This window comes from Adhaeribacter aquaticus DSM 16391 (assembly GCF_000473365.1).
In the GTDB taxonomy this organism is placed as follows: Bacteria; Bacteroidota; Bacteroidia; order Cytophagales; family Hymenobacteraceae; genus Adhaeribacter; species Adhaeribacter aquaticus.
The window spans coordinates 1,452,849-1,493,779 of record NZ_KI421517.1 but is presented as its reverse complement, the minus strand read 5'-3'; the positions used below and the strand labels follow the sequence as shown (position 1 = coordinate 1,493,779).

Below are 40,931 nucleotides of genomic sequence, written 5' to 3'. Positions count from 1 at the left end.
AATTATAATATGAAACACATCTACAAATTATTGTTGCTCCTGCTGTTACTGCCTATGAGCTGCAAAACTGGTAAACCTGAAAAGGATACCAATGTATTGACCAAGGAGCCTGTAATCAATCAGGCTAATTCCATGCCTCCTTATGAGAATGGCTCACCATTGGATAGCTTGGTCTGGATGTATCCGGGAATTCAGCAAGCAATGGAGGAAAACAACCTGACGTATATTAAACATACGCCAGGGGGAAAGCTGGTGTCGGTATTACCGACGTCAGGTAAAAAAACAGGTTTCATAACCCGGCTATTTGGTCCTAAAAAAACTAAACTCAAGAATTCAGCTATCAACATTAACTACCAGGTAGCACAAGGAGGTAGCTCCATTGCACCAGCTATGCAAACCGGCAACCAGGATATCAAAGATAAATCAAAGGTAACCATCAAAGATAAGTCAAAGGAAAAGCTCAAAGGTCAGAACGCTATCAAAGGAGATCACAACGCACCCACAGCAACCAAATCAGATAAGAGTTTGCTATGGGTGGTGATTGTGGTAGTGGTAGCAACAATTGCCGCCGCCTACTTTCTGAAAAGGAATAATGAATAGATAATTTTTAGTATATTTGAACTGACAAAACAAAAGATTGAAGGACGCTCCCAATGGGGGCGTTTTTCATTTAACCCTCCCCTATTTCAGCACTTTCGTTATACTTACCGTTATACTGAAAATAAAAAGGGCTGTAAGTTATTATCTTACAGCCCTTTACAACTTAACTAGTGCTCCCGAAGGGATTCGAACCCCTATCATTGGTACCGGAAACCAACATTCTATCCATTGAACTACGGAAGCAGGTAAATGCGAGTGCAAAAATATTCGAATTATTTTAAATCACCTACACTTATAGTGATTTTTGTATAAAAAAGTTTTAAGTAACCATTAGATATACGCCCGGCAGACCAAGATCAATATTTTTAGCAAAGAATGAGCTAAAGATTTCTAGTATAAGAGGAGGTGTTTCGACTTAAAACAAAGAGCCAAACAGCAGATGTGTATGGCTCTTAGCTATAAATAACAATTAATAAAAAGGCACAGTTTAATTTGGGATAATTTAAGTTACCAGCAAAAAACCTCATAGGTAAAATATCACTTACCTTTTATTTAAGTATTGGAAAGCTTCATTTTCAGAAATAAGCTCAAAAGCATCTAGCATTGTTTCTGAATTACCGGTGTTATAGCCTTTTATATAATAGCTACCATTTGCCCGGTATACGGCAAAATTATGTAATCCATAAGGAGTAGCTGCATTACGAGCAAAAGGTAAAGCACGGGACAAATCAAAGCGTTTGCCACAACGGGTCTGAATAACGGAGGCTCTTAGTGTTTCCATAAGGCAAAATTAAAGGTTTAACCAAACTCAAAAATTAAGGGAATATTAATTTACATTTAAATAATTATAATCTTCGTTCAAATTGTTTAACTGTCAAAAACATTGAAGTCCATTAAATCTAAGAATAATTAAAGACAAAGTCAAGTTTTTAATCGTTTAACCACTACTTAAGCTTAATTAGACGAGTTTTGCTATATAAATATGGTTATATTTTAACCGTATTTCCCGAATTTTGTAATTGAAATTCATAAAGCATTAACCAGCACATGCACGATTATTCATGAAATTTAAATATTGGATTATTATTTTATCCATTTTTCTATTGGCAATAGCCTGGCGGATGTATTACCACCCGCCAGCCTTTCTACTAAAGTATGGCTACGGACGAAGCATAAAAAAATTAGCTAATGCTGAAAAAGAACAATTTTATGGGCTTCCCGGCAAATACATAAACTGGCCGAAAGGAAATGTTGTAAGAGGAATTGATGTTTCTAAATATCAGACACACGTAAATTGGCAAACAGTAAAAAATTTTAGGATAAAATTTGCTTTCATAAAAGCTACGGAGGGATTTTACCAGCAAGATGAACTTTTTGAAGCTCATTGGGAAGAAAGCGGAAAAGCAGGCTTACTACGGGGTGCTTATCATTTTTATAGGCCCAACCAACCAGCCGCCTTACAGGCCATAAACTTTATTAGTGTGATAGATTTGGAGGGTGGTGACTTGCCTCCTGTGTTAGATGTAGAAACAATAGGAAATAAGTCGCCCGAAAAATTACGTGAAGGTGTAAAAAACTGGCTGCATTTTGTAGAACGCGTGTATGGGGTAAAACCAATTATATATACCAATTACAGCTTTTATCGTGATTATTTAGCGAATTATTTTCCCGATCATCTTTTTTGGATTGCTCATTATCACGTGCCCAAACTACTACTAAATCCTGCCGAAAATACACGAATAAAATTTTGGCAACACACGGATGAAGGAGCCATACCAGGCATAAAAGGAAGAACCGATTGCAATATCTTTTATGGGTCCTATACTGACCTTCAGGCACTTTTACTAAAATAATTTTCCTTCTATTTAACTTCCGGAACAAGACAAAATCAGGAACAGGATGTAGAAGAAATTAGTACCTTTATTTTCTAATTAATTTAAATTATTACTCTTTATGAAATGCCTGATAATTGATGATGATGCCTTAATGCGCGACATGATTAGCCATTTTGCCGCTAAGGTAGATTTTATTGATTATTGTATTCAATGCGAGAACGCCAGCGACGCCTTGAATTTAATGGCAATTGAGAAGTTTGATTTAATGTTCCTGGATATTGAGATGCCGGAAATATCTGGAATGGACTTATTAAGAAACCTGCCTCAAGCTATTCCGGTTATTATTATTACCTCAAGTCCGGATTTTGCTTTAGAATCTTATAATTACCAGGTAGTAGATTACCTGCTTAAGCCAATAACCTTTGCCCGGTTTCATAAAGCGGTGCAAAAGGTTTATAAAAAAGAACCTGCACCACTGCCAAAGTTAACACCACGACCCGAAGAAATATTTATAAAAGATGGCCATAATTTAGTAAAGTTAGTGTTAAAGGATGTTTTGCACGTGGAGGCTGTTTCTAATTATGTATCTTTTAAAACCGCGACAAAAAGTTACTTAGCTTTAATGAGCTTGCAGAAACTGGAAGACAGCTTGCCTGATAATTTTGTGCGCATACACCGGTCATTTATGGTCAATATAAATCGTATCGATCGGGTAGAAGGCAATACAGTTTTTATAGGTGATGTTCCTTTACCGATAAGCAGTTCCTATAAAGACAAACTTTTAAAAAGACTAAATTTATTAATCTGAAAAGTTTAGCTTTTGCTCTGCAATAGCCAGCTGAATCCCTCCTATTACTCATTTAATAGTAAGTATAAAAAGAGGCACAGTGAAAGCCGTATTATTTATGAAGGGTCTACAGAGGCCACTATAAGAGTTAACCTCTCTTTTATCTCTTCCAGCAACCGCTCAAAATTAACTTCCAGTTCCTGGCCTAGCATTTCCTGATCACCTTGCCCTTCTAATAAATAAAGTTTCACGGCTGCTAAATTTGTAGTTAATACCTCTAATTGTAACAGTTGCAAATGAGGCTTTATTTTATGGAAGCTACTCTTAAATAAATCTTTATTATTTTCAGCTAAAGCTTCCCGAAATAAATGCCGGTATTGCATCATTTCTCCTTGAATTAACAGCAGGGCCTTTTCTATTTTTACAGGATCATGGTCGTAAGCCTCTTCCAGCGTTTGGTAATTAATAATACCAACACGCTTAGCTACCTTTTCAACCTTTTGTTTTTCCTGTGGTGCAAAAATTTCTTTTACGGTATAGGCTGCTATTTTATTTAACAAATCTTCTTGCTCTACCGGCTTCAATAAATAATCATTAAGGCCCACCTCCTGCATTCTGGCTTTAGCCTTATCAGATACCAATGCCGTTAATGCTAAAATAGGAACATTTTTATCTAATTTCCTTATTTCCTGGGTAGCCTGAAAACCATCCATTTCAGGCATTTGAATATCCATTAAAATCAGGTCATATTTCTTTTCTGTTACCTTCGCAATGGCCTTCAGTCCACTATCGGCTAAGTCTAATTCTATGCCTGATTTAGCCAGATAGTTCTGAATTAAGAATTGATTAAAAGCTACATCTTCTACATACAGCACCTGCAGGCCTCTTAATTGAGAGCTGGTTTCCTGATTATATGTTTTACGCATTACAGGCATTGCCGAAGCTGGTTTAAAAGATAAATACACCTTAAATACCGAACCCTTACCTAACGTGCTGTCCAGCGAAATTTCACCTCCCTGCAACTCTACCAGATTTTTGGTTATGGCTAATCCTAATCCAGATCCGCCATACTTACGGGTAGTATCCGAACTACCTTGCGTAAAACGTTCAAAAATATATGCCTGACTATCCGGGGCAATACCAATGCCGGTATCCGCAATCTCAAAACACAAATTATAAATATAACCAGGTAGCTCCCCGTCAGGGAAAACGTTAACCGTTACCGTTCCGCTTTCTGTAAACTTAACAGCGTTACCAATTAAGTTATTTAGTATCTGATAAAGCCGCACCGAATCTCCTTTTACCCTATCCGGCACCTGGGCCGCCACCTGACAATACAATTGGATACCTTTTTCTTGGCATTTAGCTTGGTGGCTTAGCGTAATTTTGTCGAGCAGTTCTTTTAAATTAAAATCAACTTCTTCAAACTCTATTTTACCGGCCTGTATTTTTGAGTAATCCAGAATATCGTTAATCAGGGACATTAAATTATCAGCTGAAAAACGAAGGGTATTGATAATTGGTAATTGGTGCGCACCCGGCTTGTTCTGCAGCAGCAACCGGGACATACCAATCACAGCATTCATAGGCGTACGAATTTCATGGCTCATTACAGATAGGAAGTCATCTTTGGCTATGTTTGCCTCTTCTGCTAATTGCTTGGCCTGTAACAGCTCTTCTTCTACCTGTTTACGGGCAGTTATATCATGTATGATAGCGGTATATTTTATTTCATCGCCCGCATCAAAACTACTTAATGATAAATAAATATGAATTTGTTTTCCATCTTCCCTAACAGCCGTTGTTTCCCGGCCTTGCCCAATAAAATTTAAATAACTACCAGTACCATCCCCGTTCCAAAGCTGGTTTTCTGCCGGGCTGTTTAATATAGTACTAATAGGTTTGCCCACTATTTGGGCTGCCTGGTAACCAAAAATAGAAGTTGCCGCCGGATTAAACTTTTCTACTCTGCCTTGTTTATCTAATATAATAATAGCTTCAATAGTGGTTTCAATAATGGCCCGAATTCCTCTTTCTTTGTAAGCTAATTCCTGAATCTGGTCTTGGATTTGATCGGCCATTTGACTAAAAGCCTGCGCCAGTACACCAATTTCATCAGACCGGTTTTGAGTGACTTTCAAAGTACTTTTACCAGCGGCAAAATCAGAAACCGCCGTGGTAATATATTGTAACGGCCGGATTAAGAACCGGGAAAAAACCAAGGTGAGCACGATGCTGCCTATACAAATAACTAAAGTAATTAATAAACTGGTATTACGGACCTGCTTTAATCCAGCCAATAAGGAGCTATAAGGCGTACTGATGCCCAAAACCAGAAATCGCTCCTGATCCTGAAATATATAAACCCGCTCTAAATTTAATAAAACAGGTTCCTGATTTCCTTGTAAGGCTTCATCAAACTGAAACGAAGACTTTCCGCCATAAATAACCTCTGTACTTTGAGGAAACTCATTCTGCAACAAAAACCGCTGACCTTTTTCAAACCCAAAAACTTTATCAGGTTCCGGATGAATTAAATAATCACCTGTATTATTAGTGAGGTATAAAGTATTTTCGTGATCAAGAAGCGATTGTAAATTTTTGAAAGTAGGCGTTAAATCCAGCGTTATTAGGAGCACTCCCACTATTTCCTGGTTTGCATCGTAAACCGGAAGTGAGGCTTTAATAACCGGCGTTAGCGGAAAAGATAGTTCACCCTTTTTCCGGAAAAGGGAAAGATTGGAAATGAAGACCCGGTTAGGAGTCAGATCGGGTACTTCATTAAAAAAGAGGGTCCCTTCCAGAGTACCTAACTGCGGAACAGGTACTTCATTGATTTTACCATTTACCTGATCGGTCCGGATTATTTCGCGCTTACTGCTACCAGCACCAATCAGGCTAACCTGTAAATAAGCCGGCCGGCTCTCCAGTAAGGATTGAAACAGTTGATTTACCTGCTTTCTTTTCGCATCTGCTACAGGTTGTGTTCCACGTTTAGCTACCTCCTGCACAAAATCCTGAAAAACCGGGTTTTTACTGATCAGTCGGATATCATTATGTAATCCTTTTGCGGCTGCGTCTAGTTGAATAGATAAAATTTCGGAACTATGCTTTAAACGGTCTTTGGAAGAAGCTATAACCAACTTGCTGTTACCCGAAAATACCAGAAATCCCACTACCGTGGTAGCAACCAAAACCAGTATAGAAAAAACCAGGGTAACTTTGGTAGCAATACTCAGCCTGTTCAGCCAATTATTGAAAGAATCTACCAATTTAATAAAATACATAATATACCTGAAGCACAATTCTTTATAAAGATATAAAATTTATGCTAGGCAGGCAAACTTCTGTATTGCCTTAACAGGGCGACCAGGGCCTACTAATCAGGCTTTATTTAATTACGCTTCCTGATTAGGCACATATTCCAGCGTAAGTGTATCCAGGTTAAAAGCAGTAAGATACGCTAAACCAAGCACCTGCCGGTAAACACAACCGCTATCTATATTTATAACTTTGGCTTCTGCATCTGCCACACGTTCGTTTATTTTTACCACTGGAGTTGGCGTGTGGCCATGTACTATTTTACGAGAACCAAGCAAATCATAATCAACAGCAAAATTCCGTATCCAGAGCATGTTGTAAAAATCCTGAAATGGATTTTCGGCAGCAAAATTGAAACCGGCATGCACCAGCAGATAGTCCTCTGTTTCTACATAATACTCCAGCTCAGTAAAAAATTTCCAGTACCTTTCTGGTATGTCATGAATGGTGGTGGCCTGAAAACTAGCTAATGTTTCTTTACCTCCATTCCAGAGCCAGGAATTTAAATAAGTTTCTTCTTTTAGCGCCTGCAAGAGCATGTATTCATGGTTGCCAGATAAAGTCTTTACATTATATCCTTGCTCTTGCAGATTTAGAATATAATCAATTACGCCTTTAGAATCCGGACCACGGTCAATGTAGTCGCCGAGCAGGAATAACTGATCAGTGGACTGCAACCGAATGACATCTTCTACCAGGTGGCGAAAAGTATTGGCACATCCATGAATATCTGAAATAGCATAACGACTCATAAATTCTATAAATAGTTAGGGGCTATACGAAAACTCATCTTTTATTGCCGAGATAAGCTTAGTGTTTTAATGGACGTTTTTTAATCATCCCGCCTTTAGTATCTTTAATACTGCTCATTACCACAAAAGCATTACGGTCTATGCGTTCTATCTCCGCATTTAATTTGGCAATTTCCAGCCGGGTAATTACGGTAAAAACGATATCCATTTCATGTAACTTTTCACCTTGTTTGGCAAATCCACGCTTGCCCTGGTAAATGGTTACCCCTCTCCCCATTTTTTCAATAATCATTAACCGCATTTCTTCAGTATGTACAGAAATAATGGTAACGCCTAAGTACTCCTCAATACCTTCAATAATAAAATCAATGGTTTTGGAAGCAGATAAGTAAGTTAATACGGAATAAAGAGCGGTTTCTACAGAAAGAACAACGGCTGCGGCAGAGAATATAATTACATTAACAATCAGAATAACATCGCCAATGGTAATGCCCGACTTACGACTTACATAAAGCGCAAGCACTTCGGTACCATCTAAAACTCCTCCGCCCCGCATAGCTAACCCAATACCAGCTCCCAGGAAAGCCCCTCCAAAAACTGAAACCAATAATTTATCTGAAGTAACTATTGGGTAATGGACGTAAGTTATACAAAGAGCCAACCCCGCGATGGCAAACATGGTTTTAAATGCAAAGTTCCGGTTTACCTGATTAAAGCCCAGATAAATGAAAGGAATATTTAAACAAATTATAAGCAGGGGTAAGGGCCAATTGGTAAGCGCGGTTATTAAAAGCGATATACCCGTTACGCCCCCATCAATGAATTTATTAGGCAACAAAAAGCTTTCTAAACCAAAGCCTGCCGATAAAATGCCTAGTATAATAAAAATTGAATTCCGAAATTCCCTTTTAATGAAAGCCCGTTGCCGCTTAACTTCTTTAGCTGCACTATAAGAATGATGCGCTACCAGTTCTGTACTCTTCTTTTGACGATAAAGAAACAAATCTACTACTCCGCGAAAAAATGGATTCATGCACTCGATGTAAACTGACCTGTCAATTACGTTATTTTCTGAATATAATCTTCCATCTTTTTTCGCAAAGCTTCATCCGGGAAACGTCCAATACCCGCTCCCATGTTATCTGTTAAATGCTTTACTTTAGCAGTGGCTGGAATTACGCAGGTAACGGCAGGATGCCCTAAAATGTATTTCAGGAAAAATTGCCCCCAGCTTTTACAGTCAAAGTCGGCTGCCCAGCCAGGTAATTCTTTATTTCTTACGGCACTAAAAAGCGAACCCGTTTCAAAAGGTCGGTTTACAATAACAGCTACTTTTTTTTCGGCAGCTAAAGGCAAAAGCCGGTTGGCAGCCTCACGGGTAACAATGTTATAATTCAACTGGACAAAATCAATGGGTTCCGATTTTATAATTTGTTCCAGGTTATCGAAAGCACTGGTTAAGTAGTGGGTAATACCTATGTACCGGATTCGTTTTTCTTCTTTCCAGCGGCGAAGCGTTTTTAAATGAACCTGCCAATCTACCAGGTTATGAATCTGCATCAGGTCCATTGGGTTAACCTGCATCTCCCGCATAGAGGTTTGCATTTGCTTAATGCCTGCCTGCTCGCCCTGGGTCCATACTTTGGTAGCCATAAACAATTTCTTTTGTAAGCCCAAGTCAACAGCTAAATCCCCTACTACTTCTTCTGATTGCCCATACATCGGCGAGGAATCTACCAGTGTGCCTCCCATTTGTGCAAACGTACTCAATACTTCCTTCACGCCTTTCCTACTAACCGGCGACGGACCAACATCAAATGTTTGCCAGGTTCCTAAACCAACACAAGGTAAAAGCTCTCCGGTAGTGGGTATGGGTCTTTTATGCATAGTAGTTTTCTTAGTTTGGGCAAAGGAGAGGTTTCCCAACAAGGCTGTTGCTCCGGTAGAAAGCAAAATTTTGGCAACCTGCCGACGGGAGTATTTCATAACAGTTTCAGAGACTATCAACCTATCGTGTATAGTAAAAGAAAGGTTGCAACCGGCTAAAGATATTAGCCCGAATATATTAGTAGTAGCTGGCTTATAGCAATTTAATTAAGGAATGTTTTACCTAATTTAGTTACTTTAAGTAAAAGGCCTTAAACTTGCCTGATTTTTAGTTTCGCGATTTATACATGCTTATTCATACTTTACTTATTCATTGTCCCGACCGCAAAGGTTTAATTTTCCAGATAACCAACGTGTTGTTTAATAACAACCTGAATATTATAAGCAACGGCGAATTTGTAGATAAAGAAAACAACCATTTCTTTATGCGCGCAGAACTTTCCGGAGAAGTAGATGCGGAAAAAGTATGCCGGGAGTTACAAGTGGTTCTGCCCGCAGAAGCAGGTATTGCATTAGAACCACACCAGAAAAAAGACATTGTAATATTGGTTACCAAAGAGCACCATTGCATCGGCGATTTATTGCTACGGGTAAAATACAACGATCTAAACGCTAATATATTAGCCGTAATCGGTAACTACGACTTATTACAACCCTTAGTAGAACAATTTGATGTTCCGTTTCATTTTATTTCGCACGAGCACAAAACCCGTCAGGAACACGATGCTGAAATTGCCCAAACCATTCAATCCTATAACCCGGACTACATTGTTTTGGCTAAATATATGCGGGTTTTAAACCCGGACTTTGTAACCTTATTCCCCAACCGTATCATTAACATTCACCATTCTTTTTTGCCGGCCTTTATTGGTGCTAATCCTTACCGGCAGGCATACGAACGGGGCGTAAAAATTATAGGTGCTACCGCTCATTTTGTAAACAATGATTTAGACGAAGGTCCTATCATTGCCCAAAACGTAATTCAGGTAAACCATACCCAAAATGCCAAAGACATGGCCCAATCGGGCCGCGATGTAGAAAAAATTGTCCTGGCCCAAGCCCTTAAATTGGTTTTTGCCGATAAGGTTTTTGTAAGCAATAATAAAACAATCATATTTTAAATTCATTAATCATCTTAAGCCTCAAACTTGGCTTACCAGCGAACAAAAAAAAGGCCTGATTAAATAATCAGGCCTTTTTCAGTAGTTAATAAGCTTTTTTAATCTCTTATCAATCTTGTCTGATAGAAGCTAGAGCCATTTACAACTTTAAGAATATACATACCCTTAGCTACCTGAGTTAACTTTTGGTTTAACTGTTGAACTAAAGAATTGAGATCACCAGAAATAACTAAAAGGTTTTGGCCCTGGCTATTCCATAAAGTTAAAGTTAAGTCTGTAGCACTATAAACAGCATTATCACTAAACAACAGACTAATATTGGTATGAGAAGGGTTAGGGGCAACCGTTAAGCCTGCTGCACTACCAGGACCTTTTACGTCAGGGTTTGTTTCGTCGAGAACAGTTAAAACAAACTCTGAGCCTCCACCACTTACTAAGCCAGCACTTAATTGAGCCAGGCTAAAAGCAACTGTTTTATCTTTCTCATGTTGCGGGTTATTATTTAAAACTACCACAAACGAAACAGATGTTTTACCAGCCGGAATGGTTAAAGTTATTTTGCCATTTGCCGCTGCCGGATTGGTTGTGTATTGTCCTTTAGCAGTACCATAAATGGCGCCACTGCTATTAGTTAAATTGATCGTAACATATTGCGTTTGCACAGGCGCCTGATCTAAAGTAAGTGTTACTTGATAAGAACCCGCATTTTCAGATATAGCAGCAGCATTTAAGGCAAAATTTATTACTGATTTATCGTTATCAGTAATAGTTGCTTTAAATGTGTTAACTTCTCCTATTGCTAATTTGCTGTTACCTGAATTTAATGAAAGCACCAATTGCTCTGTAGGTTCTACTTGGTTATCGTCCAGTATTTGTAAAACCAAAATAGCAGTAGTAGCTCCGGCCGGAATGGTTAACGTTATATTACCAGCATTTGCTGCTGGCATGGTAGTAAAATCCGAACCATATTGAGCCGTTGAGCTATTGGCAGCGGTAATAGTAAGTATCTGGTCTGTTACGGGTGCCTGGTCCAGAACAAGCTGCACCTCGTACGTTCCGGCATCTTCATTTTTAGTTACAGAAGGTGCACTAAAAGAAACAACCGACGCATCATTATCCTGAATAGTAAGGATAAAGGTTTCTGCTGAACTATAGCCAAAACTGCTGGTGGCATTTGAAATAGTAAAAGTTAACGTTTCGTCTAATTCTACCAGGTTGTCGTCTTTGATAATCAGCGGTAAAGTTGCGGTGGTAGCACCGGCAGGTACTGTTACATTATATATGTTACCAGCAGGCAGATCAAAATCCGTTTCGGTAATGCCAGTTCCAGGTGTAACTGTTACGGCAATTTGCTGTGGTTTAACCGACGCACGGGTAAGGTTTAAGGTAAGATTATAAGTACCTGCATCTTCCGGAGTATTGGCAGCAATTGCAGCAAATGTAACATTAGGCGTTAAAACAAAGCGGGTTGCTACAGGCATGTGATCCGAAGTAGTACCAGCATAATTTTCTATTAAATCAAATGGGATTACCACTTTTGCCGAATTAGCTACGTAATCTGCATATAACTCATCTGAGATTACAACATGATCAATTACATTATCAAATGTAATATAGGTCCGCAATCCTGCCTCGCTTAAGTCTTTTGTTACAGCCCGGTAATTGGCCGCATCATCAATAAATGCTTTATAAGTAGAAGCAGTAATTGGTAATACATTCGCTACAGTAAAGTCAACATCATCGTTAAAATCGCCTAGGATCATAATATTTGCTTCCGAATAATATAAATCCAGCGAGTCTTTCAGCACCTTTAAGTCATTAACGCGGCGGTTGTAGGCACTTAAAGCATCGGCAGCAGAACCGTTTTCGTTTGCTTTAGCATGAACTGCTACAAAGTGGATTTGTTTTTTAACCCCTGCCACAGTGGCATCGGCTACAAATAAGTAAGGCAAACGACCACTAGCCCAGAAGTTGCTTGGGTTTGCCGGGCTTTGCAGTAATCCACGTGCACTTACCGAATCAATGGCGCTGGTTTTGTAAATAAATCCAACCCGCTGCGAGTTGTCACCAACCGGCGAAGAAACAAACGGCGATAAAAAGCCTTTATAGCCAGGAAGCTGCTTTACCAATTCCTTAAATGCCGCTACATTCGCAATTTCCTGTACACAGTATAGTTCAGCATCCTGGGCCAAAATCATTTTCTTGGCATTTTCCATTTGCAGAGCTTCGTTATTTGGACCTAAACCCGTGTGCCCAAACCATTCGATATTCCAGCTTACAACATCTAAGGTCTTATCTTTATTTAAAGTAGTTGCGGTTAAATAACCTTTTTGAGTACTGAAATCTGCACTACTAAACTTAACCGATCCGGCAAAAGCCGAAGGGGTAGTAGATCCGTTACTAAACCGAACATAAACTGTATTATAATCAAAAGCCTGATCAGGTGTAAAAGATAGGGTTTGGCTGAAAGTGCTGTTATCTTTTGATACTTCAAACCCAGCCGGAGCTGTTACGGTTAAGTCTGTTTTTAAATTCAGAGCATAGAACTGGAAAGACTTGCTGGCAGTTGGTGCCTGACCAGAAACAAAACCAAAATCAAAATTGCTGATTGGGTTTAGTGATGAAACAAAGAAAACCGGTGTAGCAGGTTCTGTTTCGGAGTTGGTAATGGCAAAATCATCCAGCGTCCAGCGCGAAGCAGAAGAAGTAGTAGAGGTATAAACAAAGGCGATATACACGTTGCTGCCTTTGAATTTAGTTAAATTAATGTTTTCTGATAAAGTCCAGTCATCTGAATTAAGGACCGGAAAACTACCGTTTATTTCTTTCCAGGTAGCATTGGCAGGATCGCCAGTACCGCTGTAATTGGTAGAAACCATTAATTTTAATGACTCACCGGCAAAACGGGTGCGCGACCAGAATGATAAAACCGGATAAGTAAAGCCCGTTGATAAATCAAACGCCGGAGAAATCAACCAGTCTTCGTTTTGCTTATTGCCACCGTTAAAACCATTAACTTGTACAGCATTGCCAGTACGACCAAAAGTAGAGCAAGCCCAAACTTCGGTATCTCCTAAAGAGCTGTATTGCATCCAGCCGCCAGGCAGGTTGGTTTCGCAACGGTTAAAGTTTTGTGCATAAGGGTTAGGTATGGCAGTAGTGAAGGTCCAGGCGCCGGATACAATACCGGCAAATTTATTTCCTGCTAAATCTTCAAACACACCGGCTGCGATATTTACCTCATAACTTTTACCTGGCAATAAAGTAGCTGAAAACGTTGCCCGATTGGTATTTACTAAAACTGCAGCCAAGGCAATTTGTTCAGTAGTATTATCAGTAAGGTTTTTAATTACAATAACACCTGTTCCTTTTTCAATTATTTCAGAGAAAGTAATAGAAAAGTTATTTTCATGATCAACCTGCAGGTCACCGGCTGCTGGCTGGAAAGCATTAGTTGCGGCTAAAGTTGGAGCTGTTACATCCTCAACAGCCCGGGGAATTAATTCAAAATCATCTAACGCGTACATGCCATCTGAACCGGCGACATCTGAATCAGTCCAGCGAATCCATAGGGTATTGCCTTCGCGCCAGCCAATGTTATTAATAGTACCGCTGATATTGGTTTTGTTGGCGTTGCCATCTACGGCAGCAGCATTAGTAGTGCTGGTTAAAATTTCGTTGAAATCTAAATCGGCTAACTGGCTCCAGGTGCCATCATTTAAAGAAGTAGCATTTAAGCTGTACTCAAACTTAACGGTTTCATTAACGGTATTATTAGAACCGGATTTCCATTGCTCCATTACTCCTTTTAAATCAACGGAAGTAATAATTTTGCCGGTGTTGTTTGTGAAGTACGCGCCAAATGCGGGAATTGTAGAGCCGGAAGCTAAAACTCCCAGAGCACGGTCATTAGCACCGGTTGCGCCTACATTATACACGCCTCCCGATGTAGTGCTTCCGTTGTTAGTTGTAGGATTTAATGCTTCGCCATTAGCGCCTGTGCCGCCAGCTCTCACAGCAAACCAGTTTGCCGGAAAGCTGGTAGTGCCAGAGGCGGTTCCCATACCATCGAAATTCTGAGAATAAGCTACATCCAACGCAGTAAGGGAGGTGCCTTTGTCTACTACAGGCGCCGAAGCGGTAGCAATGTTCCATGTGGTATTATTGGCAAAGCCAGTAAATACATTACCTGCTAAATCGGTAATAGCGCCAGCCGGAATCTTAACCGCATAATCTTTATCGTAACTTAATATAGCTCCTGTTAAGGTTACAGTTAAGCCATTAAAGGTTACAGCTGAAGCATTGTCAACAGGTAAAGATTGACTGGTGCCGTCGGTTAAGTTATTAAGCAAGATAGAACCGGAGCCTGCTTTTACATTTTCGTTAAAAGTTATTGATAACGGCGAGGTTAAGGCTACACCGGTAGCATTATCAGCTGGCATAAAAGGATTAACCGCCGCTAAAGTTGGTGGATTAGCATCAGCAGGAAGTGTGCTGCCGGCATGAGGAATAAGTTCAAAGTCATCAATGGCATAAATACCATCTGAGCCAGTATCATCTTTATCGGTCCAGCGGATCCATAAAGTAGTACCGGCAGGCCAATTTATTTCCTCTATGGCTGCTGTTAAGGCTGTTTTATTCGCATCTGCGTTACCAACTACAGCGGCGGCAGCCGTTGTGCCAGTTAATTTTTCAACCAGGTCAAAGGCCGGAAGTGCTGTCCAGCTTCCTGCCATCAGATCTGTCGCATTCAGGCTGTATTCAAAAGTAATTACTTCGTTTACCGCACTACTGGAGCCAGAGCGCCACTGCTCCATAATGCCTTTTAGTTCCAAGCTAGTAATAGTCTTGCCGGTGTTGTTTACAAAGCTAGCTCCAAACCGTGGCACAATGCTGCCGGAAGCCAAGGATCCAAATGCTCGGTCAGAATCTGTGGTAATGCCAACATTATAAATAGTGCCGGAATTTGCACCTCCGTTTGTAACTGCCATGGATAAGATTGCACCATTAGCAACAGTTGTAGAACTCCCAGAAGCTTTTACGGCCACCCAATGCGGAGCGAAAGAAGTACCTGTAACCCCCATTCCATCAAAACTTTGCTGATAAGGGGCATCAAGCGTTGTAAGCTGTACCTGGGAGTACCCATTACTATTAAAGCCTACCATACAAACTGCCAAGGCTATAGAAGTTTTAAAACTGAGTAATTGTTTTATCATATAAAGTAGAAAGAAGTGTAACTGTTAGAGGTATATTAGGATCTAATGAAGTTTTACACAAAACTATGCGCAAACCCTTAAAAATATATCAATATTTAATTAATATTATTAAATATTTCGCATTTTAAATAAATCAGGTATTTAAAACTGGGATAGAAAAGAAAGCTATTAAGTTTTATTCTTTGTTTTTATGTAAGTATTTTTCACTATCTATCAAAAGTAGACGCTAACTCTTTAAAAGCCTTACATATCCTGTTATCTTTTCATTAAGTTACTAAAGGTGTCATTTATTTATATCACCTAATTCTATTGGTTTTAAGAGCAAATAATCTATCTACCAATTTAGGCGTAATCAAGGATCTGCTATATAAGTAAAATCATATATTATTGTATTTCAAGCCAAAAAGAAACTTGTTATTTGTATAAAATCTATAACACTTATAGGGTATTTACGTATTTATCACACATAGATACAAATACGTAGCATATAGATTAAAACAAATAACAGGATGGCAATGCAGGGCACGGATTTAAAAGAGATGGAATTAGGCTATTTATACTACAGCTTGTATTCGTATCGGAGAAAGATTGAAGGTGAAATAAAACAGATTATTCAACTGGATAATGAGCTAAACTACTCTGCTCAAGCTAAACCAGCCAACCAATCGGAAAAGCTTTACCAACTAACACAAAAACTACGCAACATAAGCTTGATAATATCAAAGCTTATTTCACTAAATAAAGTATATAAGTAACTTGTTTAAAGTTACTTATTTTAAGGCCTTTGCTTCTTTTTGAAACAAAGGCCTTATTTTTTAGTTATACCATAATCAAAATAGTATAAAATTTAAAATAAGTTTAATTTATCTCTTTTTAACTTTACTGGCTATTATTTAACAGATCTAATCTTAAACCAAATAATCCACTAATAGCAACCTCACTTTCTGTTGGAAGTATATAGAAAACAACTAATATAATACAAAAAAATTAATATAAAAGGAGCACTTTAAACCTTTAACACATAGGAAAAAGACGGAAGAGAAAACTGTAATAAACTCACTCAGTAGGTTTTCTTGATAAGTTTTACTTATTTACAATAAAATTTAATTTTTTTCGATTTACTTTTAGATTTAGTTCTATTAAATCTAATCTTAAAATAATACTGGTATAGGATCAACTTTACATTTTATAAGAATGCCTTTCTTTAAAAGCTATTTGCTACTTTTAGTAGTCTACCTCTTTAGCATATCTTTTCTTACTGCCCAAACACAACCAGCTTGTACGGCTATTATTACGCCGGCAGGCAGTGCTTCAATTTGTCAGGGAAGCTCTTTAGTACTATCCGCCAATAGTGGTACCGGCCTTAGTTACCAATGGAAAAAAGATGGCGGTACCACCATCATTGGAACGAACCGTCAACTTACAGTAACAACCGCTGGTTCTTATACAGTAACGGTAACAAGCTCCGGAACTGGAACTACTTGTGGCCCTACTACTTCATCACCGGTAAATGTGACCATAAGTAACAGTACGCCACCTGTACAACCGGATTTCTCTTTTACACCTAGTACGATTCAGTGTGCCGGCACCCCAGTTTCCTTTACTATTACGGGCGGTGCCCAAGCAAACACTTCTTATGTTTGGGATTTTGGTGATGGCGTGGTTAGATCTACCAATGAACCTACAATATCCCATGCCTTTACGGCAACAGCAGCTGGCACACCAGGTACGCAAAATTTAAACGTATCGGTTTATGCCTATAATACTACCACTGGCTGTGTTTCTCCAACCAGGGTAAAACCTATAACTGTACGGGAACAACCTCAATTTACCACCCCCGCTTTAAGCTATAAAAATGGTACGGGGGCAAGTGCAAACGGAAGCAATGTTTGCCTTCCTGAAGCTGAAACGGTAAATGTAACCGCCACTTTAACAAATGATGCCGCCAATACCGGCTTTACAACCTATAAAGTGGATTGGAAGGATGGATCAGGAGAACAAACCTATACCGCTGCCCAATTTAATGGCACCACCACCATTAGTAACCCAAGACCCTATAGTGAGTTAAGAACTTATTTAATAAAAATAACTGCTACCAGCACTGATCCAAATGCCTGCCCGGTTATAAAGGAAATACCTTTCACCGTATCAAAAGACCCTAAAGCCATTATTGAACTAGACGAAAGATCTAGAATAACGCCACCGATTGCTTGTGGTGTTCCGGTAAGAGTAACCTTGAAAAACACCTCCACCGGAGGAGGATTAACTTATAAGTGGGAAGTTGAAAAAGTTGCCCCGACTCAGGGACCGGCTAATTTCACTTACATTGAAGCAACCAGTGATACTTCCAAAACTCCGGTATTCCAATTTAATGAGAAAGGACAATACAGTATAAAATTAAGAGTAAGTAATCCCTGTGTAAACCCAAGTGATCCGGATGGTCCTAAAACCCCGGGAACACCAGAAGACCCACAATCACAAGATGACGATGGCAAATATGTAGCCACAACGCAGGTAATTATAGTTTACCCATTTGTACGCCCTAATCCGACTCCGCCTTTCTGTGAACCTTTAGACCCGAGTCAGAAATTTACTGTTACAGGCGCCGAACTAGCCACCTTTGATGGCAACTTAGGCCAAATTATTCCTACCTCCTTTAAATGGTCTAAAGTTGATGGACCTGGCGTTGTTGATTTTAGTAACCCAAATATAGACAACCCAACCATTACCTTTTCTGCGGCAGGTGTTTACAAACTAAACGTGAATTTTAACAATGATTGCGAAAATTCAGATGCTTTAAATCCACAGAGGCCAATGGAAATAGTGGTAACAATTAACCGCAGACCAGAGGCTCCTACTTTAAGTCCGATAACCCTCTGTGCAGGGGAACCCTTTACCCCCCCAGCTGGAACTGGCAACATATCGTATCTATTTTATACTACCCCGACCGGAGGTAATCCAGTTATTCCAAACACAAATACGGCGGGTCCTACTACTTATTATGTAGCAGCAGTAGAAAATGACTGCGAGAGCCGGACACGGACACCATTAACCATAACTGTTGTACCTCCGGTTAGCAATAACACCATAGCTGCGGATCAAACAGTTTGCGTTGATCAACCAGCTGCTCCAATAACTGGTTCTACCCCAACCGGCGGAAGCGGTACTACTTATACGTATACCTGGTTAGTGAGCACCACTGGTGCAACTACAGGTTTTACAGCTGCTCCTGGCACAAATAACGCAGCTGATTACACCCCAATGTTTTCTTCTACAAGTGGCGCATTTCAAAGAACAGCCTGGTACAGAAGAATAGTACGGTCTGGCTCTTGTAGCCCAGATACAAGTACCGCTGTAAAAATTACAGTTGTGCCAAGAATTACCAACAACACTATTAGCGCAACGCAAACAATTTGCGCGGAAAGCACTCCGGCTGCTTTAACGGGTAGCACACCAACCGGTGGTGGCGGAACCTTAACCTATTTATGGGAAAGCAGTACCACCAGTGCTACCGCTACGGACTTTGCTCCGGCTCCTGGCGCAAACACTGGTAAAGACTATACACCGGGTATGTTAGGCCAGACTACTTATTTCCGTCGGCGTGTTTCTGCAGGAGGCTGTGATAATTTCTCCCGGGTTATACAGGTCACGGTAATACAGGCCATCACCAATAACACCATTGGTAATGATCAAACTGTTTGTTATTCTACTACTGCTCCTGCCGAACTAACCGGTTCTTCACCAGCAGGCGGAGGAGGTCCTGGTTCTTTTACCTATCGTTGGGAAAGCAGTTTATCCGGAGGCGACGATGACTTTAGGGCTATACCGGGCGCCACTGCCCAAAACTATACCCCATCGCCTATTTCGGCCACTACTTATTTCCGCAGAGTAGTTACATCTGGTACAACCGGAACTAACTGCGAACCTAGCTTTAGCAATGTAGTAGTGCTGACACTTGTACCGGATATTCAAAACAATACTATTATGGTTTCGGAACCAGTTGTTTGCCGTGGCAGTGTTCCGGTGTTTACAGGTTCTAATGCAACTGGCGGAAACGGAAACCTAGTTTATCTATGGGAAACCAGTACCACCGGTGCTACTTCTGGCTTTAATCCGGCTACAGGAACCAATAACACAAGAGATTATACTCCTGGCTTCTTAACGCAGCGGACCTGGTTCAGAAGAACAGTTACTTCCGGCGGTACCAACTGCCCTGGGGCTTCTTCGGAGGCTATTGAGGTTAACGTAGAAGCTGCTCCGGTAGCGCCAACAGTAGCAGCAGAAAATGTTCAGGTTTGTGTAGGCACTTCTGCAACCTTACGGGTTACCAGTACCGGCCATTCCTATGAATGGTATACGTCCGCTACCGGCGGCACCCCTGTATTCTTTGGGACTGAATATGTAACAGCCCCTATCACCCGCCCTACTACTTATTATGTTCAGGCTGTTTCTAATAATAAGTGTGTGAGCACCACCCGAACTCCCGTAAGAGTAACAACCCTAGATTTAACGGTTGATGCAGGTCCGGATGTAGAAATTATAGAAGGCAAAAATGCCGTACTAACGGCTAGAGTACCAAACGGAGCCACCAACCCTAAATATACTTGGGCTCCGGCTGAAGGGTTGAACACAACCGAAGGCGCCTCTGTAATTGCCAGCCCCACCAAAACTACTACCTACCGGGTAACTGTTGTTACTGAAAATGGCTGTGAGACTACAGATGAAGTTACCATAACTGTTACGCCAAGAGTAGTTATTGTTAATACTTTTAGTCCTAACAATGATGGTATTAATGAAACCTGGGAAATCAGAAATATAGAAAATTTCCCAAATGCTACAGTTGAAATTTTTAACCGCTGGGGTAGCCAGGTATACAAAGCAGAGGGTGGATATAAAATCCCGTGGGATGGCACTTTCAAAGGTTCTATGTTACCTTTAGCCACTTATTATTATGTTATCCGGTTAAACGAAAATGAAAAACCTTTAACTGGTAGCGTTACCATTATCCGATAGAAATTTATGAAGGGCTTATTATCTTTTTTAGCTGGCTTTTTATTAGTATCACAAGCCTGGGGGCAGCAACGCCCCCAGTACAGCCAGTACATGATTAACAATTATTTATTAAATCCTGCCATTTCCGGTATAGAAGATTACACTGATGTAAAAATTGGTAGCCGGCACCAATGGGTCGGATTGGATGGAGCACCTGTAACCTATTATGTAAGTGCCCATACGCCATTGAATAAACAAGCAACCCAGGTTAGAAGCGTAGGTAAAGGAATTGGCCGTACTCATAAAACAAACGTCAGTCGCTTAAGTAAACCGCAACCGCATCAAGGAGTAGGAATAATGGCACTAACAGATAAAACGGGGCCTTTGCGGCGAAGTAATATCATGGGTACTTATGCTTATCATTTACCTATTTCCCGGGAATTCAAGGTCGCTGTTGGTGTGGGAGCCGGAATGTTAAACAGCCGGTTTAATCCTTCAGAAGCAACTATGGTAATTGATGGCGATCCGGCTATCACCAGCGACTATGTAAATTATACATACTTTGATTTAAATGTAGGTACCTGGATTTATTCAAAAGACTTTTTCCTGGGGCTTTCAGGTGCACAACTACTAAAAAGCAGGGGCGATTTAAATGCAGCAGAGAACGGCAGCCGCCTTCAGAAACATTATTTTGCTACCATTGGCTATCGTTTCCAGGTTTCCCAGGATCTAACGCTTATTCCCTCTACTATGATTAAAATGGCTAGCCCGAGCCCGGTTTCTGTAGATATTAACCTGAGAGCCTTATATGCCGATCGGTTATGGGTCGGAGGTTCTTACCGGAACAAAGATTCGTTTTCAGTACTAGCAGGGGTTTACCTAAACCAATTGTTAGACCTAAGTTATGCTTATGATATTAATACCTCTAATTTAGGTGTTGCTAATTCCGGCTCACATGAAGTTGTGGTAGGCTTAAAATTATTTAATAAAGGCCGCGTTATTTGCCCTATTTATATGCGTTAATACTATTAAAGGCTTATACTTTATTTACTAAATTTTCAAACTTTAAAGGTTCTTACTTTGATTAAAGCAATACATTTAACGAATTTGCGTATTATAAACAAAAAAACGGTTAAATTGCCGAGATTTTAGTAACCCTTTAAAATGAAAATTGTAACCCTAACTATAAACCCGGCTGTTGATAAAAGTACTTTTGTAGACAGACTAGAGCCGGACCACAAGCTGCGGTGCGATGCTCCTATTTTTGAACCTGGAGGTGGCGGAATAAATGTTTCCCGGGCTATTCAGCGTTTAGGCGGCGAGTCCTTGGCTTATTACCTGGCTGGCGGCTCAACCGGCAACGTACTTTCCCAGCTACTGGATACTGAAAATTTAACACACATTCCTATTCCATCTGTAAAGTGGACCCGGGAAAACTTTGCAGTAACAGAAAGATCTACAGATAAGCAATTCCGTTTTGGTATGCCAGGCTCCGTTATTCCGGATGAAGAATGGCGGTATAGCCTTATTAAATTAGAAAAAACTTCGCCTAAACCAGAGTATATAGTAGCCAGTGGCAGTTTACCCCGTGGTGTACCTAATGATTATTACGCCCGGGTAGCAGCTATTGCAACCAAGCTGGGAGCTAAATTAATTCTGGATACTTCCGGAGAGGCCCTACAACAGGTTGTTGGCCAAGGTGTTTACATGCTAAAACCTAACTCTAACGAGTTATCCGCTATGGCGGGTAAGGAATCAATGGAATGGCATGAGAAGGAAGCCTTTGCTCAGGAACTGGTACGTGGAGGCATGTGTGAAGTAATGGTTGTTTCTATGGGCTCCGGAGGTGCTATCTTAGTTACCAAAGATGATGTAATGCGTACAGCTCCACCGGTAATCAAACCTAAAAGTACGGTAGGAGCTGGCGATAGTATGGTTGCAGGAATGGTATTTGCCTTAGCTCAAGGCTGGCCTTTACGCGACGTACTGAAATATGGTGTAGCAGCAGGCACGGCCACTGTTATGTTACCAGGTTCCGACCTTTGTAAAAAGGAGGATGTAGACCGAATTTATGCCTGGTTAAAAGAAAAAGAAAATGCTCTTTTAAACCGCATGCAAACTTCATAACAAAATACAAAAGCCGGATCTTAATGCCGGCTTTTGTATTTATAACCACTTTCGGTCTAAAACTTTACCTAATCCTTTACCAGATAAAACCTTTAGCTCCTAACATTTGCTACTACACAGGCGTAAGAAAAAAAAAACACGCTGGTATGGGACTGAAAGACATAGTGAATACGGTAAAAAAAGAAGTAGAAGTACTGCAGAAAGAAGATGCCAAAGACAAACTTTTTACCGAAGGAACACAATATACTACACAAGAAGCCGCTTCCGAAGCTTTTGAAAAGGCTAAGCAGAAATTATTTGCAGTTAATAAATGGTCAGGTTTGCCAGGTATCAGTTCTACGTTCGAATTACACGATGCAAACGGGAATCAGCTTTTCGCCGACAGACCAGAAATTGGGCAGTTTGTAAGAATAAAGTTACCGGGCATTCCGCTTGAAAACTGGGTACAGGTAGTAAATATTAAAGAAGAAAAGCAGGCAGCTGAATTTACTGTAAAACCAAGTCCTGACCCTACAGAGGAACACCCGCAAGAGGTAAAACACTTTTTTGGGAAAGAAGCCAGCAGCACCTTCCGTGTAGAACTGCAGGGAACAACATTAAAAGCCTATGAAATTGGGCAGGAGGAAAAACCGAACAACCAGGGTGAAGAAGCCGGTAACCGTGCCATTGTTAATACCTTAGTAGCAGAGGGTGGTTGGGCTGGTTTCCAGAAATTGCAATGGGATAAACTTACAGCATATTTAGTCCATAAAATAGAAGTCGAATAACCCATGAATACCGATTCTACTTTTGATTTATGCTTTATCGGCTCAGCCCATAAGTAAGACTTACATAATACATACCCCCTATTTGCGGACCACCTAAAAAAGAGTAATAGTAATTATTTAACAAATTTGCTCCGCCGGCCTTCAACTGTAGGCATTGTTTAGGCAAGTTATAGGTTATCTGCCCATCCAAAGTGCCATAACCTGGCACATAGCCATTTATTAAAAACGATTGCCAATAATATTTACTTTGCCATTTGTAGGAGATATTAAAACCAATGTTTTTGTAAACCTTTTCATTGCCCACCGCTACATTAGTTATCCAATTAGGGGTATTAAAACCATCTTCCAAACCGTCGTTGGTGGTTGTGCGACTTAGGTTAGCATAAGAAACATTACCTGTAGCCAAAAATCCCTGCCCCATTAAATAGCGTAAGCCCGCACTCCCGCCGTAATTATATACCCTACTCTTAGAGTTGGTCCACATGCGATAGCGGTTCTGCAGCTTTCTTTCGTTTAAATAAAAAGAAATAGAATCGGGTATGCTGGTTTTAGGAATATTTATTTCTACCTGAGCAATAAAAGAAGAATAGCGGTTAAAGTAAAAATCTACATCTAGAAGTAGCCGGCTATTTAGCACCAAAGTTTTATAACCAACTTCAAAAGAGCGAATATGCTCCGGTTCCAGATACGTATAATCATTCTTTTTTAACAAATTTTTATTTTTCACAATCGCTTCATTCTGTTGCAAACCATTCGCATTTACATCTCTTATAACCGCTGCCTGAAACGCATCAATGGAAGAGCGGATATACCCATTCTCGAATATACCATTAGACATAGCCGGAACACCGCCTACCCGTTTTACGCCCCCACTATTTACATTGGAAAAAGCCTCAAATAAACCTGGAAACCGGAAACCACCCTGGTAAGATGCCCGAAAATAGTGCAGCTTCCCCGGCGAGAAAACAGCAGTAAACCGTGGACTAACCTTAGCCGCATAATACTTACTTATATCGGCGCGTAAAGTAGCGTTTAGTTTTAACTTTTTGGACCATAAAGCTTTACTAACCTGCAAAAAAGCACCCGCTTTGCTATAGGTTAAATGGTGATCTGCTTTGCCTTTATCCGGATTAATAAAATAATTGCCATCGGGTATTACAATATAGGTCCGTTGGTCAAAGCCAGCTAGTACAGCTAATGAATTTCTTTCTTTGAGCTTGGGATGTAGTACCTTTAACAAGTTCACTTGCCCTTCGGTATGCAGCAAATTAGCTTTTACCCGCAAAGCTGCTCCAATATCCCAGTTATTTATATTGGCCAATTTTTGTAGTTGCTGATCAAAAGCTGGCGTGCCGGTGGTTAATCTACCTGCATCCGCTTGATTGCGGGCCGTAGCATGCGCTTGCGCTACTGCCAGCTCATTAGCTACTGTTTGATTAAAAGTACTGGAATATTGGCTAAACCAAGCATCATCTGATTTAAAACTTCGATCCAGATTTTCAGCTATGGAACGGAGGTTATAAGATTGGCCTGTATTTTCGGTAGTAAAGTAAGTCTTAAATTGAAATGTCGGATTGTCTAATCGAATGCTATGTTGTTGCAACATATAATTATTCAACTGAAACCGGTTAGAGCGCTGATATACATTATCTAATAAGGCAAAACGATAAGTATAAGTTATTTCTGTTTGCGGATTAATCCGGTAATGTAAAGCGGCATCGGCTTTAATATTTTGCAACTGGTAATCTGCTACTTCTTTCTCGAAATAACCGCTGCGGGTTACCACATAACTTTTCCCTTGTAAGGTCAATGTTCTCCTGTTCGGTGATTCATTACCGTAACCGTTAACTGGATCATAAGCCGGATTATCGGTACCCGTAAGGTCTATTGTTGCATTTGCTATTGGATTTAAATCCGAGCGGTTATTGGCTATCCAGTCGTAGCCCCGGGTAAAAGTGCCATTTACTTTAAAGGCAACTTTAGGTAATAAGGCTTTGGCATAACGTAAACTAGTTTCGGTAAATAGCTTAGGATTGCTGTTAGAATTATTAATATGGTTAAAACCTGTTTTCTGTTGCATGGTAAAACCCGTGCTGGAAAATGGACTTTTGGTTATAAAATTTGCCAGTCCATTAACAGCATTCATGCCGTACAATGCCGAAGCTGTACCCGAAATAATCTCTACGCTGGCAATATCCAGATCACTGGGTCCTAGAGCATTGCCTATGGGTCCACCAATATGAGGAGCTTGATTATCTATACCATCAACCAGCTGAACAAAACGTACATTAGTTGTATTTGCAAAGCCGCGGGTGTTAATTACTTTAAAACCTAAACTTGGTGTGATTATTTGAACCCCTTTTACATGCTCCAGCGCATCAAAAAAAGAAGGTGCTGCCGAAAGCCTGATGGTACGGCCATCTATTTTCTGTATACTAACCGGTGACTTTAGGATATTCTCCTCAAAACGAGAAGCCGAAACCACTACTTCGGTTAATGAATAACGTTTAAGCGAATCGGTTTGTGCGTTGGATTTATTTTGAGCAAATACAGGTATGGTTAAACTACAAGAAATAAATAAACCTACCAGAAGGCTGTAGTAAAACTTAACCATATCGTTATCTAAATTAATAGATAGCGCAAATATAAAGTTGATTCTTAATACATTACTAATGCCATAAAGAATTATTTTCTTCTAAGAATTGCTTTACTTTAGTTTGCAATTGTTTGAAAACTTGAACAACAACTTGCCCGTCTTCTGTTACTACTGCGCCGCCCCCACGTTTACCTCCCGCCTGCGCAGTTACCAAAGGACGAATAGCTTTGCTGTTTAGAGTATTGATAATTGTCCAAGCTTTTTGGTAAGACATTCCCATGGCACTGGCCGCTTTTGAAATAGAGCCCAATTCCATAATTTTTTCCAATAATTCTACCGGTCCTGGTCCAAGAAAACGCTCATTATCGGCCTCTATCCAAATCCGTGCTTTCAATTCAAGATTATCAGCACTCGGGAATATCTTTTTTATCATTAGCTAATAAATATGAAAGGGCTATTAAGTAGTATTATTTTTTCAAGAATTAAATTTGAAAGGTAATAATAAAACATATTTTGCAGAAGAAGTAAAAGCGGGATAACTTAAGAGTATCTAAGAATATCTTAATTCAGGTATAATACACATTAAAAGTAAGGGGGCACTAAGCCTTCCGCGAAAATTTTATAAATAATGTTTTAAATTTTGTAACAACACAGATCTGGATATTTTCTAAGTTTGTACATCTAAAAACAAAAGTTTACCGTTACCAAATAGCTACCTGCTAATGAGGTTAAGCGGCGGAAGTACCATGAAAGCATTTCAAAAATTTGTTCAGCTAAGCTTTATCCTGGTCGTCCTGATGACGATGATGGGCTTCCGTGTGAGCATGGAGAAATGCAGCCGCAACAAACATACTACTATTCGTTTAATTAGAGGTGCTGCCTGCTGCTGTAAAAAAACAGATAAAAATCATGCTCCTCAAAAAAAATCGTGCGGCGACATGGTATGTTTTACCCAAAGCCAAACGCCTTATGCACAGGGACAAACTAAACCCACCGCACAAGTAGATAAAATCGTATCAGCAAAAACTTCTCAAATACTGTTTGAGCAGGTAATTAGGCCTGAACTTTTAGATAAAACACCACATTTCAATTTGCCGCCGCCCCCTTCCGGGCGATATCTGGGCATTTTACATCAACAATTTATTATTTAGTTTTTCCTTTCCTATGAATAAGCATACGCTGCTTATTCTTTGGTTTAGCTGCGGGCCTTTCTGTAGTTAGTCTTTCACCTCTAAGTTCTGTGATGGTTTTATTACAACCTACTTAAGAGATGTTTTTCTAAATCTTCCGTTATTCTTCGCCTGCAGGAGCCACCCTTCTATCAATTAATATTTATACACTACCAGCCTCCAGACAAATTTTGCCTGCAGCTTAGTGTCTATTCATTTTAGTACAGGAAATAAAAATTAAATTTTAAATATCATGAAAACTAGCTTTCTGAATATAAGCTTATTTATACTTGGTTTAACCTTTTTTACCGCTTGCAACAACACCTCCCAAACAGGTACTACTCAAACCCAATCTCCTGAACAAACAGAAACCAAACAAGAAGTAGCCGGCTTAACTTATACCTGCCCCATGCATCCTGAAGTAATCAGCAATGAACCAGGTAAATGTCCAAAATGCGGAATGTTCCTGGAAAAAATGGGCGCTACTACAGAAGGACACGAAGAGCACAATCACTAAACTTTCTAATATATTTCTTCCTGCTCTTTAGTAGCAGGAAGAATATTTAATCCTTTTCAACATGATAGGAAGATTGATATCTATTTCCCTCCGGAACCGGATACTTGTGTTGCTGATAGCTGCCGGGTTATTTGGGTGGGGAGTTTATTCTGTTAGCACTAATAAAGTTGATGCTATCCCGGATTTATCGGAAAACCAGGTAATTGTTTTTACCGAGTGGATGGGTCGTAGTCCGCAAATTATTGAAGACCAGGTTACCTACCCTCTGGTTACCAACCTGCAAGGCTTACCCCAAGTGAAATATGTGCGGGGCGTGTCGATGTTTGGCATGAGCTTTATTTACATTATTTTTGAAGACGCTACAGATGTATACTGGGCTCGGGAACGGGTACTGGAACGATTAAATTACGCCAACCGCTTATTACCCGAAGGCGCTATTCCTACATTAGGTCCGGACGGAACAGGTGTGGGGCACATTTTGTGGTACACGCTGGATGCACCCGGCATGGATTTAGGCGAACAGCGCGCTATCCAGGATTGGTACGTGAAGTTTTCGCTGCAAAATGTAAAAGGTGTAAGTGAGATAGCTTCGTTTGGAGGCTTTCAGAAACAATACCAGATTACCCTCGATCCTAATAAATTAACTTATTTCAATTTATCGGTGCCACAGGTAATAGCTGCCGTACGCGCCAATAATAACGAAAGTGGTGGCCGTAAATTTGAGATGAGCGATATCGGGTATATTATTAAAACTACCGGTTACCTCAAATCAACGGAAGAAATTGAAAACATTCCCATCCTCACAAAAAATACTATTCCCATTAAGGTTAGTGATATTGCCACGGTGCAAATGACCGGCGAAAGCCGATTGGGAATTTTTGATATCAATGGCGAAGGCGAAGCAGTAGGCGGTATTGTAGTAATGCGCTACGGCGAAAATGCCGAAGAAGTAATTTCCAATGTAAAAACCAAAATGCTGGAAGTTTCGGCAGGCTTACCCAAAGGTGTGAAATTTAACATTGTGTACGACCGCAGCGGCCTGATTAACGAATCAGTTAATTCTGTTAAAACCACCCTTATTGAGGAAATGATTGTGGCGTCGATGATCGTGTTCATCTTCCTGTTCCACTGGCGAAGTGCGCTCATCATTATTATTCAGCTGCCGCTATCGGTGGCCATTGGTTTCATCTTACTCAATGCTTTTGATATTTCTTCCAATATTATGTCCCTGACAGGCATTGCTCTTTCTGTTGGAGTAATTGTGGATGATGCGATTGTAATGGTAGAAAATGCATACCGGCATTTAGCCGATGCCCAACATAAAGAAGATCATGGATAAGGAAACGCGCCTGTCAATTATAGAAAAAGCTTGCAAACAAGTTGGTCCCAGCGTGTTTTGGAGTACTGTCATTATTATTACTTCTTTTTTGCCGGTTTTCTTGTTAACTGGTCAGGAAGGAAGGCTGTTCAGCCCGTTGGCCTGGACCAAAACCTTTATTTTGATTGTGGATGCTTTTGTGGCCATTACGGTTACGCCGGTGTTACTTTCTTTTTTCCTGAAAGGTAAGTTTAAACCCGAAAGCAGCAACCCTATAAATCGTGGATTAGAAAAGGTTTATGGGCCTGTTTTACGCTGGTGTCTGGAATGGCGCAAAACCACTATTGGTATCAATATTCTGGCTTTGCTGATTGCAATACCCATGTTGTTTCGGTTGGGTTCGGAATTTATGCCGCCACTAGATGAAAGCTCTATTTTGTTTATGCCGGTTACCTTACCCGATATTTCCAATACCGAAGCCAAACGCATATTACAGGTGCAGGATAAAATCATCAAATCGGTACCGGAAGTAGCGCAGGTTTTAGGTAAAGCTGGTCGGGCCAGTACAGCTACCGACAATTCACCTATCAGCATGATCGAAACCATTATCCAGCTGAAACCTCAATCGGAATGGCGCGAAGGCATGACCAAGGCTAAAATTATTGCGGAACTGGACCAGAAATTGCAGATTCCAGGCGTCATCAACGGCTGGACTCAACCCATTATTAACCGCATTAACATGCTGGCAACCGGAATCCGGACCGATGTGGGCGTGAAAGTGTATGGCCAAAGCCTGGATTCTATTGCAGTGGTTTCGGAAAAGGTCAGGAATTCGTTACGGAACATTCCGGGCGTAAAAGATTTATACATTGAGCCGGTAACGGGTGGCCGCTACCTCGAAATTCAAACGCGCCGGGAAGAGTTGGGCCGCTACGGAATTTCGGTAGATGATGTGAATGCTATTGTGGAATCGGCTTTAGGCGGTATGCCGATTGGTAATACCATTGAAGGACGGCAGCGGTTTTCTATTAACCTGCGCCTGGCCCAGGAATACCGCAACAGCCTCGACCGTATCCGCCGCATTCCTATCCAAACCAGCGCGAATGGTACTGTTCCACTGTCAGCCGTAGCCGATTTGCAGTTAGTGAACGGTCCGCCCATGATAGCTTCGGAAAACGCCCAGTTGCGGGGTGCTGTTTTATTTAATGTGCGCGACCGTGATTTAGGCAGTACCGTGCAGGAAGCTATTAAAAAATTAAACCTGGAGTTAACCGATTTACCCAATGGTTACCGCCTGGAATGGAGCGGACAATGGGAAAATCAGATTCGGGCCAACCAGACCCTGAAAATCATTATCCCAATGGTACTGGTTATTATTTTCCTGATCCTGTATTTCTCCTTTAAATCGTTTAAAGAGGCTTTATTGAACCTGGTAACCATTCCGTTTGCCCTGATTGGTGGGGTATTTATTGTGTACTTCTACGGTATTAATTTATCAGTAGCAGTAGCGGTAGGCTTTATTGCTTTGTTTGGTTTGGCCGTGGAAACCGCTATGGTAATGGTAGTTTACCTGAACGAAGCCATGAACCAATTGGTAGCCGATAAAGGCAACTCCCGTGAAACTATCACTAAACAGGACATTCGCAACTATGTATTTATGGGTGCCGCCAAACGGCTTCGCCCGAAGGTAATGACTGTTTCGGTATCCCTGTTCGGTTTGATTCCGGTATTGTGGGCGACTGGCGTAGGCACCGATGTGATGTTACCCATTGTACTGCCGCTGATTGGTGGAGTTTTCACTTCATCTATTCATATTTTATTGGTTACGCCCGTGGTATTTGAAATGACGAAAGAACATGAGTTGAAAAAACACGGGAAAATTGAAATCTATGATGTTAAGCATTAAATATAAAATTTGTTTAGTGTCAGGCCTTCTACTTTTGGCTGCATTCAATTTGCAAGCCCAGAGCCGGGTGCTGACGCTGGATAGTGTCCTACACTATATTCATCATAACAACCTGATGTTGCAGGAGCATGACATCAAGACCAAAGCAGTAAAAACTTACGCCGAAGGAGCTAAAAGCTGGGAAGCACCCATGGTAGGAGCTGGCGTATTTATGTATCCGTATCCGGGCCAGACAATAATGGAAAGCCGGGATAGAGGCATGCTCATGGCGGCTGCTCAACAAAGTATTCCCAATCCGGCCAAACTGAAAGCAAAGGAAAACTACATGCTGTCCCGGGTGGCTGTTGAAGACGAAGGCCACGAAGTAATGGCCAATCAATTTCGGGCCCAGGCCAAAGCCGCTTATTATCAATGGGTAGTGCTGGAAAAAAAGAAAGCCGTTTTACTGGAAAGCCAGCGTATTATGCAGTTTATGCTTAAGCTTTCCAAAGTGCGGTATCCTTACAACCAAAGCTCGCTGGGCAGTATTTATAAAGCCGAAGGTCGCTTGGGCGAAGTAGAAAACATGTTGCTGATGAATGCGAGTGAGATTACCATGAAGAACATTCAGTTAAACATTCTCATGAATTTACCTAAGGATGCCCGCTTCAGAATAGATACAGTTATAACGGTTACAGAGCCTATTGCCCTCACCGACACCACTTACCTAAAAAATGCCCGGAGCGATGTGCGGCAATTAGATAAGCGCATTCAATCGATGCAGCTTAACCTGCAACTGGAAAAGCTGGAACGAAAACCAGATTTTAGTCTTCGATTTGAAAACATGGTGCCCCGCGACCGCATGATGCCACAGGTTTTTACCGCCATGGGTATGGTTTCTATTCCTATAGCTCCCTGGTCATCTAAAATGTACAAAGCCAATACCAAAGCTATGAGTCTGGAAATAGAAGCCATGCACAAAGGACGCGAAAGCCTGTTGCAGGAAGCACAAGGCATGGTTAATAGCATGGCCCTGGAATTAGAAACTAAACATACGCAGGTAAAAAACTATCAAACTAAAATTATACCGGCCCTGCGACGCAATTACGAAACCACCCTGCTCAGTTACGAGCAAAATACTGGGCAGCTACCCTTAGTAATAGATGCCTGGGAAGCCCTGAACATGGCCCAAATGGAATACCTCAACAACCTGGAACAGCTATACCTGATTGGTGTGAATTATGAAAAAGAACTGGAAAAATAACCAATTTACTTTCTTTACCTATCGACCGGGTATGCTTACAAAAGAGGCAAGAGAAGGATTTCCTGGAAGTAATATCTATTTCCGGAAAGCCTTTTCATGTATACTACTGGCAATATTAGTAGCCATTAGTTTTACTGGTTGTACAGATAAACACGAACATGGCCAGGAAGCAACCGAAGCAGTAGCATATACTTGTCCCATGCACCCGCAAATTGTAAAAAACAAACCAGGTTCCTGCCCCATCTGTGGCATGGATTTGGTGGCAAAGCACCCGGCAGATACACCTGCCATGGCCGTTTCCTCAGATTTAAATTATTTGCTGAAACCCGCCAACCAACTGGTGGTGTCGGATATTAAGACTACTAAACCGGTGCAAAAGCAACTACAAAACGACATTACAATGAGTGGTGTAGTTACTTACAATACCCAGTTACAGTACATTATTCCGGCCCGGTTTGGCGGACGCATTGAAAAATTGTATGTGCAGTTTAACTACCAACCCGTGCGCAAAGGGCAAAAGCTGTATGACATTTATAGTCCGGAGCTGGTAACTGCCCAGAAAGAACTACTTTACCTGCTGAAAAATGACCCAAGCAACAGTGCTCTGATAGATGGCGCAAAACAAAAACTTTTGCTATTAGGAGCAACTTCTGGCCAGCTAAATCAATTGGTTCGCTCGGGCCGGGAAACCTATACCTTTTCTGTTTACAGTCCTTATTCCGGCTATGTTCTTGATCCAAACTTAACAGCTACGCCTACGCCGACACCTGCTACAACCGCACCAGCTTCCGGTGGCGGTGGTATGTCGGGTATGAGTAATACTGGTGGTAGTTCCATGGCTAGCAATAGCAACCCTGCCCCAACTACATCTGGCGGAGGCTTTGCTATACGGGAAGGTATGTACGTAACCACGGGGCAAGCTTTATTAAAAGTTGTGGATGCATCGCAGGTATGGGCTCAGTTTAAAGTAGCCAGCACACTGGCCGGACAACTAAAACCAGGAACGGCTATCAGCATCACCTTTAATCAATTACCCAGCGAAACGGTGCAGTCAAAAGTAACTTTGGTAGAGCCAGTTTTTGAAGCCGGTGAAAATTTTGCGCAAGTACGGGCTATGCTGCCGGTTCAGAGCAAAACAAATTTAATAGGACAATTGCTTACCGGAAAAACCTTTTACACCTCGGACACAGCCCTCTGGATTCCTAAGGAAGCTGTACTAGACTTAGGAGCACAAGCAGTAGCCTTTCTGAAAGAAAATGGCGTTTTTAAACCTAAGCAGGTAGTTATTGGTCAACGCGCAGATGGTATGGCAGAAATAGTATCGGGTCTGGATGCTCAGGACCTGGTAGCGACTAATGCACAATTTCTGGTGGATAGTGAAAGCTTTATTCGGGTACAACAGTAAAAAATGAAAAAGATTTTAAACTTACTTACAATTTGGTTGGTAGCTGTTTTACTAGTGGCTTGTACTAATAAAGATAAGCACGAACACCATGACGCAGCCCAGACAGGCACGACTTATACTTGCCCCATGCATCCCCAAATAGTGGAAGGTGAGCCAGGTTCGTGCCCAGTGTGTGGCATGGACTTAGTACCAGTAAAACAACAGGCTCCGAAAGCTCCAACAACCTACACCTGCCCCATGCACCCGCAGATTTTAGAAGAAAAACCAAGCTCTTGCCCTATTTGTGGTATGGATTTGGTAGCGGTAAATAAAGGTGCCACTGGCAATAGTAATACCGGCAGTATTATGCTCAGCGATACGCAGGTAAAACTTGGCAATATTACTACCCGGCCAGTTCAACTGGGCCAAATCCAGAACAACAAGATATTAACCGGTAGCTTAGTAGTAGATCAAACGCAAGCTGATTTAATCAGCAGCCGTGCTGCCGGCCGTATTGAAAAGTTATATGTAAAAGAAACCGGAAGGCCCATCCGGAAAGGGCAACCGCTGTATGATTTGTACAGTGAATCATTGCTTACACTGGAGCAGGAATATTTGTTAGCCCTGGATCAGGCAAAAGCTTTCCCGGAAGAGAAACAGTTTGCGTCTATTCTGGATGCCGCTAAAAAGAAGCTTTTACTAACGGGCTTATCCAATGCCCAAATAAGCCAGGTGGCGCGGACACGGCGGTTAGATGCCCGCATCACGTTTCTGGCTCCTACCTCCGGCATAGTAACCGAAATTGCCGCCGCCGAAGGATTTTATGTAGCAGAAGGAAGCTTGTTGTACCGGATGAACCGCCTGAATACTATTTGGGTAGAAGCGGAATTATATGCTCAGGAAGCAAATTCATTGCTAGTAGGCACCCCAATAGAAGTACATGTTCCCGGCCAACTGGCCCCAATAAAAACCAAAGTAGCATTTATAAACCCGGAATTCAGGCAAAACAGCCAGGTAGTGGTAGCACGGGCCGAACTGCCTAACCCGAAAGCGCAATTAATACCCGGCACTCAGGCTACCATCAATTTATCAGCCCCGGCTAAACAAGTAATTACCCTACCGCTAGATGCTGTCATCCGGGATACCCGGGGAGCTCATGTGTGGGTTAAAACCGGTCAAAATACTTTTACATCCAGAATGGTGGCTTTGGGAGCAGAAAGTGCAGACCAGGTAGCAATCGCCAGTGGCCTGAATCAAAACGATACCGTAGTGGTAACCGGTGCTTATTTACTCTACAGTGAACATGTTCTAAAAAAGGGTACTGACCCCATGGCTAGCCATAATCATTAATGCTTTGGAATATTTCGCACAATTAAGTGCCCAAAATACTCCAGTGGTCTCTTGTTATAAGTAGTGAACAAAGGAAAGCATACTTAACCCAAATGCTAGGAAAGCGCTTCGGGCGAAGGGTTTCCTGCCGGCTTTGATTTATCTTCCGGTAATGGAATATATTCCTGATTATCGGTGGGAGGTAACAGAATACGGCCTTCTTTCCAATCGGCTTTTGCCTGCTCTATTCGTTCTTTTCGGGAAGAAACAAAATTCCACCAGATAAATCGCTCGCCCAATGGCTCACCACCCAATAGCATAAGGGTAGCCGGTTCTTTTGCCAAAATTACCGGATCTATACCTTTTGTAAAAACTAACATTTGCCCAATGCCATAAGTGCGACCGGATATTTCAACACTGCCCTTGGCTATGTATATGGCCCTTTCGGTGTGCTCCCGGGGCAAACCAAACCGGGCGCCTTGCTCCAATACCACATGTATATAAAATAAAGGCGAATGAGTTTTAACGTTGTTCTTTAACCCAAAAGCATCACCGGCAATTAACCGCATCCAAACACCGGCATCGGTAAATATGGGCAATTGTTCTGGTTTGTAATTATCAAAAGCGGGCGCAGCTTCCTCATCTTTTTCGGGCAAAGCCACCCAGGTTTGGATCAATTCTAATTGGCCGCCCGCCAGCACAGCCGGATCTTCAAAACGCTCGGAATGCGCAATGCCGCTGCCCGCAGTCATCCAATTTACTTCGCCCGGACGAATAACCTGCTCAACACCCAAACTGTCGCGGTGAGTAACTTGTCCGCCAAACAAATAACTGACCGTAGATAAACCAATATGTGGATGCGGCAGGACATCCATGTTGGTTATTAATGGAGGTTGTATTTCTACCGGACCGGCATGATCCATAAAAATAAAAGGACCAACCATACGCTTTAAGCGGAAAGGAAGTATTCTACGCACATCCATGCCCGGACCTAGGGATGCTTTTCGGGCTTCAATGACAATATCCAGCATGCTAATATAAATTATGGTTGCTCTAAAGACGAAAATACTAGGATAAAAGGCAAGCAGGTTCTAAAGAAATAAGTACTTAGGTAGGTTACTAAATTTTAAACTTAATTTATAGGCTAAGTCATATATTTTATAAAATGAGGAGTTCATAAAGCTTCGCCAATATCTTCTTTTTATATGATGCAAAGTTTAACAAAGTAGAAAGTAATACCTTTTAAAGCGCAGTCCAGGATTACCTACTTTACATTTTATTTCGTTAAGCATTTTTACTTCTTTCTTTTGTTTTACAAATAGCTGTAGCTACATTTAATTATGGAAATAGGAATAAGCACCTTCGTTGAAAACACGCCTGACCCGGCCACAGGCAAACTACGTTCTCCGCAGGAACGGATGATGAACCTGATGGAAGAGATTGAGTTATCAGACCAACTCGGGTTAGATGTATTTGCTATTGGTGAGCACCACCGGCCCGATTTTATTGTATCGTCGCCGGCAGTGGTATTGGCTGCCGCAGCCGTGAAAACCAAACAAATTAAGCTTTCCAGTGCGGTAACCGTACTTAGCTCTGACGACCCGGTGCGGGTTTTCCAGGATTTTGCTCATGTAGATTTACTTTCGCAGGGCCGCGCCGAAATTATGGCTGGTCGCGGTTCTTTTATTGAATCTTACCCTCTGTTTGGGAACGACTTGAAAGATTATAATGCTCTTTTTGCCGAGAAACTGGATTTACTTATCAAGCTAAATAAAAGTGAAAAAATAAGCTGGCAAGGGAAACACCGTACGGCGATTGATAACCGGGGGGTTTATCCGCGGCCTTACCAGCCAGAATTACCTATCTGGGTAGCCGTAGGCGGCACACCGGAATCAGTAGTGCGGGCAGCAAACTATGGGTTACCTATGGCACTAGCCATTATTGGGGGTTCCCCCGAACGTTTTGTGCCGTTTACGGATCTTTACAAAGAAACTTACCTGCGGGCAGGGCACGATCCGGCTAAAATGCAGTTAGCGGTTCATTCGCATGGGTATATTGCGGATGATTCGCAAAAAGCAGCCGACGAGTATTATGGTCCTTATGCTTATGTGATGAGCCAACTGGGTCGGGAGCGGGGTTGGTCGCCGATGAACCGTGCCCAATATGAAATGATGCGCGGACCAGAAGGGTCTTTATTAGTAGGAAGTCCGCAACAGGTAACTGAAAAGATACTTTGGGAATATGAGTTGTTTGGCCTTACCCGTTACTTATTACATATTAGCGTAGGCACTTTGCCGCACGCACAAGTTATGCGGGCTATTGAATTATTAGGTACGGTAGTAGCACCAGCCGTAAGAAAAGCCATTGCAAAACAAGGCTAACCCTTCAACAGCAGGCTTGGGTTAATAACTGTATAATTCCAGGCCTGCTGAAAGGGTTATTTTTTAAAGAAAATGTTAAAGGTAGAACCAACCCCCACCTGGCTTTCTACCTTTATATATCCGCCCGCATTTTGTACGATTCTTTTCACAATATATAAGCCTATACCGGTACCTTCTACGTGGTCGTGCAGGCGTTTAAACATAGAGAATATTTTATCTTCATCCGCTACTTTAAATCCCAGGCCATTATCTGTTACAGACAGTATTACATGGGTAGGAGTAATCTCCGAGGAAATCTGAATAACTGGCTGCCGGTCTGGTGATCGGTATTTAAGGGCGTTGCTAAGCAGATTGTAAATAATACTTCTGATATTCTTAGCAGAAAATTGAATGGTGATATCCGGAACTAATGCTGTTTGAATTTGGGCATTCGCTTCCTGTATCTGAGCTTCCAGATCAAGCCGCACTTCGGCTACAACTGCGGCTAAATTTACGTAAGTTAGATCGGCCTCATCCTGCCGCTGTATTTTAGCAACTTCCGAAAGATCTAAAACAGTTTTTCTAAATCGGTTAATGGCACCTTCTATTAATTGTATGATGTGCCGGATGCCTTCGTTGTGCAACGCTTCCGATGGCATTTCCTCTATCAGGGCCGTCATTAAACCTTCTATGTTTAAAATAGGAGTTTTTAAATCATGCGAAGCAGAATAAACAAAATTATCCAGATCGGCATTGGTAGCAAGTAATTCCTCATTAAGTGCCTCTACAGATTGCCGGAACTTAACCTGCTCGGTAATATCTATTGCTACCGCAATAACTCCGGTAATAAAACCCTGGGTATCGCGCATGGGGTGGTAAATAAAATTCAGATATGATTTCTCGAATACCCCATTCCGCTCAAAATTTAAAGGTAATTCACTTGCTTTAAAGGGTACACCGGTATTTACTACTGTATCCAACAACTGAATTATTCCCTGATCCACTACTTCCGGAAGTGCTTCTTTTACTGGTTTTCCCATAACTTCTTCCGGCTTTCTGCGCCAAATCTCACAAACCGTCGGATTAGCAAGGTCTATTATATGCTCCGGGCCCCTAACAATAGCTATACCTACCGGTGCCTGTTCAAATATTTCCTTCAGGTATTGCTGCTGGCGGGTAAGCGCTTCTCTTGCCTGTACACTGGAAATTGAGTTAGCAATCTGACCCACAATCAAGGAATGGTAACCCCTGTAATCATCCTTATATTCAAGTAAAGGGCTTATGCCAGAGATAAAGAATCCAATTATTTTGTTTTGCCCCGGGCGCATAATTGGTAATACAGTTGCCTGTTGCACTACATCAGGCAATACCTGCCCCTGCCCACTAGATATCTTTAAACTGGAACAATCTAATACAACGGCTTGCCTGGTCGCCTCCACCTGATGGAGCATCCAGGGCACTTCAGCATCAGTCATATCTATGGCCAGCGGGGCAGCTTTTTCCGAAATAGGCCCCGCCTTGCCCATTAAAGTGGCTGTAGTGGCCGTATTATTAAGTAAGTAAATCAGGCAAAACGGTAAATCATTATTATTCTGGTAAAGCAGGTCGCACGTTAACTGGCCTACTTGCTCCAGGGTTTGTACCGTTGTAACCCCCTCCGAAACATCTTTCAGCGATTTCAGGCGCCTGGCCCCCTGCACCATACCGGTTACTTCGTCGCAGGCACAAAAAATTCCGTTTACCAAACCATTATTCTCAAACGCAGGGCTGTAGGAAAACGTCCAGTAGGTTTCTTCCAGAAATCCCTTTCGCTCCAGATACAAAGGAAGCGCTTCCGCATAAAATGGTTTTCCCCCTTGCAGAATATTCTCCACTACTACTCCTACTTCCTTCCAAATTTCTGACCACATTTCCCGGGCGCGGGCACCTAAGGCTTCCGGATGTTTATTGCCCAAGGCCGGTAAATAAGCGTCATTATGAAACATGAATAACTCCTCAGACCACCATAAAAACATTGGAAATCCGGAGTTAAGTAACAGTCTAATGTTATTTTTTAGGCTTCCCGGCCAATTAGCAGGGTTCCCTAACGGATGGTTATCCCAATTATAATCGCGCATGAGGGCTCCCATTTCCCCCCCGCCTTGAAATATGTTCACTACATTGTTGCCAGTAACATTATTAATTTCCTGGTGCATTTAATAGAATTGGAAAAAGGTTGGTTTTGTTTTAATCGAAAAGATTAGAAACTTTTTTACATTACGACCAAAAAACTTTAGTGTTAGTGCTTTGAACATATAAAAGAATATATCCTTCAACACGACACAAAAGAACTTCTACTTTCATAAATATTTTTAACCTCCTCCAATTACAATAAACTTTGCTAATTCCCAAACCTTATCCCCATACTTTTTATATAAAGACGCAGCATTAAAACTAATCACCTAAAATTAAAAGAATATGCGTACCGTTTCCGAATTTAAACAATTTGCTGTTAAGGGCAATGTTATAGATTTAGCAGTAGCAGTAGTGATAGGAGCCGCCTTTGGTTCTATTGTTACGTCATTAGTAAATGATATTCTAATGCCACCTATTGGTGTAGCAACAGGCGGAGTAGATTTTACCGATTTAAAAATACAGCTAACTGATCCCATTATAGAAAACGGGAAAGTTGTAAAAGCAGGAGCCTCTCTTAATTATGGTAATTTTATTCAGACTGTAGTTAATTTTCTGATTATTGGCATTTCTATTTTTGCTTTGGTAAAAAGCATAAACAGCTTAAAGCGGAAAGAAGAAGCGGCCCCCGCCACTCCCACTCCTACAAAAGAAGAACTGCTATTAACCGAGATCCGGGATTTGCTGCGGGAACGAAAACAACTCTGATAAGTAAAAATTTACATCAGGAAAAGAAAAGTAACCAGTCAGATCAACCTTCTTTTTGAGTGTATTGAAAAGTATGTTGGTTCGTATTTCTGCATACGCTCTTTTCATTTTAATGGGATTTTCCAGCCCTATACCCGTAAGATGAATTCCCTTAATTATCTGTTCTGCGTAAGTTATTTAAACAGATATAAACCTGAAGCCCACAACTCCTTTAGGTTTAATTAAATCAGAATTACTTATGCGCGTTGGGTATGCATCTATTAATTTAACATTGGCGGCCCAGAAAGTTCAGGTAAACCGCTCCATGATGAAAAGAACCTTTCTGGAAAAAGGCATTACATATGCTTCCAGTCTGGCTTTAGCTAATTTTATAGATTTCGAAAAAATAATCGACTGGAATATTCAGAATAAGATCTTGTTTTTCCGGATGAGCTCAGATATGGTGCCCTGGATGAGCCAATACCGGATTGAGGATATGCCAGACTACGAAGCGATAAAAGAAGTATTAGCCCGCTGCGGCGAAAAAGCAACTAAGAATGGGCTCCGGCTTACTTATCATCCGGGACCTTTTAATGTGCTGGCCGCCAATTCTGAACAGGTATTAACCAAAACCTTACACGAGTTAAATCAGCACGCCACCGTGATGGATTTGCTGAACCTGCCGCAAACACCTTATGCCAAAATAAACATACACGTGGGCGGGGCCTTTGGGGATAAAGTATCGGCTTTAGCCCGATTTGCTGAAAAATACATGAGCTTACCCGACAACGTCCGAAAAAGGCTGGCTGTAGAAAATGATGACAAGGCCAACATGTTTAGCGTAA

Annotated in this window: 29 protein-coding genes and 1 tRNA gene (1 of these 30 only partly in view); 19 read left to right on the top strand and 11 right to left on the bottom strand. The window is 41.3% G+C overall.

All coding sequences use genetic code 11. From position 1 onward, the window contains the following. Positions 1-600 (top strand): hypothetical protein (locus tag ADHAQ_RS0108555; protein WP_211240579.1); only part of this gene is annotated, 600 nt, incomplete at its 5' end. Positions 601-771: 171 nt separating this feature from the next. Here the strand turns inward: ADHAQ_RS0108555 and ADHAQ_RS0108550 are convergent. Continuing rightward, positions 772-843, bottom strand: a tRNA-Arg gene (locus ADHAQ_RS0108550). Positions 844-1,141: 298 nt separating this feature from the next. Beyond that, a complete protein-coding gene (locus ADHAQ_RS0108545) occupies positions 1,142-1,381 on the bottom strand; it encodes a hypothetical protein (RefSeq protein ID WP_026462576.1) in 240 nt (79 codons plus the stop codon). 280 nt (positions 1,382-1,661) lie between these two features. Here ADHAQ_RS0108545 and ADHAQ_RS25035 point away from each other — a divergent pair, with 280 nt between their 5' ends. Together ADHAQ_RS25035 and ADHAQ_RS0108535 are read left to right on the top strand one after the other, a co-directional pair. Continuing rightward, on the top strand, positions 1,662-2,453 hold the full coding sequence (locus ADHAQ_RS25035; RefSeq protein WP_051359803.1) for a glycoside hydrolase family 25 protein: 792 nt from the start codon (positions 1,662-1,664) through the stop codon (positions 2,451-2,453). A gap of 100 nt (positions 2,454-2,553) precedes the next feature. After that, entirely contained in the window at positions 2,554-3,243 is a 690-nt protein-coding gene (locus ADHAQ_RS0108535) for a LytR/AlgR family response regulator transcription factor (RefSeq protein WP_026462575.1), read from the top strand. A gap of 95 nt (positions 3,244-3,338) precedes the next feature. Here ADHAQ_RS0108535 and ADHAQ_RS27165 read toward each other — a convergent pair whose 3' ends face one another. The 4 genes from ADHAQ_RS27165 to ADHAQ_RS0108515 all read right to left on the bottom strand — a co-directional run bounded on the left by ADHAQ_RS27165 (position 3,339) and on the right by ADHAQ_RS0108515 (position 9,281). Beyond that, the gene (locus ADHAQ_RS27165) at positions 3,339-6,509 is read right to left on the bottom strand and encodes a response regulator (RefSeq protein ID WP_051359802.1); all 3,171 of its coding nucleotides are present in this window, start codon (positions 6,507-6,509) and stop codon (positions 3,339-3,341) included. A gap of 111 nt (positions 6,510-6,620) precedes the next feature. Next, a complete protein-coding gene (locus ADHAQ_RS0108525) occupies positions 6,621-7,295 on the bottom strand; it encodes a metallophosphoesterase family protein (RefSeq protein WP_026462574.1) in 675 nt (224 codons plus the stop codon). Between the two features lie 58 nt (positions 7,296-7,353). Further along, positions 7,354-8,328, bottom strand: coding sequence for a YitT family protein (locus ADHAQ_RS0108520; protein ID WP_026462573.1), 975 nt, complete (start codon positions 8,326-8,328; stop codon positions 7,354-7,356). Positions 8,329-8,354: 26 nt separating this feature from the next. Further along, positions 8,355-9,281 carry an aldo/keto reductase gene (locus ADHAQ_RS0108515; protein ID WP_026462572.1) on the bottom strand — a complete coding sequence of 309 codons (927 nt, stop codon included), beginning with the start codon at positions 9,279-9,281 and terminating at the stop codon, positions 8,355-8,357. Positions 9,282-9,469: 188 nt separating this feature from the next. Here ADHAQ_RS0108515 and purU point away from each other — a divergent pair, with 188 nt between their 5' ends. Then, positions 9,470-10,303 carry a formyltetrahydrofolate deformylase gene (gene purU, locus ADHAQ_RS0108510; RefSeq protein ID WP_026462571.1) on the top strand — a complete coding sequence of 278 codons (834 nt, stop codon included), beginning with the start codon at positions 9,470-9,472 and terminating at the stop codon, positions 10,301-10,303. Positions 10,304-10,401: 98 nt separating this feature from the next. Here purU and ADHAQ_RS0108505 read toward each other — a convergent pair whose 3' ends face one another. Beyond that, entirely contained in the window at positions 10,402-15,519 is a 5,118-nt protein-coding gene (locus ADHAQ_RS0108505; protein WP_026462570.1) for an Ig-like domain-containing protein, read from the bottom strand. Between the two features lie 509 nt (positions 15,520-16,028). Here ADHAQ_RS0108505 and ADHAQ_RS28315 point away from each other — a divergent pair. From ADHAQ_RS28315 to ADHAQ_RS0108480, 5 genes are all read left to right on the top strand, one after another. Then, positions 16,029-16,274, top strand: coding sequence for a hypothetical protein (locus ADHAQ_RS28315; protein ID WP_026462569.1), 246 nt, complete (start codon positions 16,029-16,031; stop codon positions 16,272-16,274). Positions 16,275-16,734: 460 nt separating this feature from the next. Then, positions 16,735-20,532, top strand: a complete 3,798-nt coding sequence (locus tag ADHAQ_RS0108495; RefSeq protein WP_026462568.1) for a T9SS C-terminal target domain-containing protein — start codon at positions 16,735-16,737, stop codon at positions 20,530-20,532. A gap of 6 nt (positions 20,533-20,538) precedes the next feature. Next, positions 20,539-21,534: a PorP/SprF family type IX secretion system membrane protein gene (locus tag ADHAQ_RS0108490; RefSeq protein WP_026462567.1), complete on the top strand. Its 996-nt coding sequence runs from the start codon at positions 20,539-20,541 to the stop codon at positions 21,532-21,534. 141 nt (positions 21,535-21,675) lie between these two features. After that, on the top strand, positions 21,676-22,638 hold the full coding sequence (locus ADHAQ_RS0108485) for a 1-phosphofructokinase family hexose kinase (RefSeq protein WP_026462566.1): 963 nt from the start codon (positions 21,676-21,678) through the stop codon (positions 22,636-22,638). A gap of 146 nt (positions 22,639-22,784) precedes the next feature. Continuing rightward, positions 22,785-23,405: a hypothetical protein gene (locus ADHAQ_RS0108480; protein WP_026462565.1), complete on the top strand. Its 621-nt coding sequence runs from the start codon at positions 22,785-22,787 to the stop codon at positions 23,403-23,405. A gap of 34 nt (positions 23,406-23,439) precedes the next feature. Here the strand turns inward: ADHAQ_RS0108480 and ADHAQ_RS0108475 are convergent, their stop codons facing one another. After that, complete coding sequence (locus ADHAQ_RS0108475; protein WP_026462564.1) at positions 23,440-26,019, bottom strand: TonB-dependent receptor; 2,580 nt, start codon at positions 26,017-26,019, stop codon at positions 23,440-23,442. 55 nt (positions 26,020-26,074) lie between these two features. Then, the gene (locus ADHAQ_RS0108470; protein WP_051359800.1) at positions 26,075-26,434 is read right to left on the bottom strand and encodes a winged helix-turn-helix domain-containing protein; all 360 of its coding nucleotides are present in this window, start codon (positions 26,432-26,434) and stop codon (positions 26,075-26,077) included. Positions 26,435-26,747: 313 nt separating this feature from the next. Between ADHAQ_RS0108470 and ADHAQ_RS0108465 the strand changes: the two genes are divergently transcribed. The 7 genes from ADHAQ_RS0108465 to ADHAQ_RS0108435 all read left to right on the top strand — a co-directional run bounded on the left by ADHAQ_RS0108465 (position 26,748) and on the right by ADHAQ_RS0108435 (position 34,888). Next, entirely contained in the window at positions 26,748-27,152 is a 405-nt protein-coding gene (locus ADHAQ_RS0108465) for a hypothetical protein (RefSeq protein WP_026462562.1), read from the top strand. 271 nt (positions 27,153-27,423) lie between these two features. Then, positions 27,424-27,687 carry a heavy metal-binding domain-containing protein gene (locus tag ADHAQ_RS25025; RefSeq protein WP_051359799.1) on the top strand — a complete coding sequence of 88 codons (264 nt, stop codon included), beginning with the start codon at positions 27,424-27,426 and terminating at the stop codon, positions 27,685-27,687. Between the two features lie 61 nt (positions 27,688-27,748). Next, positions 27,749-29,026 (top strand): efflux RND transporter permease subunit, encoded by a 1,278-nt coding sequence (locus ADHAQ_RS0108455; protein ID WP_026462561.1) that lies wholly within the window; start codon positions 27,749-27,751, stop codon positions 29,024-29,026. After that, positions 29,019-30,911: an efflux RND transporter permease subunit gene (locus ADHAQ_RS0108450; protein WP_084523793.1), complete on the top strand. Its 1,893-nt coding sequence runs from the start codon at positions 29,019-29,021 to the stop codon at positions 30,909-30,911. Before ADHAQ_RS0108455 ends, ADHAQ_RS0108450 begins: the two co-directional genes overlap by 8 nt. Then, complete coding sequence (locus ADHAQ_RS0108445) at positions 30,895-32,154, top strand: TolC family protein (RefSeq protein WP_157433377.1); 1,260 nt, start codon at positions 30,895-30,897, stop codon at positions 32,152-32,154. Before ADHAQ_RS0108450 ends, ADHAQ_RS0108445 begins: the two co-directional genes overlap by 17 nt. Next, on the top strand, positions 32,132-33,559 hold the full coding sequence (locus ADHAQ_RS0108440; protein WP_026462558.1) for a heavy metal-binding domain-containing protein: 1,428 nt from the start codon (positions 32,132-32,134) through the stop codon (positions 33,557-33,559). Before ADHAQ_RS0108445 ends, ADHAQ_RS0108440 begins: the two co-directional genes overlap by 23 nt. A 3-nt stretch (positions 33,560-33,562) precedes the next feature. After that, a complete protein-coding gene (locus ADHAQ_RS0108435; RefSeq protein ID WP_026462557.1) occupies positions 33,563-34,888 on the top strand; it encodes an efflux RND transporter periplasmic adaptor subunit in 1,326 nt (441 codons plus the stop codon). A 95-nt stretch (positions 34,889-34,983) separates the two neighbouring features. On the opposite strand, the gene ADHAQ_RS0108430 is transcribed toward ADHAQ_RS0108435, so the two are convergent. Further along, positions 34,984-35,898: a pirin family protein gene (locus tag ADHAQ_RS0108430; RefSeq protein ID WP_026462556.1), complete on the bottom strand. Its 915-nt coding sequence runs from the start codon at positions 35,896-35,898 to the stop codon at positions 34,984-34,986. Between the two features lie 309 nt (positions 35,899-36,207). Between ADHAQ_RS0108430 and ADHAQ_RS0108425 the strand changes: the two genes are divergently transcribed. Then, positions 36,208-37,248 carry an LLM class flavin-dependent oxidoreductase gene (locus ADHAQ_RS0108425; protein WP_026462555.1) on the top strand — a complete coding sequence of 347 codons (1,041 nt, stop codon included), beginning with the start codon at positions 36,208-36,210 and terminating at the stop codon, positions 37,246-37,248. A gap of 56 nt (positions 37,249-37,304) precedes the next feature. On the opposite strand, the gene ADHAQ_RS0108420 is transcribed toward ADHAQ_RS0108425, so the two are convergent. Continuing rightward, complete coding sequence (locus ADHAQ_RS0108420; RefSeq protein WP_245590588.1) at positions 37,305-39,422, bottom strand: sensor histidine kinase; 2,118 nt, start codon at positions 39,420-39,422, stop codon at positions 37,305-37,307. Between the two features lie 262 nt (positions 39,423-39,684). Here ADHAQ_RS0108420 and mscL point away from each other — a divergent pair, with 262 nt between their 5' ends. Beyond that, the gene (gene mscL / locus ADHAQ_RS0108415) at positions 39,685-40,107 is read left to right on the top strand and encodes a large-conductance mechanosensitive channel protein MscL (RefSeq protein ID WP_026462553.1); all 423 of its coding nucleotides are present in this window, start codon (positions 39,685-39,687) and stop codon (positions 40,105-40,107) included. Between the two features lie 238 nt (positions 40,108-40,345). Then, positions 40,346-40,931, top strand: partial view of a UV DNA damage repair endonuclease UvsE gene (uvsE, locus tag ADHAQ_RS25020; protein ID WP_034256693.1) — the 5' portion only. The gene runs 326 nt beyond the window's last position; the window shows 586 of its 912 coding nt (coding positions 1-586); it begins with the start codon at positions 40,346-40,348; its stop codon lies off the right edge, out of view.

Bases quoted from the DNA above. Each gene is read 5' to 3' on its own strand.
- ADHAQ_RS0108545 (WP_026462576.1), bottom strand. From the start codon at position 1,381: ATGGAAACACTAAGAGCCTCCGTTATTCAGACCCGTTGTGGCAAACGC.
- ADHAQ_RS25035 (WP_051359803.1), top strand. From the start codon at position 1,662: ATGAAATTTAAATATTGGATTATTATTTTATCCATTTTTCTATTGGCA.
- ADHAQ_RS0108535 (WP_026462575.1), top strand. From the start codon at position 2,554: ATGAAATGCCTGATAATTGATGATGATGCCTTAATGCGCGACATGATT.
- ADHAQ_RS27165 (WP_051359802.1), bottom strand. From the start codon at position 6,509: ATGTATTTTATTAAATTGGTAGATTCTTTCAATAATTGGCTGAACAGG.
- ADHAQ_RS0108525 (WP_026462574.1), bottom strand. From the start codon at position 7,295: ATGAGTCGTTATGCTATTTCAGATATTCATGGATGTGCCAATACTTTT.
- ADHAQ_RS0108520 (WP_026462573.1), bottom strand. From the start codon at position 8,328: ATGAATCCATTTTTTCGCGGAGTAGTAGATTTGTTTCTTTATCGTCAA.
- ADHAQ_RS0108515 (WP_026462572.1), bottom strand. From the start codon at position 9,281: ATGAAATACTCCCGTCGGCAGGTTGCCAAAATTTTGCTTTCTACCGGA.
- purU (WP_026462571.1), top strand. From the start codon at position 9,470: ATGCTTATTCATACTTTACTTATTCATTGTCCCGACCGCAAAGGTTTA.
- ADHAQ_RS0108505 (WP_026462570.1), bottom strand. From the start codon at position 15,519: ATGATAAAACAATTACTCAGTTTTAAAACTTCTATAGCCTTGGCAGTT.
- ADHAQ_RS28315 (WP_026462569.1), top strand. From the start codon at position 16,029: ATGGCAATGCAGGGCACGGATTTAAAAGAGATGGAATTAGGCTATTTA.
- ADHAQ_RS0108490 (WP_026462567.1), top strand. From the start codon at position 20,539: ATGAAGGGCTTATTATCTTTTTTAGCTGGCTTTTTATTAGTATCACAA.
- ADHAQ_RS0108485 (WP_026462566.1), top strand. From the start codon at position 21,676: ATGAAAATTGTAACCCTAACTATAAACCCGGCTGTTGATAAAAGTACT.
- ADHAQ_RS0108480 (WP_026462565.1), top strand. From the start codon at position 22,785: ATGGGACTGAAAGACATAGTGAATACGGTAAAAAAAGAAGTAGAAGTA.
- ADHAQ_RS0108475 (WP_026462564.1), bottom strand. From the start codon at position 26,019: ATGGTTAAGTTTTACTACAGCCTTCTGGTAGGTTTATTTATTTCTTGT.
- ADHAQ_RS0108470 (WP_051359800.1), bottom strand. From the start codon at position 26,434: ATGATAAAAAAGATATTCCCGAGTGCTGATAATCTTGAATTGAAAGCA.
- ADHAQ_RS0108465 (WP_026462562.1), top strand. From the start codon at position 26,748: ATGAAAGCATTTCAAAAATTTGTTCAGCTAAGCTTTATCCTGGTCGTC.
- ADHAQ_RS25025 (WP_051359799.1), top strand. From the start codon at position 27,424: ATGAAAACTAGCTTTCTGAATATAAGCTTATTTATACTTGGTTTAACC.
- ADHAQ_RS0108455 (WP_026462561.1), top strand. From the start codon at position 27,749: ATGATAGGAAGATTGATATCTATTTCCCTCCGGAACCGGATACTTGTG.
- ADHAQ_RS0108450 (WP_084523793.1), top strand. From the start codon at position 29,019: ATGGATAAGGAAACGCGCCTGTCAATTATAGAAAAAGCTTGCAAACAA.
- ADHAQ_RS0108445 (WP_157433377.1), top strand. From the start codon at position 30,895: ATGATGTTAAGCATTAAATATAAAATTTGTTTAGTGTCAGGCCTTCTA.
- ADHAQ_RS0108440 (WP_026462558.1), top strand. From the start codon at position 32,132: ATGAAAAAGAACTGGAAAAATAACCAATTTACTTTCTTTACCTATCGA.
- ADHAQ_RS0108435 (WP_026462557.1), top strand. From the start codon at position 33,563: ATGAAAAAGATTTTAAACTTACTTACAATTTGGTTGGTAGCTGTTTTA.
- ADHAQ_RS0108430 (WP_026462556.1), bottom strand. From the start codon at position 35,898: ATGCTGGATATTGTCATTGAAGCCCGAAAAGCATCCCTAGGTCCGGGC.
- ADHAQ_RS0108425 (WP_026462555.1), top strand. From the start codon at position 36,208: ATGGAAATAGGAATAAGCACCTTCGTTGAAAACACGCCTGACCCGGCC.
- ADHAQ_RS0108420 (WP_245590588.1), bottom strand. From the start codon at position 39,422: ATGCACCAGGAAATTAATAATGTTACTGGCAACAATGTAGTGAACATA.
- mscL (WP_026462553.1), top strand. From the start codon at position 39,685: ATGCGTACCGTTTCCGAATTTAAACAATTTGCTGTTAAGGGCAATGTT.